Annotated in this window: 56 protein-coding genes, 4 tRNA genes and 1 pseudogene; 11 read left to right on the plus strand and 50 right to left on the minus strand. The window is 70.2% G+C overall.

What is annotated here, in order from left to right; genetic code table 11:
• The 22 genes from rpoB to ABZ810_RS04245 all read right to left on the minus strand — a co-directional run.
• The coding region (gene rpoB / locus ABZ810_RS04140) for a DNA-directed RNA polymerase subunit beta (protein WP_358398986.1) at positions 1-2,432 on the minus strand (2,432 nt) is incomplete at its 3' end.
• A gap of 403 nt (positions 2,433-2,835) precedes the next feature.
• The gene (locus ABZ810_RS04145) at positions 2,836-4,341 is read right to left on the minus strand and encodes a hypothetical protein (RefSeq protein ID WP_358398988.1); all 1,506 of its coding nucleotides are present in this window, start codon (positions 4,339-4,341) and stop codon (positions 2,836-2,838) included.
• Positions 4,341-4,853: a hypothetical protein gene (locus tag ABZ810_RS04150; protein ID WP_358398991.1), complete on the minus strand. Its 513-nt coding sequence runs from the start codon at positions 4,851-4,853 to the stop codon at positions 4,341-4,343. Before ABZ810_RS04150 ends, ABZ810_RS04145 begins: the two co-directional genes overlap by 1 nt.
• 13 nt (positions 4,854-4,866) lie before the next feature.
• Positions 4,867-6,324, minus strand: coding sequence for an MCE family protein (locus ABZ810_RS04155; protein WP_358398994.1), 1,458 nt, complete (start codon positions 6,322-6,324; stop codon positions 4,867-4,869).
• Entirely contained in the window at positions 6,321-7,619 is a 1,299-nt protein-coding gene (locus ABZ810_RS04160) for an MCE family protein (RefSeq protein WP_358398996.1), read from the minus strand. The genes ABZ810_RS04155 and ABZ810_RS04160 overlap by 4 nt, the downstream gene beginning before the upstream one ends.
• Positions 7,616-8,899 (minus strand): MCE family protein, encoded by a 1,284-nt coding sequence (locus tag ABZ810_RS04165; protein ID WP_358398998.1) that lies wholly within the window; start codon positions 8,897-8,899, stop codon positions 7,616-7,618. Before ABZ810_RS04165 ends, ABZ810_RS04160 begins: the two co-directional genes overlap by 4 nt.
• Positions 8,900-8,917: 18 nt before the next feature.
• Positions 8,918-10,027, minus strand: coding sequence for an MCE family protein (locus tag ABZ810_RS04170; RefSeq protein WP_358399001.1), 1,110 nt, complete (start codon positions 10,025-10,027; stop codon positions 8,918-8,920).
• Positions 10,028-11,059 (minus strand): MCE family protein, encoded by a 1,032-nt coding sequence (locus ABZ810_RS04175; protein ID WP_358399003.1) that lies wholly within the window; start codon positions 11,057-11,059, stop codon positions 10,028-10,030. It lies immediately after the preceding gene.
• Positions 11,056-12,360, minus strand: coding sequence for an MCE family protein (locus ABZ810_RS04180; protein ID WP_358399006.1), 1,305 nt, complete (start codon positions 12,358-12,360; stop codon positions 11,056-11,058). Before ABZ810_RS04180 ends, ABZ810_RS04175 begins: the two co-directional genes overlap by 4 nt.
• A 34-nt stretch (positions 12,361-12,394) precedes the next feature.
• On the minus strand, positions 12,395-13,240 hold the full coding sequence (locus ABZ810_RS04185; RefSeq protein WP_358399009.1) for an ABC transporter permease: 846 nt from the start codon (positions 13,238-13,240) through the stop codon (positions 12,395-12,397).
• Positions 13,240-13,962, minus strand: coding sequence for an ABC transporter permease (locus ABZ810_RS04190; protein ID WP_358400291.1), 723 nt, complete (start codon positions 13,960-13,962; stop codon positions 13,240-13,242). The genes ABZ810_RS04185 and ABZ810_RS04190 overlap by 1 nt, the downstream gene beginning before the upstream one ends.
• Before the next feature lie 134 nt (positions 13,963-14,096).
• Positions 14,097-15,155 carry an ABC transporter ATP-binding protein gene (locus tag ABZ810_RS04195; protein ID WP_358399012.1) on the minus strand — a complete coding sequence of 353 codons (1,059 nt, stop codon included), beginning with the start codon at positions 15,153-15,155 and terminating at the stop codon, positions 14,097-14,099.
• A gap of 562 nt (positions 15,156-15,717) precedes the next feature.
• The gene (gene rplL / locus ABZ810_RS04200; RefSeq protein WP_358399015.1) at positions 15,718-16,104 is read right to left on the minus strand and encodes a 50S ribosomal protein L7/L12; all 387 of its coding nucleotides are present in this window, start codon (positions 16,102-16,104) and stop codon (positions 15,718-15,720) included.
• A gap of 72 nt (positions 16,105-16,176) precedes the next feature.
• The gene (gene rplJ, locus ABZ810_RS04205) at positions 16,177-16,782 is read right to left on the minus strand and encodes a 50S ribosomal protein L10 (protein ID WP_358399017.1); all 606 of its coding nucleotides are present in this window, start codon (positions 16,780-16,782) and stop codon (positions 16,177-16,179) included.
• A gap of 337 nt (positions 16,783-17,119) precedes the next feature.
• On the minus strand, positions 17,120-18,019 hold the full coding sequence (locus ABZ810_RS04210; RefSeq protein ID WP_358399020.1) for an LppX_LprAFG lipoprotein: 900 nt from the start codon (positions 18,017-18,019) through the stop codon (positions 17,120-17,122).
• Between the two features lie 183 nt (positions 18,020-18,202).
• Positions 18,203-19,060, minus strand: coding sequence for a hypothetical protein (locus ABZ810_RS04215; RefSeq protein WP_358399023.1), 858 nt, complete (start codon positions 19,058-19,060; stop codon positions 18,203-18,205).
• 162 nt (positions 19,061-19,222) lie between these two features.
• On the minus strand, positions 19,223-20,044 hold the full coding sequence (locus ABZ810_RS04220; protein WP_358399026.1) for a hypothetical protein: 822 nt from the start codon (positions 20,042-20,044) through the stop codon (positions 19,223-19,225).
• A 233-nt stretch (positions 20,045-20,277) separates the two neighbouring features.
• Positions 20,278-20,994 (minus strand): 50S ribosomal protein L1, encoded by a 717-nt coding sequence (rplA, locus tag ABZ810_RS04225; RefSeq protein WP_358399029.1) that lies wholly within the window; start codon positions 20,992-20,994, stop codon positions 20,278-20,280.
• 80 nt (positions 20,995-21,074) lie between these two features.
• The gene (rplK, locus tag ABZ810_RS04230) at positions 21,075-21,503 is read right to left on the minus strand and encodes a 50S ribosomal protein L11 (protein ID WP_358399032.1); all 429 of its coding nucleotides are present in this window, start codon (positions 21,501-21,503) and stop codon (positions 21,075-21,077) included.
• 244 nt (positions 21,504-21,747) lie between these two features.
• Positions 21,748-22,620, minus strand: coding sequence for a transcription termination/antitermination protein NusG (gene nusG, locus ABZ810_RS04235; protein ID WP_358399035.1), 873 nt, complete (start codon positions 22,618-22,620; stop codon positions 21,748-21,750).
• Between the two features lie 123 nt (positions 22,621-22,743).
• Positions 22,744-22,992 carry a preprotein translocase subunit SecE gene (secE, locus tag ABZ810_RS04240; RefSeq protein WP_358399037.1) on the minus strand — a complete coding sequence of 83 codons (249 nt, stop codon included), beginning with the start codon at positions 22,990-22,992 and terminating at the stop codon, positions 22,744-22,746.
• Between the two features lie 124 nt (positions 22,993-23,116).
• Positions 23,117-23,189, minus strand: a tRNA-Trp gene (locus ABZ810_RS04245).
• Positions 23,190-23,482: 293 nt separating this feature from the next.
• On the opposite strand from ABZ810_RS04245, the gene ABZ810_RS04250 reads away from it, so the two are divergent.
• The gene (locus ABZ810_RS04250; RefSeq protein WP_358399040.1) at positions 23,483-24,694 is read left to right on the plus strand and encodes a pyridoxal phosphate-dependent aminotransferase; all 1,212 of its coding nucleotides are present in this window, start codon (positions 23,483-23,485) and stop codon (positions 24,692-24,694) included.
• 113 nt (positions 24,695-24,807) lie between these two features.
• Here the strand turns inward: ABZ810_RS04250 and ABZ810_RS04255 are convergent, their stop codons facing one another.
• The 3 genes from ABZ810_RS04255 to ABZ810_RS04265 form a co-directional block, all read right to left on the minus strand.
• Positions 24,808-25,554 (minus strand): hypothetical protein, encoded by a 747-nt coding sequence (locus ABZ810_RS04255; RefSeq protein ID WP_358399043.1) that lies wholly within the window; start codon positions 25,552-25,554, stop codon positions 24,808-24,810.
• A gap of 3 nt (positions 25,555-25,557) precedes the next feature.
• Complete coding sequence (locus ABZ810_RS04260; protein WP_358399046.1) at positions 25,558-26,073, minus strand: SigE family RNA polymerase sigma factor; 516 nt, start codon at positions 26,071-26,073, stop codon at positions 25,558-25,560.
• A gap of 104 nt (positions 26,074-26,177) precedes the next feature.
• Positions 26,178-27,161 carry a hypothetical protein gene (locus ABZ810_RS04265; RefSeq protein ID WP_358399048.1) on the minus strand — a complete coding sequence of 328 codons (984 nt, stop codon included), beginning with the start codon at positions 27,159-27,161 and terminating at the stop codon, positions 26,178-26,180.
• 249 nt (positions 27,162-27,410) lie between these two features.
• Between ABZ810_RS04265 and ABZ810_RS04270 the strand changes: the two genes are divergently transcribed.
• The gene (locus ABZ810_RS04270; protein WP_358399051.1) at positions 27,411-28,448 is read left to right on the plus strand and encodes an adenosine deaminase; all 1,038 of its coding nucleotides are present in this window, start codon (positions 27,411-27,413) and stop codon (positions 28,446-28,448) included.
• Between the two features lie 3 nt (positions 28,449-28,451).
• On the opposite strand, the gene ABZ810_RS04275 is transcribed toward ABZ810_RS04270, so the two are convergent.
• From ABZ810_RS04275 to ABZ810_RS04315, 9 genes are all read right to left on the minus strand, one after another.
• Positions 28,452-29,906, minus strand: a complete 1,455-nt coding sequence (locus ABZ810_RS04275; RefSeq protein WP_358399054.1) for a DHA2 family efflux MFS transporter permease subunit — start codon at positions 29,904-29,906, stop codon at positions 28,452-28,454.
• 78 nt (positions 29,907-29,984) lie between these two features.
• Positions 29,985-30,551: a TetR/AcrR family transcriptional regulator gene (locus ABZ810_RS04280; RefSeq protein WP_358399056.1), complete on the minus strand. Its 567-nt coding sequence runs from the start codon at positions 30,549-30,551 to the stop codon at positions 29,985-29,987.
• A gap of 32 nt (positions 30,552-30,583) precedes the next feature.
• Positions 30,584-31,294, minus strand: a complete 711-nt coding sequence (locus ABZ810_RS04285) for a GntR family transcriptional regulator (protein WP_358399059.1) — start codon at positions 31,292-31,294, stop codon at positions 30,584-30,586.
• Positions 31,295-31,504: 210 nt separating this feature from the next.
• Positions 31,505-32,572 carry a UDP-N-acetylmuramate dehydrogenase gene (locus ABZ810_RS04290; RefSeq protein WP_358399062.1) on the minus strand — a complete coding sequence of 356 codons (1,068 nt, stop codon included), beginning with the start codon at positions 32,570-32,572 and terminating at the stop codon, positions 31,505-31,507.
• A gap of 170 nt (positions 32,573-32,742) precedes the next feature.
• Entirely contained in the window at positions 32,743-33,168 is a 426-nt protein-coding gene (locus ABZ810_RS04295; RefSeq protein WP_358399064.1) for a MaoC family dehydratase, read from the minus strand.
• Complete coding sequence (locus tag ABZ810_RS04300) at positions 33,168-33,605, minus strand: MaoC family dehydratase N-terminal domain-containing protein (protein ID WP_358399067.1); 438 nt, start codon at positions 33,603-33,605, stop codon at positions 33,168-33,170. Before ABZ810_RS04300 ends, ABZ810_RS04295 begins: the two co-directional genes overlap by 1 nt.
• A gap of 318 nt (positions 33,606-33,923) precedes the next feature.
• Complete coding sequence (gene rpmG / locus ABZ810_RS04305; protein ID WP_026404241.1) at positions 33,924-34,088, minus strand: 50S ribosomal protein L33; 165 nt, start codon at positions 34,086-34,088, stop codon at positions 33,924-33,926.
• Positions 34,089-34,212: 124 nt separating this feature from the next.
• Positions 34,213-34,286, minus strand: a tRNA-Met gene (locus tag ABZ810_RS04310).
• Positions 34,287-34,397: 111 nt separating this feature from the next.
• Positions 34,398-34,470: transfer RNA gene (locus tag ABZ810_RS04315), tRNA-Thr, on the minus strand.
• A gap of 133 nt (positions 34,471-34,603) precedes the next feature.
• On the opposite strand from ABZ810_RS04315, the gene ABZ810_RS04320 reads away from it, so the two are divergent.
• Positions 34,604-35,638, plus strand: coding sequence for a hypothetical protein (locus ABZ810_RS04320; RefSeq protein ID WP_358399072.1), 1,035 nt, complete (start codon positions 34,604-34,606; stop codon positions 35,636-35,638).
• Between the two features lie 57 nt (positions 35,639-35,695).
• On the opposite strand, the gene ABZ810_RS04325 is transcribed toward ABZ810_RS04320, so the two are convergent.
• Together ABZ810_RS04325 and ABZ810_RS04330 are read right to left on the minus strand one after the other, a co-directional pair.
• Positions 35,696-36,421, minus strand: a complete 726-nt coding sequence (locus ABZ810_RS04325) for a protein phosphatase 2C domain-containing protein (RefSeq protein WP_358399074.1) — start codon at positions 36,419-36,421, stop codon at positions 35,696-35,698.
• Between the two features lie 99 nt (positions 36,422-36,520).
• Positions 36,521-37,021: a PH domain-containing protein gene (locus ABZ810_RS04330; protein ID WP_358399076.1), complete on the minus strand. Its 501-nt coding sequence runs from the start codon at positions 37,019-37,021 to the stop codon at positions 36,521-36,523.
• A 122-nt stretch (positions 37,022-37,143) separates the two neighbouring features.
• On the opposite strand from ABZ810_RS04330, the gene ABZ810_RS04335 reads away from it, so the two are divergent.
• The 3 genes from ABZ810_RS04335 to ABZ810_RS04345 all read left to right on the plus strand — a co-directional run bounded on the left by ABZ810_RS04335 (position 37,144) and on the right by ABZ810_RS04345 (position 38,503).
• Entirely contained in the window at positions 37,144-37,290 is a 147-nt protein-coding gene (locus tag ABZ810_RS04335) for a GPGG-motif small membrane protein (protein WP_358399079.1), read from the plus strand.
• 300 nt (positions 37,291-37,590) lie between these two features.
• Positions 37,591-38,010, plus strand: coding sequence for a hypothetical protein (locus ABZ810_RS04340; protein WP_358399081.1), 420 nt, complete (start codon positions 37,591-37,593; stop codon positions 38,008-38,010).
• Between the two features lie 52 nt (positions 38,011-38,062).
• Positions 38,063-38,503, plus strand: a complete 441-nt coding sequence (locus tag ABZ810_RS04345; RefSeq protein ID WP_358399083.1) for a hypothetical protein — start codon at positions 38,063-38,065, stop codon at positions 38,501-38,503.
• On the opposite strand, the gene ABZ810_RS04350 is transcribed toward ABZ810_RS04345, so the two are convergent.
• A complete protein-coding gene (locus ABZ810_RS04350; protein ID WP_358399085.1) occupies positions 38,500-39,441 on the minus strand; it encodes a helix-turn-helix domain-containing protein in 942 nt (313 codons plus the stop codon). The two genes, ABZ810_RS04345 and ABZ810_RS04350, sit on opposite strands and share 4 nt — an antisense overlap.
• Positions 39,442-39,541: 100 nt before the next feature.
• Between ABZ810_RS04350 and ABZ810_RS04355 the strand changes: the two genes are divergently transcribed.
• Together ABZ810_RS04355 and ABZ810_RS04360 are read left to right on the plus strand one after the other, a co-directional pair.
• Entirely contained in the window at positions 39,542-40,558 is a 1,017-nt protein-coding gene (locus tag ABZ810_RS04355; protein WP_358399087.1) for a saccharopine dehydrogenase NADP-binding domain-containing protein, read from the plus strand.
• Positions 40,559-41,439: 881 nt separating this feature from the next.
• The gene (locus tag ABZ810_RS04360) at positions 41,440-41,577 is read left to right on the plus strand and encodes a hypothetical protein (protein ID WP_358399089.1); all 138 of its coding nucleotides are present in this window, start codon (positions 41,440-41,442) and stop codon (positions 41,575-41,577) included.
• A gap of 243 nt (positions 41,578-41,820) precedes the next feature.
• Here ABZ810_RS04360 and ABZ810_RS04365 read toward each other — a convergent pair.
• A tRNA-Tyr gene (locus ABZ810_RS04365) sits at positions 41,821-41,902 on the minus strand.
• Between the two features lie 668 nt (positions 41,903-42,570).
• Between ABZ810_RS04365 and ABZ810_RS04370 the strand changes: the two genes are divergently transcribed.
• A complete protein-coding gene (locus ABZ810_RS04370; protein ID WP_358399092.1) occupies positions 42,571-43,059 on the plus strand; it encodes a YajQ family cyclic di-GMP-binding protein in 489 nt (162 codons plus the stop codon).
• Positions 43,060-43,209: 150 nt separating this feature from the next.
• On the opposite strand, the gene ABZ810_RS04375 is transcribed toward ABZ810_RS04370, so the two are convergent.
• A complete protein-coding gene (locus tag ABZ810_RS04375; protein ID WP_358399094.1) occupies positions 43,210-43,473 on the minus strand; it encodes a helix-turn-helix transcriptional regulator in 264 nt (87 codons plus the stop codon).
• 49 nt (positions 43,474-43,522) lie between these two features.
• Here ABZ810_RS04375 and map point away from each other — a divergent pair, with 49 nt between their 5' ends.
• Positions 43,523-44,290, plus strand: a complete 768-nt coding sequence (map, locus tag ABZ810_RS04380) for a type I methionyl aminopeptidase (protein ID WP_358399096.1) — start codon at positions 43,523-43,525, stop codon at positions 44,288-44,290.
• On the opposite strand, the gene htpX is transcribed toward map, so the two are convergent.
• From htpX to ABZ810_RS04415, 7 genes are all read right to left on the minus strand, one after another.
• Complete coding sequence (gene htpX, locus ABZ810_RS04385) at positions 44,287-45,141, minus strand: zinc metalloprotease HtpX (RefSeq protein ID WP_358399098.1); 855 nt, start codon at positions 45,139-45,141, stop codon at positions 44,287-44,289. The two genes, map and htpX, sit on opposite strands and share 4 nt — an antisense overlap.
• A 101-nt stretch (positions 45,142-45,242) precedes the next feature.
• On the minus strand, positions 45,243-46,760 hold the full coding sequence (locus ABZ810_RS04390) for an NADH-quinone oxidoreductase subunit N (protein ID WP_358399101.1): 1,518 nt from the start codon (positions 46,758-46,760) through the stop codon (positions 45,243-45,245).
• A gap of 4 nt (positions 46,761-46,764) precedes the next feature.
• On the minus strand, positions 46,765-48,282 hold the full coding sequence (locus tag ABZ810_RS04395) for an NADH-quinone oxidoreductase subunit M (RefSeq protein ID WP_358399103.1): 1,518 nt from the start codon (positions 48,280-48,282) through the stop codon (positions 46,765-46,767).
• Positions 48,279-50,183 (minus strand): NADH-quinone oxidoreductase subunit L, encoded by a 1,905-nt coding sequence (locus tag ABZ810_RS04400; RefSeq protein WP_358399106.1) that lies wholly within the window; start codon positions 50,181-50,183, stop codon positions 48,279-48,281. The genes ABZ810_RS04395 and ABZ810_RS04400 overlap by 4 nt, the downstream gene beginning before the upstream one ends.
• Positions 50,180-50,575 (minus strand): NADH-quinone oxidoreductase subunit NuoK, encoded by a 396-nt coding sequence (nuoK, locus tag ABZ810_RS04405; protein WP_358399109.1) that lies wholly within the window; start codon positions 50,573-50,575, stop codon positions 50,180-50,182. Before nuoK ends, ABZ810_RS04400 begins: the two co-directional genes overlap by 4 nt.
• A complete protein-coding gene (locus tag ABZ810_RS04410; protein ID WP_358399112.1) occupies positions 50,575-51,099 on the minus strand; it encodes an NADH-quinone oxidoreductase subunit J in 525 nt (174 codons plus the stop codon). The genes nuoK and ABZ810_RS04410 overlap by 1 nt, the downstream gene beginning before the upstream one ends.
• Complete coding sequence (locus ABZ810_RS04415) at positions 51,096-51,632, minus strand: NADH-quinone oxidoreductase subunit I (protein ID WP_358399115.1); 537 nt, start codon at positions 51,630-51,632, stop codon at positions 51,096-51,098. The genes ABZ810_RS04410 and ABZ810_RS04415 overlap by 4 nt, the downstream gene beginning before the upstream one ends.
• A 268-nt stretch (positions 51,633-51,900) precedes the next feature.
• On the opposite strand from ABZ810_RS04415, the gene ABZ810_RS04420 reads away from it, so the two are divergent.
• The gene (locus tag ABZ810_RS04420; RefSeq protein WP_358399117.1) at positions 51,901-52,497 is read left to right on the plus strand and encodes a helix-hairpin-helix domain-containing protein; all 597 of its coding nucleotides are present in this window, start codon (positions 51,901-51,903) and stop codon (positions 52,495-52,497) included.
• A gap of 19 nt (positions 52,498-52,516) precedes the next feature.
• Here ABZ810_RS04420 and nuoH read toward each other — a convergent pair whose 3' ends face one another.
• The 4 genes and pseudogenes from nuoH to ABZ810_RS04440 form a co-directional block, all read right to left on the minus strand.
• Positions 52,517-53,473 carry an NADH-quinone oxidoreductase subunit NuoH gene (nuoH, locus tag ABZ810_RS04425; protein WP_358399120.1) on the minus strand — a complete coding sequence of 319 codons (957 nt, stop codon included), beginning with the start codon at positions 53,471-53,473 and terminating at the stop codon, positions 52,517-52,519.
• Positions 53,466-54,017, minus strand: coding sequence for an NADH-quinone oxidoreductase subunit C (locus tag ABZ810_RS04430; RefSeq protein ID WP_358399122.1), 552 nt, complete (start codon positions 54,015-54,017; stop codon positions 53,466-53,468). The genes nuoH and ABZ810_RS04430 overlap by 8 nt, the downstream gene beginning before the upstream one ends.
• A gap of 761 nt (positions 54,018-54,778) precedes the next feature.
• Positions 54,779-55,222: pseudogene (locus ABZ810_RS04435) on the minus strand (NADH-quinone oxidoreductase subunit B family protein); the annotation flags it as partial.
• A 78-nt stretch (positions 55,223-55,300) separates the two neighbouring features.
• Entirely contained in the window at positions 55,301-55,672 is a 372-nt protein-coding gene (locus ABZ810_RS04440) for an NADH-quinone oxidoreductase subunit A (protein ID WP_358399124.1), read from the minus strand.
• Between the last annotated feature and the right edge of the window lie 217 nt (positions 55,673-55,889).

Genomic DNA, 55,889 nt, shown 5'->3' on the forward strand with positions numbered 1-55,889 from the left:
TCACGCGCCTTCTCACCGAAGATCGCACGCAGCAGCCGCTCCTCGGGCGTCAGCTCGGTCTCACCCTTGGGCGTGACCTTGCCGACCAGGATGTCACCCGGGACCACATCGGCACCGATCCGGATGATGCCACGCTCGTCCAGATCGGCCAGGACCTCTTCGGAGACGTTGGGGATGTCCCGCGTGATCTCCTCAGGACCCAGCTTGGTGTCCCGCGCGTCGACCTCGTGCTCCTCGATGTGAATCGAGGACAGCACATCGTCCTGCACCAGACGCTGGCTCAGGATGATCGCGTCTTCGTAGTTGTGACCCTCCCACGGCATGAACGCCACGAGCAGGTTCTTGCCCAGCGCCATCTCACCCTGATCGGTGCACGGACCATCGGCGACGACCTGCCCGAACTCGACCCGCTGGCCCTCTTCGACGATGGGCTTCTGGTTGAAGCAGGTGCCCTGGTTGGACCGCTTGAACTTGGCGACCCGGTAGGTGGTCCGGGTGCCGTCGTCGTTCATGACGGTCACGTAGTCGGCGGAGACCTCCTCCACCACGCCGGCCTTCTCGGCGGTGATGACGTCGCCGGCGTCGACGGCGGCGCGGTACTCCATGCCGGTGCCCACCAGCGGAGCCTCGCTGCGCAGCAGCGGCACCGACTGGCGCTGCATGTTGGAGCCCATCAGCGCCCGGTTGGCGTCGTCGTGCTCCAGGAACGGGATCATCGCCGTGGCGACCGAGGTCATCTGCCGCGCCGACACGTCCATGTACTGGACGTCGTTGGGCGCGACGAGCTCGACCTCGCCGCCCTTCTTGCGGATCAGGACCTTCTGCTCGACGAACGTGCCGTCGTCGTTGAGCAGGGAGTTGGCCTGCGCGACGACGAACCGGTCCTCCTCGTCGGCGGTGAGGTAGTCGATCTGCTCGCTGACCACGCCGCCCTCGACCTTGCGGTACGGGGTCTCGACGAAGCCGAACGGGTTGACCCGCCCGAACGCCGCCAGCGAGCCGATCAGGCCGATGTTGGGCCCCTCCGGCGTCTCGATCGGGCACATCCGGCCGTAGTGCGAGGGGTGCACGTCACGCACCTCCATGCCCGCCCGCTCACGCGACAGACCACCCGGACCCAGCGCCGACAGACGCCGCTTGTGCGTCAGGCCCGCGAGGGGGTTGGTCTGGTCCATGAACTGCGAGAGCTGGCTGGTGCCGAAGAACTCCTTGATGGAGGCCACGACCGGCCGGATGTTGATCAGCGTCTGCGGCGTGATCGCCTCGACGTCCTGCGTCGTCATCCGCTCACGGACCACGCGCTCCATCCGCGCCAGGCCCAGCCGGACCTGGTTCTGGATCAGCTCGCCCACCGTGCGCAGACGCCGGTTGCCGAAGTGGTCGATGTCATCGACCTCGATCGGCACCGGAACCGACCCGACGGTCGCCTCCTCCTCGCCGGCGTGCAGCCGGACGAGGTACTCGATCGTGCCGACGATGTCGTCCTCGGTCAGCGTGCCCTGGTTCATCTCCAGGTCGAGGCCGAGCTTCTTGTTGATCTTGTAGCGGCCGACCTTGGCGACGTCGTAGCGCTTGGGGTTGAAGTACAGGTTCTCCAGCAGGGTCTGCGCCGACTCCTTGGTCGGCGGCTCGCCCGGACGCAGCTTGCGGTAGATGTCGAGGAGGGCGTCGTCCTGGCCGGAGGTGTGGTCCTTCTCCAGGGTGACGTTGATCGACTCGTAACCGCCGAAGTGCTCGCGGATCCGCGCCTCGTCCCAGCCCAGCGCCTTGAGCAGCACGGTCACCGGCTGCTTGCGCTTGCGGTCGATGCGGACGCCGACGTTGTCGCGCTTGTCGACCTCGAACTCGAGCCAGGCACCGCGGCTGGGGATCACCCGGCAGCCGTAGATGTCCTTGTCCGAGGCCTTGTCGAGGGCACGGTCGAAGTAGACGCCGGGCGAACGGACCAGCTGCGAGACGACGACGCGCTCGGTGCCGTTGATGATGAAGGTGCCCTTCGGGGTCATGAGCGGGAAGTCACCCATGAACACCGTCTGGCTCTTGATCTCACCGGTGGTGTTGTTGATGAACTCCGCCGTGACGAACATCGGGGCGGAGTAGGTCATGTCCTTGTCCTTGCACTCCTCCACGGAGTACTTGGGCGGCTCGAACCGATGATCACGGAACGACAGCGACATGGTTCCGGAGAAGTCCTCGATCGGACTGATCTCCTCAAAAATCTCTTCGAGGCCCGACTGCGTCGGGACGCTCTTACTTCCGGCCTTCTGGGCCGCCTCGACCCGGGCCTTCCACCTCTCGTTGCCCAGCAGCCAGTCAAAGGAGTTGGTCTGCAGCGCAAGGAGGTCCGGGACTTCGAGCGGCTCCTTGATGCGCGCGAAGGAGACGCGGTTCGGACCGGTTGCGGTATTCGAGGCATTGCGCGAGGCTGCCAAGAGTGGTCCTTCCGAGGGCTCGCGGCGTAACTGACGACACGCACGCCAGACGATCCAGGTGCGAGACTGGCTCAAAGGTCACCAAAACGGGCCCAGGCAGGGTTGCTCTCACACGAGGATAGTCAAAGGGCAGCGCAAAGGGGCAGTGTAGCCGACTGCCACACCGCTCGCAACTCTACCGCCGCAGTATGCATCACAGTTGCCTTGGAGCATCGCCCCTGAAGGCCCAAGAGTCAAGAGCGGACATGGACTTTTCGGGCTCTGACCTGCAGTGAGGAAGGCCATAGTTTAAGGTTCTGCCCCCTACTCGCCAGTAGACCCTGTACAAGGCCCCCAAAACCGCCGAGCGACCTCCCCGTCCGGGAGATCGCTCGAAGGTGTTCCGACGGATCGACGGTCGCGGCTACGAGATCAGAACCAGGTCGGAAGCGAGCCACTTGCCGTCGACCTTCTCCATGGTGATCCGCATCCGCAGCGTCTCGGGGAGGGCCTTCTCCTTGTCGGAGCTCTTGGCCGTGGAGCGGTTGGCGTAGACCAGGACGACCGCCTTGCCGGGCGAGGCGGAGATCGTGCCCACCTTGAGGATCGTGGTGGTGGCCACCGCCTGCTGGCTCACGTAGTTCTGCTTCAGGCCCGGGGTGAGCTTGTCGTACTGGGTGCGCAGCTTTCCGGTCGTCTGGGCCGAGGCGCTCTTGAAGTCGTCATCGATGGTCCGGTAGTCGAAGGACGACAGGTCCTGGGCCGCCCGGGAGGCCGCGAACTTGGCCTGCTCGGCCGCGTTCTCGGTCGCGGTGCGCTCGCTGAGGTTGAGGCCCAGCGCGACGACGGCCGCCGACAGGGCGACCGCCAGGACGCCCAGGACGATGGTGAGCACCGGAATCCGGGACGCCCGGCCGGCGCCCGCCGTCCGGGAGCGCTTCTTCCGCCCCTTGCCGTCTCCGTCGGGCTCATCGGTGCCGGGCTCGCCGTCCTCGGACTTCTCGGACTTCCCGGACTCCTCGGACTTGGGCTCCTCGGCATCGCCGTCTTCGACGGTCTCGGAGTCGAGATCATCCTCTTCGTCCACAGATTTGGTGGACGCTCCGGATTTCTTCGTCGTGACCGTCTTCGCAACGGTTTCATCTTCCGAATCGGCGCCGGAGCCGCGCTCCGCGGCCTTGCCGGCGTCCGGTTCGGCTGCCGAATCGACCGCCGTGTCCGTTTCCGGGTCGGCCTTCCCGGCCGCGGCGGTGTCGCCGGCGGTCGCACCGGTGGCGCCGGTGGCGGCGGTCTCGTCGGTGTCGCCCGAGCCGGTCTCGTCATCCTCGGCCTTCCTGGCGGCCTTGCCCCGGCGGGTCCTGAGCTTGCGGCCCCGGGTCTTGCCGGCCGCCGTCTTGGCGGCGGTCCCGGCCTCGGCCGCGGCGGAGCCGGCGGCGTCCTTCGCCGCCGCGGCGTCGGCGGCGGCGCTCTCGGCGGCCGCCTCCGCGTCGTCCGCGGTGGTCTCCGCGCCGTCCGCGGCGGGCTGCCCGGCCGTCTTAGAGGTCGCCGGCTTCGCGGCGCCGTTCTTGGCCGTGGTGGCCTCCGCCTTGGCGGCGGCCGCGTCGGCGCTGGCGCTCTCGGCGGCGGACCTTGCGGTGGCCGCCTCGGCGGCGGCGCTCTCGGCCACAGCCATGGCGTCGGCCTTGACGGCCGCGGCGCCGGCGCGAAGCTCCTCCGTGCCCTCCTCGGCCGGCTCCTCGGCGTCCAGGGCGGCAGCGGCCGCTTCGGCCTGCGCTTCGGCCTCCTCGGCCTGCGCGGCGGCCTGCGCGGCCTCCTGGGCGAGCCTGGCGGCCTCGCGAGCGCGTTCGGCGGCCTCCTCGGCGAGCCGGGCCCGCCGCTCTGCCTCGCGGGCCTTCTCCGCCGGTGTGGCGGCCTTCGTGCCCTCAGCCATTACGGGACCATCTCCAACTTCGACACCAGCCAGCGATCACCGGACTTGGTGAGATCCATCTGGTAGCGGTACGGCCTGGTCACGCCGTTCGGCACCTTGGGGTTGGTCACCATGCCGTTCAGCGAGACCATCACCTCGGCCGAGTCGCCGTCGATCGACACCACGGCGGCGTCGACCTGGCTGACGGTCGACTTGGTCTGGGCCTTGGCGACGCTGTCGATGAAGACCTTGGACTGGGTCGCCAGCTGGTTCTTCAGGTCGCCGGTGGCGCCGGACAACATCCGGTCGAGGTCCTTCTGGGCGGAGGCGTGGTCGACCGTCATCAGGTTGACGCCCATCTGCCGGGCGGCCTGCACGGCCTTGGCCCGGTCCTCGGCGTCGCCCTTCTTGTCCAGGACGACCAGGCCGACCCAGACGACCGCCACGACCAGCCCGGCCACGAGCGCGCCGAGGGCCAAGGTTGTGATCCGGGCGGCGCGGTCACCCCGCGCGCCCTCGTCCTTCACCTTCACGTGAGCGTCATCCTCACTGGGCCAGCGGCCCGAGCAGGAGCCATTTCCACGAGGCTTCCTCTCCCAACTGACGGGATCCCGCGGTCGTGGGCATGGCATAGCGCTTGCCGTCCGGCCCATAGACCGCGCCGGTCGCAGGATCGTACCCGGCCAATTCGACTGCGTTCGACGGGAAGGGGATGAAGATCTGGCTCGGGTCCTGCGCCGCGTTCGCGTCCGTGGCCTGCCCGTTCGCGCCGACGGCGGCCCGTTTCTGGTCCGCCGCGCCCTTGCCGGAGGTGGTCCCGGTCGCGCCGCCCTCGGGGAAGCCGGCGCCGTCGGTGGCACCCGGCGGCAGGGCCGGCGTCTTCGAGATCGACGACTTGGGCACGTTGCGGGAGCCGCGGACGTCGGTCGGCGAGTTGGCGGGCAGCTTGCAGCCCACGTCCAGGCGCGGCTTCTTGGGCTTGGTGTCCTGCGGCCAGCGCTTCTGCACCTTCTCGTAGCCCTTGGTGCACGGGGCCGGCGAGTCGATGTTGAGCGCCAGGCCCATGTGGTGGGTGCCGTCGCCCGGTTGGATCGTGAAGTTGCCCGCGACCGCCACCGGATAGAGGATGAACAGCGAGCGCAGCCCGGCCTGCCGGGAGGTGATGATCTGCCCGGTCGTGGTCAGGTTGGCCAGCAGCACCGGCAGCGTGGGCGACAGATCGGTGATCGTCTTGTCCACCTGGTCGACCGCGCCCGGGGTGGCGTCGAGCGTGCTCCGCAGCGCCGGGTCGTCCTTGCGCAGCTGCGCGGTGAGCTCGTTGAGGTTGCGCGCCAGGCTCTGGATGTTGGCGCCCTGCCGGCGCTGGGTGTTGAGCACCGTCGCGCTGTTGTCGAGCAGCTGCTTGGTGTCGGGATAGGCGGCCTCGGCCGTCTTCAGCAGCCGGTCGGTGTCGTCGAGGATCTTCTGCAGGTCGGTGCCGGAACCGGCGAACGCCTTGTCCAGCTCGTCGACGATGGTGCCGAGGTCCTGCGGGTCCACCGAGGTCACCAGCTTGTCGACGTTGCGCAGGAGCTCCGCGGTCGAGACCGGCAGGCGGGTGAGCTGCCGCGGGATGGTGTACGGCGAGCCCTCGTCGAGGAAGGGGCCGGTGTTCTTGCTCGGCTGCAGGTCGATGTACTGCTCGCCGACCGCCGACCGGTTGGCCACCACGGCCGAGGTGCCCTCGCGCGGGATGCGCTTGCCCCGTTCGAGCTCGAGCTTGACCTTGATCCCGTTCTCGGTGAGCTGGATCGGGCCGACCCGGCCGACCGCGACGCCGCGGTAGGTCACCTCGGCGTTGGTGAACACGCCGCCGGAGTCGCTCAGGTCGACGTAGGCGGTGTACTGGCGGCCCAGCAGGCCGGCGCCCAGCTTGAGGTAGTTGACCGCGACGATGCTGACGCCGAGGACCGTGACGATGGCGAACGCGATCAGCTGGATCTTGACGCCGCGCTTGAGGATCACGAGAGGCCCCCCGTCATGAGCGCCTCGAGGTCGGATCGCTGACCCATCGAACGAGGCTTTCCAGTGGTGCCGTTACCCGGGGTGGTACCGCCCGTCTGGCCGCCGTTCTGGCCGCCGTTCTGGCCGCCGTTCAGGCCGGGAAGCCCGGGCAGGCCGCCCGTGCCGCCCGACGGCGCGTTGTTGGGCAGGACGCCCAGCGGCGTCTGCGGCAGCGTCATGTTCGGGACCTTCAGCAGGCTCCGCATGCCCTGGCCGCTGCCGAGCAGGCCCTCCAGGTCGGTGCCGCCGAGCAGGTTGTGCGCCAGGCTCTCCAGGTCCAGGTCGACCGTGAGCCGCACGTTGCCGAAGTCGCCCTTGACCACGTTGCCGAACGTGGGCGAGAACGGGAAGGCGATCATCGACTCCAGCGTCTTGGGCAACGTCTCGCCGGACTTGTTGAGGTTCTTGAGCAGCGTGTTGAGGTCCCTCAGGTTGGCCAGCAGGTCCGCCTGCGACGCCTTGATCACGCCGGTGGTCCGGCGGCTCAGCTTGTCGAGCGACACCAGCATCTTGGTGAGGTCGGACCGGTTGCGGTTGAGGATGTCGACCGCCGGACCGGCCTTGTCGATGGTGTCGTTGATCGTCGCGCGCTCGGCCGACAACTTGCCGGACAGCCGGTCGATGCTGTCGATCGCCCGGACGATGGAGCTCCGGTTGCGGTCGAGCGTGCCGACGAACGTGTCGACGCGGTGCAGCACGGACTTGATCGTCGCCTCGCGGCCGCCCATGGCGGCGTTCAGCTCGTGCGTGATCGTCGAGACCTGCTCCAGACCGCCGCCGTTGAGCAGCAGCGACATCGCCGAGAGCACCTCTTCGATCTCGGTGCTCCGGGTCGTCCGGGACAGCGGGATCAGGTCATTGTCGGCCAGCTGCCCCTGCGCCGGCTGGTTCGGCGGCGCCGACAGCCCCACGAACTTCTCGCCCAGGAGGCTGGTCTGCCCGATCGTCGCCACCGCGTTGTCGGGCAGCTTCGCGTCCTTACGGATCTTGACGGTGACCAGCGCGTGCCAGCCGCCCTGCCCGCCGGCCAGGTCGATCTTGTCGACCTTGCCGACCGAGACGTCGTTGACCTTGACCACCGACTGGGGCACCAGGTCGAGCACGTTGGCGAACTCGACCTTGACCGTCAGCGGGTCACTGCCGACGTCGGGCCCGCCGGGCAGCGGGATCGAGTCCACGCCGCGGAACGAGCAACCCGACAGGGCCGTCACCCCGACGAGGGCCGCCGCGCCGAGCTTGATGTACGGCCGCCTCATTCGCCACCTCCGGGCAGCAGACCGGTGATGTCCTTGGGCTGGTGCGAGTTCTGCGCACTGGCGTTGGTCCGCTGGTTCTTGGTCTTGGCGCCGGCCTTGGTGTTGGGCCCCTCACCCGGCGGATAGGCGTCCGGCGGGATCGGCACCGGGTCGTAGTGCGTGGTCAGCGCCGTGATCCACGACAGGTCCAGGCTGAGGCCGGTGAGCGCCTTGCCGATGCCGTTGTAGGGCTTCACGAAGTCGAGGCACTGCTTGGCGGGCGTGCCCACCGAGTAGGCCAGCGAGCAGATCCAGTCGGCCAGGTCGTGGAACTGGCGCAGGTCGGCGCGCTGGTGGATCGTGCCGCTGATCGGGTCGTAGGCGCGGGCCGTGTTGTTGATGGCCAGCGGCGCCACTTCCAGGATCTCGGCGAGCGCGTCCTTCTGTTTCACCAGCGTGCCGGTGATCTGGGCGAGCTGGCGCACGTTCTTCGACACCTCGCCGCGGTTGTCCTTGACGAAGCGCTGGACGTTGCGCAGCGTGGGGCCGAGGGTGTTCAGCGCGGCGCTGAGCTCCTCCTTCTCCCCCGCCAGCTGGCCGGACACCCCGTTGAGGTGGCCGGTGAACTGCCGGATCTGCCCGTCGTTCTCCTTCATCGCGCCGGTGATCACCCGCAGGTTCTCGATCGTCTTGGCGACGTCCTCGCGGTCGGCGCTCAGCGTGCTCAGCGCCTTGGAGGTGTCGGAGATCGTCTGCCGGATGTCGGTGCCCTGGCCCTCCAGGGTGTCGGCGCCGACCTGGAGCAGCCGCGACAGCGAGCCCGCCTGGCCGTTGGGCCCGGGCTGGTTGGCGCCCTCCGGCCCGAGGGCCTTGTTGAGGTCGTTGAGGCTGGAGCCGATCTCGTCGACCTCGACCGGCACCGCGGTGCGGTTGACGGTCAGCGTCGACCGGTCCGGCATGACCGCGCCGCCCTTGTAGACGGGGGTCAGCTGGATGTAGCGGTCGGCCACCAGGGTCTGGTTGACGATCATGGCCTGGGCGTCGGCGGGCACCTTGTACTTGGCGTCGTACTTGAGCTCGACCTTGACCGAGCCGCCGACCGGGGTCACGCTCTCGACCCGGCCGACCTTGATGCCGAGAATGCGCACGTCGGCGCCCTTGTAGAGACCGACGGTCTTGGTGAAGTACGCCGTCATGCGCCGCTGCTCGGGCTCCCGGAAGACGAGGACGAGCGCGGCCGCCAGCACCGCGACGGCGAGGATCGCGCCGCCGAGCCGGAGGATGGTTCCTGAATTACGCACGGATACCTGCCTGCTCGCTCACGGGAGGAAGGGCAGCGGGTTGCCCTGGTCGTTGCCGGTCTGACCGCCGTTCTGGCCGCCCTGAGTCCCGTTCTGGCCGCTCTGCGTCCCGTTCTGGCCGCCGGTCGGGGCGCGGTTGCCGCTGCCCGAGTTCTGCTTCGGCGGGTCCTGGATGCTGGCGGGGATCGGGATCAGGTTCTGCAGCCAGGCGTCGAACCAGCGGCCGTTGCCGGTGACCTCGGAGAACTGGCGCGCGAACGGCGCGAACAGCTCGATCGTCCGGTCCAGGTTCTTCTGGTTCTTCAGCAGCACGTTGGTCACGCCGGACAGGTTCTGCAACATCGGCTTGAGCTGCGCCTGGTTCTCCTTGATCAGCGCGTTGATCTGCTGGGAGAGGAGGACCGTGTTGACCAGCAGCTGGTGGATCACGGCCCGGCGGGCCTGCACCGCCTGAAGGATCTTGTCGCCGTCCTGGATGAGACGGGAGAAGTCCTGGTTGCGGTCGGCCAGCAGCTGGGACACGTCCCTGGCCCGGCCGGCCAGCTGGTGCAGCTCCTCGTCGCGCGAGGCGATGGTGCTGGAGAGCCGGCGCAGCCCCTTGAGCGACGCCCTGATCTCGTCCGGCGAGTTCTGGAACGTGTCGGACAGGACGTCGAACGACTTGGCCACCTGCTGGTAGTCGATCTTCTCGATGCGCTGGCTCAGCTCGCTGATCGCCGGGACCACCTCGAACGGCGTGGCGGTGCGCTCCAGCGGGATCTGCCGGGACAATCTGCCGCCGCCGCGCGGGTCGAGCGCCAGGTAGTGCGCGCCCAGCACCGTCTTGATCTTGATCTCGGCACGGGTGAGGTCGCCCAGCTTGACGTCCTTGTTCACCTGGAAGGTGACCTTGACGTGGCCGCCGTCGAGGCCGGTCTCGGTGACCTTGCCGACCTTGACGCCCGCGATCCGCACCTCCTCGTCCGGCTTGAGCCCGGCGGCCTCGGCGAACGCGGCGGTGTGGGTCTTGGTGCCGGTGATGAACGGGATGTTGCCCAGGTTCATCGCCACCAGGAGCAGGACGATGATGACGGCGAAGGCGGTGAGCCCGATGGGGACCGGGTTGCGCTCCCGGAAGGGGATCCTCATCTACTTGCACCTCGCGTTGTCGTTCACGATCGCCGGCGTCTGGTAGGCCGGACCGCCAGGCAACCGGACCCGCGCGTCGAGGCCGCAGACGTACATGTTGAACCAGCCGCCGTAGGAGGAGATGTTGACCAGCCCCTCCACCCGGCCCGGGGTCCGCTTCAGCGCCAGGTCGAGCTTGTCGTCGTGCTTGTTGAGCGTCGCGGCCAGCGTGCGCAGGCCCGCGATGTCGGCCTGGAGGCCGGGGCGCGCGTCGGACAGCAGGTTCGCGGTCGTGCCGGACAGGTCGTTGAGCGCCGAGACCGACTCGAAGATCGCCTGGCGGTCGTCGGAGACGCCGCTGACGAAGCTCCGCAGGTCGCCGATCAGCTTGTTGACCTCGGTGTGCCGCTGGTCGATGGTGCCCAGCACGTTGTTGAGGTTGTCGATGACCTGGCCGATGACCTTGTCGCGGTTGGCCAGCGTGTTGGTCAGCGACGCGACGTGCGTCAGCAGGCTGTTGACCGTGCCGGCCTCGCCCTGGAGGGTCTGCACGATCTGGAACGCCAGCTTGTTGACGTCGTCCGGCTCCAGGGCCTTGAACAGCGGCTTGAAGCCGTTGAACAACACCGTCAGGTCGAGCGCCGCCTTGGTCTGCGTGATCGGGATGGTGCCGCCGGCCCGCAGGTAGTCGTTGGCCGCGCCGGCGCCCTCGGTCAGCGCCACGTACCGCTGGCCCATCAGGTTGCGGTAGCGGATCTGCACCTGGGTGGACGTGGGGATGCCCGCCTCGAAGACGCCGGACTTCTCGACGCTGAACGTCACCTCGGCCTTGTTGCCCTGGTAGAGCCTGATGGCCTCGACCTGGCCGACCCGCACGCCCGCGACCCGGACGTCGTCCTTCTCCAGGAGCCCGGCCACGTCGGTGAAGATCGCCTTGTACTCGCGGGCGTCGGCGAACCGCATGTTGGAGATGGTCATCGCCAGCACGCCGGTGACCAGCGAGGTCAGGACGACGAAGATCGTGAGCTTGATGGCGGCGCTGGTGGTCTTCACTTGACCGTCACCACCGATCCTTCAAGGAGCGGGCCGTAGAGCAGCTCCGCCACGTCCGAGACCTCGTCGGCCGGGGTACGCGTCATCGGGCCGACGACATTCTTGATCTTTTCCTTCTCGCTCATGCCGCCGGGGTCGACGAAGACCCCGGAGACCCCGCGGCCACGGGTGCGCGTGGGCTCGTTGGGGTTGTCGGGGTTCTTCCACCAGAGGTCGTCCTCGTTGCCGTCCAGCGCGAGGTAGTCCGGGAAGGGGACCTTGGGGTTGGGCATGTTGTAGCAGCGCGGGCCGCGCTGGTCCCTGGGATCGGGCAGGTTCAGCGGGTACTTGTACGCGGGGCGCGGCTTCACGATCTCGATCGTCAGGTTGTAGGTCGTCGAGCCGTTGCCGCCCGACACCCGCTCGGCCTCCGGCGCGAGCTTGCTCAGCCCGGCGATCGTGCAGGGGAACGAGGGCGAGTAGCGGGCGAAGAGCGCGAGCCCGGCCCGGTTCGACACGTTCACACCGACGATCTTGGGACCGTTCACCTGCATGAACCGGTCGCCCTTCTCGGCGGTGCCGGTGACCATCGGGATGATGTCCTCGATGGTGGCCCGCTTGTCGGCGATCGTCTTGTTGGTGACGTTGAGGTTGCGCAACGTCTGCAGGATGTCCGGCGCCGCCGCGTTGTAGACGTCGGCGGTGTCGGCCAGCGCGTTCAGGTCGTACACCAGCGTCGGCAGCTCAGGGTTGATCTTCTTGAGCAGCGAGTCGACCTGCTCCAGGTTCTGGCCGAGCTGGTCGCCGCGTCCCTGGAGCGCGGTGGACAGCGCGTTGAGGGTGGCGTTCAGCTTCTCCGGCTTGACCGCCTGGAGGAGCGGCAGCAGGTTGTTGAGGACCTTGTCGATCTCGACGGCCTCCTGCGTGCGGTCCTGCTGGATCACCTGGCCCTTGCGCAGCCCGAGCGGGCCGGCCTGGGCCGGGATCATCAGGTCCACGTACTTCTCGCCGAACAGCGTCTTGGGGATCAGCCTGGCCTGCACGTTGGACGGGACCAGCTTGGCCTTGTCGGGGTCCAGCGCCAGGTCGATCATGGCGCCGTCGGCGGTCGCGCGGGTGCCGCGCACCTCGCCGACGATCAGGCCGCGGACCTTGACGTCCGAACGGGGCAGCAGTTGCAGCCCGGCGCGCTCGGCGTCGACCCGCACCTTCACCACCGGGGTGAGGGCCTTGTTGAACAGCGCCACCGTCAGCGCCAGCAACAGCGCGATCACGACGACCATGGACAGGCCGAGCAACTGGTAGCGCAAGCGCTGGGACATGCCGGTCGGAGTGCCGGAATGGGTCATCGCGCCGTCACCCCGCAATCCGTACGGTCGTGGTCGCTCCCCAGATCGCCATGCCCATCATCAGGTCGGCCACGTTGATGACCACGATGCTGGTGCGCACCGCGCGGCCCACCGCGACGCCGACGCCCGCCGGGCCGCCGCTGGCGTTGTAGCCGTAGTAGCAGTGGATCAGCATGACGAGCGTGGCAAAGACGATCACTTTGCCGAATGACCACAAGATGTCATAAGGCGGTAGGAACAAATTGAAATAATGGTCATAGGTGCCGGTCGACTGCTCGTAGAAGAGCGTCACGACCACCCGGGTCGCGCCGTACGAGGCGAGCAGGCCGACGATGTAGAGCGGGATCACCGCGATCATTCCGGCGATCATGCGCGTCGTCACCAGGAACGGCATCGACGGGACCGCCATGACCTCCAGCGCGTCGATCTCGTCGGAGATCCGCATCGCGCCCAGCTGGGCGGTGAAGCCGCAGCCGACGGTCGCCGACAGCGCGAGCGCCGACACCAGCGGCGCGATCTCGCGCGTGTTGAAGTAGGAGGCCACGAAGCCGGTGAACGCGGCGGTGCCGATCTGGTTGAGCGAGTTGTACCCCTGCAGGCCGACCTGGCTGCCGGTGAAGAACGTCATGAAGCCGACGATCACCACCGAGCCGCCGATGACGGCCAGGCCACCGGTGCCGAGACTGACCTCGGCGAGCAGCCGCAGCACCTCGGTGCGGTAGCGGCGCAGGACCCGGAGCACCCAGGCGAAGGCGCGCGCGTAGAACGACAGCTGGTGACCGAAGTCCTCCAGCCTGTCGAAGGGCGCCTTGACCCACTTGAAGGACCGCCCCGTGTTGCCTGAGGCAGCCATCACATGCCCTTCTGCGGAATGAACTGGAAGTACAGCGCGGAGATGACGAAGTTCTCCAGGAACAGCAGCATGAACGTGATGACCACCGTCTGGTTGACCGCGTCACCGACGCCCTTGGGCCCGCCCTTGGCGTTGAGGCCCTTGTAGGCCGCCACCAATCCGGCCGTGATGCCGAACACGAACGCCTTGAACTCGGCCTGGAGCAGGTCGGGCAGCTGCGCGATCGCGTTGAACGAGGCCAGGTAGGCACCGGGGGTCCCGTCCTGCAGCACGACGTTGAAGACGTAGCCGCCGACCAGCCCGACGACCGACACCAGGCCGTTCAGGAACAGCGCCACGAACGCGCAGGCCAGCATGCGCGGCACCACGAGGCGGTGCAGGGGGTTGATCCCCAGCACCTCCATCGCGTCGATCTCCTCGCGGATCTTGCGGGCACCGATGTCGGCGCACATGGCGGAGCCCGCGGCGCCCGCGACCAGCAGCGAGGTGACCAGCGGGCTGGCCTCGCGGACGATCGCGACCACCGCGGTCGCGCCCGTGAACGACTGCGCGCCGAGCTGCCGGATGAGCCCGCCCACCTGCAGCGACAGGATGCCGCCGAAGGGGATGGCGACCAGCATCGTGGGCACCACGGTCACGCTGACGATGAACCAGGCCTGCTGGATGAACTCGCGCCACTGGAACGGCCACACGAACATCGCGCGGAACGTGTCCAGGCACATCGCGAAGAAGCGGCCCGGCTCCCTGATCGCGACATTGGCGGCGCCGTCCCCGATCTTCTGGAGCGTGCCGGGAGAGCCGCCGTCGCCGCCCTTCCTGCCCCCTCGCTGGTCCGCGCCGATACCAGGAGTTGACATCAGTACCTTGCTCCAGGGGGTTGGTGACCGGGCGGACCCGCCGGCGGCCCGCCGACGGGACCGGCGACCGGGCGCATCGAGGCGACGTACCGCGGCCACTCCTCGACCCAGTTGCGGCCCATGTCGTCGATGAACGAACCGGGCGGCGGCGTGACGCCGTGCGCGGCGCACCAGGCACCGGGGGCGCTCTGGCCCGTGCGCAGGCGCCCGGAGCTGGGCATCTGCTGCGGCGGGATCGGGGGCAGCTTGCCCACGTCCAGCCCCATCTTGGCCTCGGCCTCCAGCTCGGAGACGTCCTTCTCCTCGGACATGCCGATGGGGCCCACGCGGCGGGCGTTGAGGAACTGCCGGACGACCGGCTCCTCGCTCGACAGCAACATCTCGCGCGGGCCGAACATCACCAGCTCGCGGCGGAACAGCAGGCCGATGTTGTCCGGCACGGTCCGCGCGGTGTTGATGTCGTGGGTGACGATGAGGAACGTCGCGTTGAGCTCGGCGTTCAGGTCCACGATCGTCTGGTTGAGGTAGGCGGTGCGAACCGGGTCCAGACCGGAGTCGGGCTCGTCCACCAGCAGGATCTCGGGGTCGAGCACCAGCGCGCGGGCCAGGCCGGCGCGCTTCTTCATACCGCCGGAGATCTCACCGGGGAGCTTGCCCTCGGCGCCGAGCAGGCCGACCAGCTCGAGCTTCTCCATGACGATCCGCTTGACTTCGGACTCGGACTTCTTCGTGTGCTCCCGCAGGGGGAACGCCACGTTGTCGTAGATGTTCATCGAGCCGAAGAGCGCGCCGTCCTGGAACAGCACGCCGAAGAGCTTGCGGGTCTCGTAGAGCTGGCTCTCGGGCAGGTACGGCAGGTCGCGCTCGCCGATCCAGATGTGACCGCGGTTGGGCTTGAGCAACCCGACCAGGGACTTCAGGAAGACGGACTTGCCCGTGCCCGAGGGCCCCAGGAGAACGGAGATCTCTCCTGCGGGGATCGTTAGCGATACGTCCTGCCAGATGGTCTGGCTGCCGAAGGCCTTGGTCAGTCCTTCGACGCGAATCTCGACGCCCACTCGTCACCTTTCGTCCAGGCCGGGGGAATCCGGAACCCAATGATCGAGTAGCGAACCCAAGCCGGTGCACAACGTCATCCAAGGGGGAGGGGATGGTCGAAGGCGGGCCCGTGTTCACGGTGAAGTTGTCGTCACACCTTGTGTCCGCCCCGTTGCTACCGCTCGGTAGCTGTGGCGGGTGCCACTACCGTAGCGGCCCATTGTGGAAATGGAAGAGGTTCAGGGCCAGATCAGAGGCAAAATGCGACGTCGTAAGACAATCGTTACTTACATCGCCTGTGAGACTACTCGTCCAAGAAGAGGCACCTCAAGCCGGGGGTGGGGGTGGGCGGCCTGGTCCGGCCGGTACGTCTCTGCCGTTGTGCGGGTAGTGGGTGACGCTACGGGGAGCACGCGGACGCCCACAACTAGCTCTCCAAAGCAGGTTCGGACGTCTTTTTGTCACGTCCGGACAAGAACACCGGCCCGGGAACGAGAGAAGCGGTCATCCCACCGCACGGTGGGATGACCGCTTCTCAGGAGAGCGCGGGAGCCGCGTGGGCTCCGAAGCTCGGAGAACGCCTTACTTGACGGTGACCGTCGCGCCGGCCTTCTCCAGGGCCTCCTTGGCCTTCTCGGCGGCCTCCTTGTTGACCTTCTCGAGCAGCGGCTTGGGCGCGCCGTCGACCAGGTCCTTGGCCTCCTTGAGGCCGAGGCTCGTGAGACCACGGACCTCCTTGATGACCTGGATCTTCTTGTCGCCGGCGGCCTCGAGGATGACGTCGAACTCGTCCTGCTCGGCGGGCGCCTCGGCCGCGGCGGGACCGCCCTGGACGGCGGCGACGGCGGCGACCGGGGCGGCGGCCTTGACGTCGAAGACTTCCTCGAACTGCTTCACGAACTCCGACAGCTCCAGGAGGGTCATCTCCTTGAAGGCGTCCATAAGGTCGTCGGTGCTGAGCTTCGCCATGATGTGTTCCTCCGCTATGGCTTGGGACTTGAGGTCGTGCGTGGACCGCGGGGTCCTGGTCCGTACGGACCGTTACTCGGCGGGCGCCTCGTCGGCGGCGGCCTCGGCGGCCGGCGCGTCGTCGGCGGGCGCCGCGGCCGGAGCCTCGACGGTCTCGCCGGCGGCCTCGCGCTTGGCGCGAAGCGCCTCGGCGAGCTGGGCGGTCTGCGTCGGCAGGGCGGCGAAGACGGCAGCGGCCTTGGCCATGTTGCCCTTCATCGCACCCGCGAGCTTCGCGAGGAGCACCTCGCGCGACTCGAGGTCCGCGAGCTTGGTGATCTCCGCGGCGTCCATCGACTTGCCGTCGATGAAGCCACCCTTGATCACCAGGTGCTGGTTGGCCTTGGAGAAGTCACGCAGGCCCTTGGCGGCCTCGACCACGTCACCCTTGACGAACGCGATCGCCGAGGGACCTTCGAGCAGCGACTTGAACTGCTCGTCGAGCCCGGCGCCGTCAGCGGCGATCTTGGTCAGCGTGTTCTTCACCACGGCGAACCTCGCGTTCTCGCCGAGGTTGGTGCGCAGCTCCTTGAGCTGCGCGACCGTGAGCCCGCGGTACTCGGTCAGCACGGCGCCGTTGGAGCTCTCGAACTCGGTCTTGAGCTCGGCGACCGCCGCAGCCTTTTCGGCCTTTGCCATGGGCCTCCTTCCGATTACCTGGGTGGAAGCCGCCGGGGCGAAACTCTTGAGAAAACAGCGAACGCCCCGGCGTAGGCGCACGGGGCGTCAGGCACGACACGGAGTCATGCAGGAAGCTCTCGTCATCACCTACGCGGGCCGACCCGATGTCCGATCGCGGAAACGATCGGAACTCAAGTCCTTCGGTCACCTGATGGTGACGACCGGCGGTCTTCGGCAGACAACAGAGTACGTGCTGATTGCGCCGCGCACCAAATCAATAGGCGCGGTGAACGCCGAAGGGCCGCCCCGGCGCGTACCCGGGACGGCCCTTCGGCGTTCGCTCACGAACGAGCCGTCACGAGCGGGGCATGCCCGGCTGCAGGCTCTTCATCATCTGGCTGTAGTCGGAGACCTGGTCGGCGGGCGGCGCGGCGATCTGCACCGGCTTGCCGTAGTCCCGGTAGACCATGGTCATCGTCATCTGCTCGGTGGCGCCGGGCGCCGACTTCATGACCATCTTCTTGGGCAGCTGCTGGTCGTCCACCCACAGGTCGAAGGCCATGTTGTCCATGCCGCTCTGCGCCGCGCTCTTCTGGAGGGCCTTCTGCTGCTCGGGGGTCAGCTTGGACATGGCGTCGGCCATGCTGTAGGTCCCGGTGTAGTGCGTGGTGTCGACGCCCTCGACGTTCTCCTTGCCCACCAGGCGCGCGTCCTTGGAGGCCGTCAGCATCTTGGTGTTCTGGACCGGGTCCATCTGCCGGCTCTGCTCGAGCAGCTGGTCGATGTTGATGCCCGCCTGCGCGCCGACCTCGTCGAGCGAGATCTTGATCCACGGCTTGGTGGCCGGGGCCGCCCCGCCACCGCCGCCGAACTGCTTGAACAGGTCGGTCAGGAACGTCATCTTCATGTACATGGTGCGGTCGACCAGCACCGACTCCATGCCGCTCATCTTCTGACCGGCCACGACCATCTGGTCGAACTTCATGCTGTAGGCGATGTCGGGCTTGGTGCGGTACTGCATGCTCCCCGACATCGTCATGTCGCCCTCTTTGCTGCTGCCCTGCATCGACATGCTCGCCTTGAACGAGTCGGTCGTGCTGGTCTTCTCGGCGGCCTTGCCGAGCACCTGGGCCGCGGTCAGCTGGATCTTGCTACCGGTCTCCCCCGCCTTGTCCGTGGCCGCTCCAAGACAGCCGGTGAGCGACAGGGCGAGGCCGGTGGCCACCGCCGTGCCCGCTGCGAAGCGACGAATCATCTGTTCTCCTCCGTGGATAGCCGAGCCGGCCGCGGCAGCGCCGACCGGACGAGCAGTTTAGACGCGGGGAGGGACGCGTGGGTTCAAGACCGGCGAGTCGTGTCAACAAGGGCGAGCGGGTTCAAGACATACGAAGGGCCGATGGTGCGCGATCCGCACCATCGGCCCTTAACGCCTGATCGGTCAGTTACCGCCCAGGAGCCCGGTGAGGGAGAGCTCCCCGGTCTGGTCGGCGGGCGGCGGGTTGACGTTGAACGACTTGCCGTAGTCGCTGTAGAGGACGGTCACCGTGCCGGAGTTCTGGCCGGACGCGCCCTTGGACTGCAGCTTGCGCGGCAGCCCGTCCTTGTCGGTCCACAGATCGAAGTTGATCTTCTCGTTGGCGGCGTTGCCGTTCTGCGGGAACCAGCCCTGCACCTTCTGCCGCGTGGCCGCGTCCAGCCGGTCGAGCGCGTCCTGCACGGTCACGGTGCCGGTGTAGTGGGTGGTGCTGACGCCGTCGACGTCCTCCTTGCCGACCCGGCGCGCGTCCTTGGAGCCGGTGAACATCTTGGTCTGCTCGGCCGGGCTGACCTTCTGCGCCTGGTCGACGAGCGACTTGACGTCGAACCCGGCGTTCTGGCCGAGCCGGTTGACGTCGATCTTCACCCAGGGCTTGCCGTTGGCGACGAACCGTGCCAGCTGCGGCACCTTGGCGTAGAGCACGTCGCCGGTGTAGATGGCCTGTCCCTTGACGCCCGTGATGGCCTGGCCGCCACGGCTGAACTCATCGAGCTGGGCACTGAACGTCAGCGTCGGCTTGAGGCTGAACTGCCCGGACGCGCGCATCGTGCCGCCGCCGTCGCCGGTGTCGGTCACGGTCAGGTCGGCCTTGAACGTGTCGGCCTGGCCGGTGCGCTCCGAGGTCTTGACCAGCGCCTGGGCGGCGGTGAGCTTCATGTCGTCGGTGCCGGCGCCAGTCCCGTCACCGTTGCATCCGGAGACGAGCAGCATGGCACCCACGGCGGTGCCGCCGGCCGCCACGGCGAATCGGCGCTTCATGAGGATGAGCCTCCTTCGTTGCCTGCCCGATGACCCCAGTCTCGTCCGGCGTGCTCTGGACCACATCCCCCGGTGGTACCAATAGATCGGCTCGCGGTACGACCCGCGGCGTACCCCCTCCGTGCGGCGTGAACAGGTCGCCCGCCCGACGGTACGGGCGTCTCAACCGTACGAGCGGAACGCCACCGAACCCGAGAGCACCCTGCCCGGCCCGGTCGCGCCCAGCCCGATCCAGTTCGGCCGCCCCTCCGTGTCCGCCCACAACTCGACGTCCACGACCGTGCCCGCGGGCAGGGCCCGCCGCACCTCGGCCGCGGCGTTCCCCGGCAGCAACGCGCGGATGCCGCCCGCCGCCGTCCGGGCCCCGAAGCGGATCGAGCCGTACCGGTCCGGGCCCGCCGCTTCGGCACCCGGAGCGGCGCGGACCAGCCACGTGAGCCTCCGGGGATCCGACCCGGCGCGCAACGCGGCGACCTGGGCGGCGGTGAGCCTCGTGGTCCGCCATCTCCCGCCGTCGAACGTGCGCATCGTCCGGCCGCGCACGACCACCCGCCGGGCGGCCCTGGTGAGCACGCCGTTCCTCCGGCTGATCCGCGTCCCGGTCGCCCGCATCGCGAACGCCGGGTCCAGCCTGACGAGCGCGACCTCGGTGACGTGCTCGTAGTCGCCGTCGGGCCCGCCCGACAGCCGTACATCGGTCACCCGGCCGAACGACCGGAGCGGGACCGCTCCCCCGCGGCCAAGGACCACCGTCACGGCAGGCCGTCCCCCACCGGGCCGCCCGCCGCCGAGGGCTCTGCCGCCGGGGCGTGCGCCGGCAGGCCGTCCGAGCGGTGCGGGCCCGGCGGCGGCCGGGGACCACGTGCGCCCGGGATCGGGCGCGGCCACGGCACCGGAACGCACCACGGCGAGGACCGCCGCGGGCACGACGAACACGGCGGTGAGCACGCAGAACGCGGCGGCCCGGTCGGTGCGACGCTCCACGATCCTCCATCAGGGGCGGGGCAGGCAGGGGCGGGTGAGATCACCGAGCGAGACCGATTCAACACCAACCGCATCAGGTCCGAACAAAGCGAACGAGATTCTTGGCCGACCTGATATCGGCACGCGAAAAGGGGCGCCCCCAGCGGGAGCGCCCCTTTCGAGGTGCCTGCGTTCAGACGTCAGACGCGCCTACGGACGGTCGCGGCCGCCGACGACGGCCGCGACCAAGGCGATCAGGCCTCGTCGAGCTCGGCGGTCAGGTTGCGGACCGCGTTCGGGTCCACCGGAACGCTCGGGCCCATCGAGGTGGTGATGACGGCCTTCTTGACGTACCGGCCCTTGGCGGCCGACGGCTTGAGACGCTGGATCTCGTCCACCGCGGCGGCGTAGTTCTCCACCAGCTGGCGCTGGCTGAAGGACGCCTTGCCGATGATGAAGTGCAGGTTCGCGTGCCGGTCGACACGGAACTCGATCTTGCCGCCCTTGATGTCGGACACGGCCTTGGCCACGTCCATGGTGACGGTGCCGGTCTTCGGGTTCGGCATGAGACCGCGCGGGCCGAGCACGCGGCCCAGGCGGCCGACCTTGCCCATCTGGTCCGGGGTCGCCACGACGGCGTCGAAGTCCAGGAAGCCGCCCTGGATCTTCTCGATCATGTCGTCCGAGCCGACGATGTCGGCACCGGCCTCGCGGGCCTCGTCGGCCTTGGCGCCACCGGCGAAGACCAGCACGCGGGCGGTCTTACCGGTGCCGTGCGGCAGGTTGACGGTGCCACGGACCATCTGGTCGGCCTTGCGCGGGTCGACGCCCAGGCGCAGGGCGACCTCGACGGTCGCGTCGAACTTGGTGACCGAGGTCTCCTTGGCCAGCGCGACGGCCTCGGCCGGGCTGTAGAGCTTCTCCCGGTCGATCTTCTCCGACGCGTTGCGGTAACCCTTGCTGTGCTTCATGAGCATTGCTCCTTGGTGGTAGAGCGGGCCGCGGCGGGCGGCCCTCCCACGTCCGTGCGGGGAGACCCCCGCAGGAAGACCTACTTGACCTCGATGCCCATCGAACGGGCGGTGCCGGCGACGATCTTCTCGGCGGCGTCCAGGTCGTTGGCGTTGAGGTCGGGCATCTTGGTCGTGGCGATCTCGCGGATCTGGTCGCGCGTGACCGAGCCGACCTTGGTCTTGTGCGGCTCGCCGGAGCCCTTCTCCACGCCCGCGGCCTTGAGGATCAGCTGCGCGGCCGGCGGGGTCTTGGTGATGAAGGTGAACGAGCGGTCCTCGTAGATGGTGATCTCTACGGGGATGACGTTGCCGCGCTGGGACTCCGTGGCCGCGTTGTACTGCTTGCAGAAGTCCATGATGTTGACGCCGTGCGGACCGAGCGCGGTACCGACGGGCGGCGCGGGCGTCGCCTGACCGGCCTGCAGCTGCACCTTCACGACGGCGGCGACTTTTTTCTTGGGAGGCATGCCTCACCCCTAGCGTTCCTATTCACTGTGATCCCGACTCCCGTTGGACGGGCAACACCACGGACGGAACGTCTACCGCGGTGTTGGGATCATGAAGGCTCGAGATCCCCGCCGACGCGGGGCCGTGGCTGCGTCTTGACGATCGCAGCCACCTTTTCGAGCCGTCCCCGCAGAGGCGGGGCCGACTAGCGAGTTTATGCCATGAAAAACGCCCCCGCGTACGCGAGGGCGTTTCGCACGTCTGTCAGATCTTGGAGACCTGGTTGAACGACAACTCGACCGGGGTCTCGCGGCCGAAGATCGAAACGAGGACCTTGAGCTTCTGCTGCTCGGCGTTGATCTCGTTGACCGTGGCGGGCAGCGTCGCGAACGGGCCGTCCATGACGGTGACCGACTCGCCCACCTCGTAGTCGACGGTGGCGGCGACCTTGGCCTGCTTCTCGGCCTTGGCCGGGCTGCCCTCCTCCGGCTCGGGGGCCAGCAGGTTGGCGACCTCGTCCAGGCTCAGCGGCGACGGCTTGTTGGACAGGCCGACGAAGCCGGTGACGCCCGGGGTGTTGCGGACCGCGGCCCACGACTCGTCGGTCAGCTCCATGCGGACCAGGATGTAGCCCGGCAGGACCTTCTCGTTGACCTTCTGCCGCTTGCCGCCCTTGATCTCGGTGACCTCGTGCTGGGGCACCTCGATCTGGAAGATGTAGTCCTCCATGTTGAGGGTCTGGGTCCGGGTCTCGATGTTGGTCTTGACCCGGTTTTCGTACCCCGCGTAGGAGTGCACGACGTACCAGTCGCCCGGCTGCAGGCGGAGCTGCATCTTGAAGTCCGCGTACGGGTCGGCCGGAGGCCCGGCGTCGGCCGCCTCGTCCTCGTCCTCGTCGGTCTCGGCGTCGGCGTCGGCGTCGGCCTCGGTCTCAGCGTCGGCCCCGTCATCGGAAGCCGCGCCGTCCTCGGTCTCAGCGTCCGCCGCGGAGTCCTCGGGGGCCTCGACGTCGGCGGTGGGCTCGGCGGTCGCCTCGTCCGCCGGCGCGGCGGACTCAACCGCCGGGTCGGCCGCAGCAGCCGCAGCAGACTGGCCCTCTTCGGTGGCCTCGTCGTGGGGCTGTGTGGACTCGGACACGGTGACTCTTTCTCTCGGCGGTTCGGTCATGGAGTTCGGCTGGTGCGGTGACCTGGTGCGGTGGACGTGGTGATGCGCGTGGGGACTCAGCCCGGGCGCAAGGCCCGCGCGGCCGGATGAGGCCTAGGCGAACACCCAGAAGATGCCCTTGGTGAGGAGCCAGTCCAGGCCCGACACGATCCCGATCATCACCAGCACGAACACCAGGCAGACCGTGGTGTAGGTGATGAGCTCCCGGCGCGTCGGCCAGATGACCTTGCGCAGCTCGGCGATGATCTGGCGCACGAAGAGAGCCGGATTGGTCCGCTTGCCAGCGGGCTTCCTGCCTTCGTCCTTGGCCGCGGCCTCACCGCTGCTCGTCTCAGTCGCCATTGTGCCGCCGTTCACCTCATAGGTCGTGATCAACCACCATGTGGTTGTAGCGCCGGTCCGTCACCGGCTCGCCATGACGGCGTGCCATGACGTGACCGGGTACGGGTGCGCGCACCGCACCTCGCAGGGCAGGAGGGACTCGAACCCCCAACCGCCGGTTTTGGAGACCGGAGCTCTGCCAATTGAGCCACTGCCCTTCAACCCTCCCGGAAGGGAGGCCAACACTGCGACCTCCCGGAAGAGGCCGGCACTGCCGAACTGTGCCGCTCCCAGCTTAGGCCTTGTGAAGACATGGCCGTATGCCGATGAGGCGTCACTGCGGGGTGAGTCTACGTTGCCGATGGCCCGCTAGTCGAACCAGACGCCGAGAAGATCACCCCCGGTCGCCGCCCGGAGGCCGCGCGACCGGCCACGACGCCACGTCCGGCCTTCGCGCGACGAGTGCGGAATAGGGACGTGAGCATCGGTGGTCCTCTGTAACGATAGGGGCATGAGCACTGACCGTCCTCGCATTTCCCAGCGCATCGCCGCGATCTCCGAGTCCGCCACCCTGGCCGTCGACGCCAAGGCCAAGGCGCTGAAGGCGGCGGGCCGCCCGGTCATCGGATTCGGCGCGGGCGAACCGGACTTCCCGACGCCCGGCTACATCGTCGAGGCCGCGGTGACCGCGTGCAGGGTGCCGCGTTTCCACAAGTACACGCCCGCCGGCGGTCTGCCGGAGCTGAAGACCGCCATCGCGGAGAAGACCGAGCGCGACTCCGGCTACAAGGTCGAGGCGGCCCAGGTGCTGGTCACCAACGGCGGCAAGCAGGCGGTGTACGAGGCGTTCGCCGCACTGCTCGACCCGGGTGACGAGGTCATCGTGCCGACGCCGTACTGGACCACCTACCCCGAGTCGATCAAGCTCGCCGGGGGCGTGCCGGTCGACGTGGTGGCCGACGAGACCACCGGCTACCGGGTGAGCGTGGAGCAGCTCGAGGCGGCCCGCACGGACCGGACCAAGGTGCTGCTGTTCGTGTCGCCGTCCAACCCGACCGGCGCCATCTACTCGCGCGACGAGATCGAGGCGATCGGCCGCTGGGCGGACGGGCACGGCCTCTGGGTGATCACCGACGAGATCTACGAGCACCTGGTGTACGGGGACGCCGAGTTCCACTCGATGCCCGTGGTGGTGCCCGAGCTGGCCGACCGCACGCTGGTGCTCAACGGCGTCGCCAAGACGTACGCGATGACCGGCTGGCGGGTCGGCTGGATGATCGGCCCGAAGGACGTCGTGAAGGCCGCGGCCAACCTGCAGTCGCACGCCACGTCCAACGTCGCCAACGTCTCCCAGGCGGCCGCGCTGGCCGCGGTGACCGGCGACCTGTCGGCGGTGGCCGAGATGCGCAAGGCGTTCGACCGGCGCCGCCAGACGATGGTGCGCATGCTCAACGACATCCCGGGCGTGTTGTGCCCGGAGCCCGAGGGCGCGTTCTACTGCTACCCCTCGGTCAAGGAGCTGCTCGGCAAGGAGATCCGCGGCAAGCGGCCGCGGACGTCGGTCGAGCTGGCCTCGCTGATCCTGGAGGAGGCCGAGGTCGCGCTGGTGCCGGGTGAGGCGTTCGGCACCCCGGGCTACTTCCGGCTCTCGTACGCGCTCGGCGACGACGACCTGGTCGAGGGCATCTCCCGGGTGGCCAAGCTGCTCGGCGAGGCCCACTGACATCCCACTGACATCCCACTGACATCTCGGTGCGGCGCACCGGCGCACGGCACGGGCAAGGCGACGCCCCGGCGGAGACATCCGCCGGGGCGTCCGCCTTGGCGGGGGTGGTCTCAGGGCCGGACGCCCTCGGCGATCCGCAGCAGCCGGTCGCGCGCCGCGCCGCCGACGATCACCAGGACGCCGACGCCGGGCCGGTCGAGCCAGGCGATCTGGCGGCCGGCGTCCGGCCGGTCGCCCATGATCGCGCGCTGCCCGCGCACCGCCGCGGGAGCCGGCACGGCGGGGAACGAGGCCAGGCTCTCCGGTCCGGTGAACCCGGAGCCGCGGATCACCCGTACCTCCACCGAACCGGACGGACCACGCCACCGGCAGGTGGTGGTCGTATCGTGCGCGCCGCGCTCGGTGCCGCACGGGCCGTCGGCGGTCAGCCCGGACGGCAGGTAGGTCACCCAGGCGGGAAGCCTCGGTGCCTTGCCCGGCGGCAGCGGCAGGCCGTGGTCGCCGGGCTTGCCAGGCCCGGACGGCCGGTGGCTCGGCCCTGTCCCGGGCCCCGCCGAGCGGGATGACGGCGCGGGGCCCGGGACGGGGGGCTGGGCTGCCGTTCCGGGCGGGCTCGGCGTGGCCGCGCCACCCGAGGCGGAGGGGCCCACCGAGCTCACCGGCTCCGCCTGGAACGACTTGTAGGACGGCACGGCGGCGATCGCCGTCACGGCGACGGCGGCGATGCCGAGCGCGGTGCGGTTGCGCCGTTGGCGCCGCCGGTGGCGGTGCCGCACCCGCGCCGCGAGCGAGGGCGGGGCCGACGCCTCGGCGGTGTGCTCCGCCATCGCCTGCCGAAGTTCACTCTCCAGGTCCATCGCTCATCTCATCTCCCCCATCGGCGCCATGCCGGCGCCGAGCCTTTCGCGAAGCCTGGCGAGGCCGCGGGACGCCTGGCTCTTGACCGTGCCGACCGAGCAGCCGAGCACCTGCGCGGTCTCCGCCTCCGAGAGGTCCTCCCAGAAGCGCAGGACGAGCACCGCGCGCTGCCGCGGGCCGAGCTCGCGCAGCTCGTCCATCAGCGTTCCGCGCAGTTCGACCGCGTGGACGGCCGAGGCGACCGGTTCCTCCGGCGGCCGCGCCATGTAGATCTCCCGCAGCACCTTCCAGCGGCGCGTCCTGCTGATCGCCAGGTTGACCAGGATGCGGCGTACGTACGGCTCGGGATCACTGTCGGGATCGAGCCTCCCCCAGTGCCGGTACGCCTTCTCCAAGGCGGCCTGAACGAGGTCCTCGGCGTCCTGGCGGGCGCCGCAGAGGAGCGCGGCGGTCCGCGTCAACGCGGTCCCGCGCGCCGCCACGAACTCTGTGAACGACTCGTCGTCTCGACGACCCACTGCTCTCCGTCCGGCCGTGAACGGTCTTGATTTGTGTCGTGCCTCGTTCGCCCGTCGCCGGGGCGGGTGGTCCCTCGCGCCTGGGATCACCCGCCCCGGAGGTCTCAGCGGGCCTGGAGGGCGCCGGTGAGGTCCTTCAGGCCGCCCGCCATGACCGGGCTGCCGTTGACCAGGAGCGAGTAGCCGTTCTGGTCGTACACCAGCACGCCCTCGCCGGACGGGCTCTGCCAGGCCGCGTGACCGTTGACGGTGATCTGGCGGCCGCCCGCGGCGGGCAGCTTCAGCGTCTTGCGCAGGTCCTTCTCGGTGACCCCGGCGGGCACCTTCAGGCGCTCGACGGTAAGCCACTGGCCCGCCTTGCCGGCCCACTTCTGCGTGATCGTGCAGAACCGGCGGCCGTTCACCTCCTTGACGGCGCTGTGCGCGGTCGTGAACGCCAGGCCCTTGGGCAGGATCAGTGTCTTCTCGACCGAGCCGCCGACGGGCACCGCCGGGGGAAGGGAGTCACACCGGAGCGCCGGGACGGCGGGGAGCTTGGGCGCGCCCGGCTTGGGCAGGGCGGTCGGGAGCGTGGACGGCTTGGCGCCGGGGAGCCTTCCGGCGTCCGGGCCGCAGTCCGGCAGCGCCGGGGCGCCCGGGACCTTCTGCGGCGCGCCCGGGACGCCCGGGGTGGCCGGGAGATTCTTCGGCAGATCCTTGGGAGCGGCCGGAAGGGTGGCGGGCGCGCCGGGCAGGTCCTTGGGCGTCCCCGGGACGTCCTTGGGGAGGCCGGGGACGTCCTTGGGCGTCCCGGGGACGTCCTTCGGAAGGGTGGGGACGTCCTTGGGAAGCGGCAGGTTCGGCTTGGAGGCGTCGGGGGCCTTCGGGAGGTTCGATGCCTTCGGGGTGGCGGGGAGCTTGGGGAGCTTGGACTTGGGCAGGCAGGTGGGCGGCGCGGCGGGCGCGGCGTCCTGCACCTTCTGCACGGCCGCGGGCGCCTTGGACGCGCCGCCCGTGAGACCGAAGTCCGACTGCCCCGTGGCGGCCCAGGTGACCCCGCCGACGCTGACGGTGCCGACGGCGGACGCCGCGATCAGGGCTGCCTTCATCGTGAACATTCTGTGTGTCCCTTCTGACCCTCTGACCTCTTGCGCCCTCCATATACGCGCGACCCCCCAGCGGGGTTGCACGGTCACGCGAAGTATTTTCCGGAGACTTCCGAGGACGCCCGGCATGGCCCTCCCGCGCGCGACGGCCCATGTCCGGCCTGGTCGTTCCGGGCCATGGGTGATGACCGTCACGGGTGGTCTCCGGGCGCCCGCACACCGTCGCCAGGCAAGATCGGGCAACATTGGTTCATGGAGGCCAGTTCCACATCCGCCCCGCGTGACCTCACCGCGCTTCCCAAGGCCCACCTGCATCTGCACTTCACCGGTTCGATGCGGCACTCGACGCTCGTCGAGCTGGCGAACGAACGCGGTGTGCACCTGCCCGACGCCCTGGTCGACGACTGGCCCCCGCGGCTGCAGGCGACCGACGAACGCGGCTGGTTCCGGTTCCAGCGGTTGTACGACATCGCGCGCTCGGTGTTGCAGACCCCGGACGACCTGCGGCGGCTGCTGCGCGAGACCGCCGAGGACGAGGCGGCGGAGGGCTCGGGCTGGCTGGAGATCCAGGTCGACCCGAGCGGCTACGCGGCACGGTTCGGCGGGCTGACCCCGACGGTGGAGCTGGTGCTGGACGCGGCCCGGGAGGCCGAGGAGGCCACCGGCGTGGGCATCGGCGTCGTCGTCGCGGCCAACCGCACGCGGCATCCGCTGGACGCCAAGACGCTGGCCCGGCTCGCGGTGCGTTACACCGACCAGGGCGTCGTCGGGTTCGGCCTCTCCAACGACGAACGGCGCGGGCGCGCGTACGACTTCGAGGGCGCGTTCCGGATCGCCAGCAACGCGGGCCTGCTCGCCGCGCCGCACGGTGGTGAGCTCCTCGGGCCGCACAGCGTGCGCGAGTGCCTGGAGACGTTGCACGCCGACCGGGTCGGGCACGGCGTGCGCGCCGTCGAGGACCGGTCCCTGCTGGAGAGGATCGTCGAACGGCAGGTGACGCTGGAGGTGTGCCCGGCGTCCAACGTCGGCCTGGGCGTGGCCCGGACGGCCACCGACGTGCCGCTCCGGGCCCTCTTCGACGCGGGGGCGCGGCTCGCGCTCGGCGCCGACGACCCGCTGCTGTTCGGCTCCCGCCTCGTCCGGCAGTACGAGATCGCGCGGGAGGACCACGCGTTCACCGACGCCGAGCTGGCGGAGCTGGCCCGCCAGTCGATCCGCGGCTCGGCCGCTCCCGATGCCGTCCGGAAGCGGCTCCTCGCCGACGTCGACGCCTGGCTGGCCGGCCCCTGACCGTCAGGCCGTCACGGCCGCCTTCTCCTCCTCGGCCGGCTCGCCCGCGGGGGGCGTCGCGGCCTGGGCCGGGGTCTGGGCCTGGGCGGAAGCGGGGGCGGGCAGGCGGCTCGGGATCAGCAGGGCGACCACGACCGCGACGGCCAGGACGGCGGCTCCGCTCCAGGTGGCGGCGTTCAGCCCGCTGGTGAAGGACGCGGGGCTCGAGAAGTCGCCATTGGCCGCGAAGACCGCGCCCAGGACCGCGATGCCGAGCACGGTGCCGAGCTGGCGCAGCGCGTTGGCGACGCCGGACGCGACGCCGGTGTACTCCTGCGGCGCGAACTCCAGGACCAGCCGTGCCTGCGGTGAGAAGAACAGGCCCATGCCGACGCCGCTCAGGACGAACGCGGGCAGCAGGGCCGTGTAGGCCACGTCCGCCGTGGTCACGGCGCTCAGCCAGGCGATGCCCGCGGCCTGGAACGCCAGCGCGATGACCAGCACGTTGCGCGCGCCGATGCGGGACATCAGCGGTGCCGTGAGCGGCGCGACCAGCACCGGCATCGCGGTCCAGGGCAGGGTCCGCACGCCGGCCTCCAGTGGCGACATCCCCTGGACGCCCTGGAGGAACTGCGCGAGCAGGAAGACCGCGCCGAACATGCCGAACGACATCACCAGCGCGGAGGCGTTGACGGCGCTGAACCCGCGGCTGCGGAAGAGCCCGAGCGGCAACATCGGGTGCGCGGCGCGCGCCTCGTACGCCAGGAAGGCGACCAGGAGGGCCGCGCCGGCGATCAGCGAGGCGAGGACCAGGCCGCTGGTCCAGCCGCGGCCGTTGCCCTCGACCAGGCCGAGCACGATGCCCAGCAGTCCGGCGCTGACCAGCACCGTTCCGATCAGGTCCAGCGGCCGGCGCGGGCCGTGGCTCTCGGTGAGGAACGGGCGGGCGAGCGCGAGCAGCACGATCCCGATCGGCACGTTGATCCAGAAGATCCACTGCCAGGCGGCGGCGTCGGTGAGCGCGCCGCCGACGACCGGGCCGAGCGCGACGCCGAGGCCGCTCATCGCGCCCCACGCGGCGAGGGCCTGGCCGCGCTTGGCGGCGGGGACCGCGGCGGCGAGCATCGTCAGGGTCAGCGGTGTGATGATCGCGGCGCCCGCGCCCTGGACGGCGCGGGCGGCGATCAGGGTGCCGATGCCCGGGGCCAGCGCGGCGGCCGCCGAGGACGCGGTGAAGACGGTCAAGCCGATCATGAAGAGCCGGCGGCGGCCGAACCGGTCGGCGACGGCGGCGCCGGTGAGCAGCAGGACGGCGAACGTGAGCGTGTAGGCGTTGACCGTCCACTCGAGCGCTTCGAGTCCGGTGCCGAGGTCGGCCCGGATCGAGGGGAGCGCGTTGGTGACGATCAGGTTGTCCAGCGACACCATGAACAGCGCGATGCCGGTCACGATGAAGGTTCTGAGCGGGTGGTGCCTCATGATCCTTCTCCTTGGTTAGTTAGTGGTCACTAACTTCACTGCTCAAAAAAATTTCGGGATCGGCCTCGTTCAGGCCGGTCAGGACGAGTCGGGACGGGGGGCCGAGTCGCGGGACCAGTCCTGGAGCGACCGGCCCAGCTTGGGGCCGGGCGTGTAGGGGACGTCGAGCGCGGTCAGGACGTTGAGCAGCATGCCGACCGACACGAAACGCAGGATCTCGTCGGCCGGCTCGCCGGAGAGCTCGCCCAGCATCCGCCACAATCCGGCCCACCGGGTGTTGCCGATGCGGCGGATCTCCTCGTCGTCGAGCGCGGCGGCATAGAGCTGGAGCTGGAACTTGAGCTGGACGTCGCCGGCGAGCAGTTCGCGGTAGCGCGCGCCCATGGCGACGATCGCCTCGTTGCCGTACCTGCCGCCGGCGGCCTCGCGCATCGACTCCTCGAGGTCGTCGAAGCAACGATCGATCGCGGCGAGGAACAGCGCCCGCTTGGACGGGAAGAGCCGGAAGAGATAGGGCTGCGAGACCCCGACGCGCTTGGCGATGGTGGCGGTCGACGTGCCCTCGTAGCCACCCCGGCCGAACTCGCAGATCGCCGCGCGGATCGTCTCCTCGCGGCGCTCCTCGGCGCTCATCCGTGGGCTCATGCGAGAAAGTTAGTACTCAATCACTAACTTCGTCAAGGTCCCGTTCCCGTCGGGCTCTCCGGCCCCTCCGGCGCGGCCGTCCCCGGCCCAGGGCCCCACATGCCCTGGCGTTCCAGATGACCGATGAGCAGCTCGCCCGCGCGGGTGATGTGCAGGCGCATCGCCGCGCTCGCCGCCTCGGGGTCCCCCAGGCCGAGGGCCTCCAGGACCGGCTCGTGATCCCGCACCGCCGACGCGGGCCAGTCGGGCAGCCGCCCGTACAACCCGCGCGGCACGTACCGCGCGACCGAGCCCAGCGACCAGGCCAGCTTCGGCGACTCGGCGGCCAGGTTGATCGCCCGGTGGAAGGCGTGGTTGTGCTCCTCGACGAGGTCGACCCGGCCGGCCTGCGCCGCCTGGCCGAGCGCCCGGTGCATCGCGGTGAGCTCCCTCAGCGCCTCCGGGTCGATCAGCTCCGCCGCGCGGTTGGTCAGCTCGGCCGCGATGGTCGCCTGCACCCAGAACAGGTCCTTGACGTCCTGCTTGGACAGCGGCGCCACCACGAATCCACGCCGCGGTTCGAGTTGTACGAATCCCTCACTGCGCAATGACTGCAACGCTTCGCGCACCGGCGTCACGCTGATGCCGAAGTCCAGTGCCAGCCGCTCCAACCGGAGGAACTCCCCCGGTCGCACCCGCCCCTCCATGATCAGCTCACGGATGCGGGCGGCGACCTCGTCACTCAGCTGAGGGCGCAGTCCCAAACCCCTGTGGGGTCGCGGAATGGCCACGTCACGCTCCGCCCCATCGAGCTCTCCTGCGGTGCGAAGAGCCTCCTACTCATGATGCGCGCGAAATCGCACTTGGGGAACGCATAAAGTCCGCGAGACCGCGAGAAAACAATTATTGGCGCCGAGCCGCGAATGGCGGTAATTGCTCGCCACCCGTCTCGGGGGCGTCCGCGCCCCGGCGGGTCAGAGCCGGACGCCGACGAAGACGGGCTCGTTGACCAGCTCGACCCCGAACGCCTCGCGCACCCCCGTGCGCACGTGCCGGGCCAGCGCCAGCAGGTCGGCGGTGCTGCCGCCGTCGGGGTTGGTGAGGGCCAGGGTGTGCTTGGTGGAGATCCGCATCGGCCCGAGCGCCTCGCCCTTGGCGAAGCCCGCCCGGTCGATCAGCCAGGCGGCGGAGGTCTTGGTGCGGCCGCCGCTCTCGGGATACCGCGGGAACGCGGCGTCCGGGCCGAGCCGGTCGGCCACCCGGCGTTCGAGGTCGGCCAGCTGCGCCGCGTCCAGGATCGGGTTGGTGAAGAACGAACCGGCGCTGCGGGTGTCGGGATCGGCCGGGTCGAGCACCATGCCCTTGCCGCGCCGCAGCTCGAGGACGGCCTCGCGGGCCTCCTTGAGCGGCACCCGGTCGCCCGGCTGGACGCCCAGCTCGCGGGCCAGCTCGGCGTACGCGATCGGCTGTGACTCCTCGGCCTGGCGCAGCGCGTACGTCACGTCCAGCACCACGTACCGGTCGGAGCCCTTGAAGACGCTGTGCCGGTAGGTGAACCGGCAGGCGTCGCGGTCGAGGGCGACGAGCGTGCCGGCCTCGCGGTCGTACACGCGGACCTCGACGATCGTCTCGCTGACGTCCTGCCCGTACGCGCCGACGTTCTGGATCGGGGTCGCGCCGACCCGGCCCGGGATGCCCGCGAGGCACTCGACCCCGGCGAGCCCGTCCTCGACGCAGCGGGCCACGAACGGGTCCCACTCCTCGCCGGCCTGGACGCGGACCAGCACCCCGCCGCCCTCGCTCGGGATGATCTCGGTGCCCCGGGTGCCGACGTGCACGACCGTGCCGGGGAAACCGTCGTCGGCGACCACGAGGTTGCTGCCGCCGCCGAGCACCAGCAGCGGTTCGCCGGCGGCGTCGGCCTGGCGGACGGCGGCGACCAGCTCGGCCTCCGTCGTCGCCTCGACGAAGCGGCGCGCCGGCCCACCCAGCCTGAGCGTGGTGTAGCCGGCCAGGTTGACGTCCTCAGCGAACACGGCCACGCGGTCTTCCCCTCCCGTACGTTCACCCGATCGTATGAGCAGAGCCCGGCTCCGCGCGCCGACCGGCGCGGAACCGGGCTCCGTTCCACGAACTGTCAGGCCGCCCACGACGTGCCGGACCGGCCGGGACGGCGTGTCAGGCCGGACGACGTGTCAGGCCGGACGACGTGTCAGGCCAGCCGGACGACGGCCTTGGCGCGGGTGAGGACCTTCTGGTCGTTGGAACGGGCGGTCAGCGCGACGACGACCTTGTTGTCGTCGAGCTTCTCCTCCACCTTGCCGCTGATCTCCAGCGCGGCGCCGCCCTCGTCGGGGACCACGACCGGCGACGAGAAGCGCACGCCGTAGTCGACGACCGCGCCCGGGTCGCCGACCCAGTCGGTCACGTACCGGCCGCCCTGGGCCATCGTGTACATGCCGTGCGCGATCACGTCCGGCAGGCCGACCGCCTTGGCGACGGTCTCGCGCCAGTGGATCGGGTTGAAGTCGCCGGACGCGCCCGCGTACATGACCAGGTTGGCCCGGTCGACCTGGTAGGTCTCGGCGGGGATCTCGGTACCGACCTCGACGTCGTCGTACTTCACCTTGGCGGTCATCAGGCCCCCCGCTCCACGATCGTGTTGTACGTCTTGACGATCAGCTCGCCCTCGACCGTCTTCACCTCGGTCTCGACGACCATCTTCTCGTTGTTGCCGATCGACTTGATCTCGGTGATCGTCGAGGTGCAGGTCACGACGTCGCCGGGCTGGATCGGCCGCGAGTACTCGAACCGCTGCTCGCCGTGCACCACCATCGCGTAGTTGAGATTGAGCGCCGGGTCGGCGAGCGCGGGGCTGCCGAGCGACACCACGATCGGGAACGTCGGCGGGGCGATGACGTCGGAGTAGCCGGCCGCCTTGGCCGCCTCGCGGTCGCGGTAGATCGGGTTGCGGTCCCCGATGGCGTCCGCGAACTCGCGGATCTTCACCCGGCTGACCTCGTACGGCTCACTGGGCGGGAACGTCCGCCCGATGAAATCACGGTTGAGTGCCATGCAATCCCGTCCCTCCAGGTGCAACAGGGCTGTGCAAGCCCGCGTGCCCGCGCCCAGGCACGACCATCTCGTCTCGGACGGACCGTAACAGAACGACGTTCAGCCCGCCCCCGCGGGTGTCCGCGTGAACGGGCTGAGGACGTCGGAGCAAGCGATGGGAAGACGCCATCCGAGCCAGGTCGCCGACCGGGGGTGACAGGTCACCCGGTCGGCGGCGGGCTTTCGCGCGAACGAGCAGGGGGTTTCGTCTCGCGGCGAGCGCCCGGATGAGCACTGCTGCCGGAAGGGCAGGGCGTCGCGCCGGCGAAGAGACCGGTACTAGCGGGTCTCGCGGTGCGGACGGTGGGTCCTGCAGTTGGGGCAGTACTTCTTGATCTCGAGGCGGTCCGGGTCGTTGCGCCGGTTCTTCCTCGTGATGTAGTTGCGGTGCTTGCACTCCTGGCAGGCCAGCGTGATCTTCGGCCTAACGTCGGTGGCAGCCACGATGGAGTGCCTTTCTGACTAGGGACTTGGACATACGTTGCAATCCTGGGCCGTCCAGGACGGACAACCCCTGATCTTGAGCACCGGCCATCCCGCCCGCGAGTGGGGACGAGAGGTCGGGTAGTAGCGAGGGCCGGACTTGAACCGGCGACACAGCGATTATGAGCCGCTTGCTCTGCCTGACTGAGCTACCCCGCCGTGATGGTCGGTGTGGACCGATAGGTCAGGATACCTGATGGCCGACACACCTCGGAAAACCGAACAAACCCGGCCCGCTCCGAGCGGACCGGGGGTTTGCGGGCTTCCTTGAGCCCCTTTACGGAATCGAACCGTAGACCTTCTCCTTACCATGGAGACGCTCTGCCGACTGAGCTAAAGGGGCCTGTCGCTTGGCGACGGGTGTAACCATACACGGCCCGCGCACCGGATACGAAATCAAATCCGGCCCCCTGAGCGCACGACCTCCGGGAACACCGAACCGGCATGGTTCCTGCCGATATGCCAGGGTGATCTTCATGAGTGACTTCCTCCAGCAGGTGGATGCCACGGTGCGAGCGGCCGTCGCCGAGGACCAGGCTTTCAGCGACCTGATGCCCCGGTTGATGAACGATTCGCGGGGCGTTCCCACCACCGTGCTGAACACCGCGATGACGACGATGGGCGAGGGCATCGCCGCGGCCCCGCCGAACCTCGGCTGCTGGCTGGCGATCATCGCGGGCGCCTGGGTCGAGAACGGCGCCACCACGTTCGGCGTCGAGGAGCCCGTGCTGGACCGGCTGCTCGCCGTGGCCCGCGACGGCGTCGCGTTCGCCGAGTCCTGGAAGCGGGCCACCGGCGGCGCACCGCCGCACCCCGACGGGCAGCCCTCGCAGGAGATCGTCGACACCGTCTCGCGGGACTTCGCCGACCCGGTCGCGGCGATGATGTCGTGGTTCGCGATGGAGAAGTACGCGCTGTCGGCCAACACGATGTTGTCGGCCTCCCCCGGGCTGCGGGCGTCGGTGACCGACCGGGAGGGCAAGGCCGAGCTCGTCGGCCGCCTCGCCGAGCACTGCGACAAGATGGGCTGGGTGGCCCGGCTGCTGCGGGTCCTGGAGGGCGAACGGCTGCTCGTCCTCGACCGCGCGTCCCACCGCGGCTGGACGGTCGGCATCAGCGGCATCGGCGACACCTTCCAGCTGCACGTCCTGCTCGCCGGGGCCCTGCTCGGCCGGCCGGGCGGCATCCCGGGCGACCCCGTCCCGGACGAGGTGATCGCGTGGTTCACCGACACCGACGTGCCCGACCGCGGCCCCATCGTCAGCAGCACCTGGAACCTCGTCGACGCGCACGGCGAGTGGATCTACAACGAGGGCGTGCCCGCCGACATCCCGGCCGTCGCCGGCACCCGCGTGGTGGTGCTCGACCCGCCGTCGTACTCGCGATCGTTCCCGGCCGGGCGCAAGCACCCCATGATGACCGGCCGCCTCACCCTGGAGGGCCTGCACCTGGCCGAGGACCTGGGCGAATGGTGGCCGCACATCCCCGCCGCCAACAACCCCGGCGGCTGACCACCCGTCCATCGCCGCACGGCCGCGGACCCAGAGGCGGACCGCGCGGCCATGGGCTCAGAAGTGCACCAGGACGGCCGTGGCGTCGTCGTACCGCTTCCCCCGCGGACGCGTCTCCCTCGCCTCGGCCTCCCTGGTGCGCCTGATCAGCTCCCGCGGCCCGTCCCGTTCGAGCAGGTCGAACAGCTCCTCCCAGCCGATGCGCCCGAACCGTTCGACCAGCCGGGCCGCACCGTCGGTCAGCAGCGCCACCCGCCGCACGGCGTCGACCGAGGCCTCCCCGGCGAGCGCCTCGTACGCCGCCTGCGGCCGGGTGCTCGCCACCCAGAACCCGCCCGGGCTGTTGCGCGCCGCCCGTACCCCCTCGTCGGTGTAGCTCGGCAGGCGGTCGACGCGGTCGTCGCGCACGACCCTGAGCTCGCCGCCCAGGTCGAGCAGCACCGGCGAATCCGCCAGCACCAGCCAGTCGACCCGGTCGCCCGCACGCCGCAGCAGGGCGACCGTGCTCGAAGGACTGTCGGGATTGTCCAGATCACACGTGTCGGCGTGCAGCTCGCGCACCCCTTTGATGGAGTCGGCGAGCAGATCCCTCAGCGACGTGCCGTCCTCCAGCACGAGCCGCGCGCCGAGCTCGGCCGCCAGCCGCCGGACGAGCCAGCCCGGATCGTGCACGCATCCGCTCTCCACGCCCGGCCGCGCCGTCGCCCCGTCCAGGACGACGACCCACCCGGGCCCCGCGACGACATAGTCCTCGTTGCCCAGCCCTGGCGTCGCCTCGCTCACGTAGCTCACCTGCACGCTGGAGGTCTTCCCTTCCCACCGCTGCGCGCGGCATCTGACGACATGGCCGTCACCCGCGGTTCCGCAGCCGTCCCGGTCGCGCTAAGCGGCGCGCCACTCCTCGACGAGCTCGGCGTGCATCTTGTAGAGGCCATAGGGCGTCTCCCCCGACGGCTCGTGCAGCCGCGTACCGGACTCGGGTGAGGCACGGCGCGAGGTGAAGAAGACCGCGGCCGTGTGCTCACTCTCCGCCGTCCGCACGTGGAGGTACCAGCCCTGGCCGATCCAGGGGGCGTCCGCGCTGATCTCGGTGATCTCGTCCCAGGACAGGCGCCGCTGATGGAACGCCCACACGATCCGGAGCCCGTTCTCCTCGACGACCACGCGGGCGCGCAGGCAGGCGGCCCCCAGCAGCGTCAGCACGCCGAACACGCAGGCGCCCGCCGCCCGCTGGAGGTCGCTCGGGTTCATCCGCCCCGACGTCTGGCCCGTGACCAGCAGCACGGTCGTGAACGCGCAGAACGCCGTGACGACCGCGAGCGCACCGAGGAATCGCCAGCAGCGGAGCGTCCGAGGGTACGCCGCGACGTTGATCACAGACATCCCGCCACACTCCCATGGAACGGTCCGGATCCCCTCCTCCTCATGACCGAATCCGGCCACCCTCCACTGGTCTATTGCCAGATGTCCTGTTTGATTCCCGTACCGGGGGAACAACGTCGCCCATGACTACTCTGTTGTTCATCATCGCGGCGGTCCTGGTCATCGCCGGGATCTATGTGCTGCTCGCGCGACGCGACATCCTCTGGGGTGCCGTCCTCATCGTCCTCGGCCTGCTCGTCGGCCCCGGCGGTGTCAGCATCTTCAGCTAGCCGATCCCGAACACAACGCCCCCTGGTTCCCCTCAGGGGGCGTTCGCATGGCCGCCCTGGTCGAGCAACGCCGCGCCGACCGCCGCTTCCAGACCCTCCTCGAAGACAACCTCGCCCGCCACGAACGATCACTGCGGATGTTGCGGGACCTCGAATGACCCCCGCCGATCTCGTCGCCATCGCCGCCCGGCTGCTCGGCCTGAGCACCGGGAGGCCCTCGAGATCGCCGACCTGGACGCCGCCGCGGCTGCCCTCTCCGAAGCCTCGGGCACCGACCCGGCCGCGCTGCTGATCGCCCTGGTGCGGCACCGCCCGTTCACCCGGGCCAACCACAGGATCGCCCTGCTCGCCACGCTCCAGCTCCTCGGCGAACGCGGCCTGGACCTCGACCTGAGCCCCGCCCGCGCCGCGCGCGACCTCGTCCGCGCGATCGAGACCGGGGCGATCGACCGGGCCGGCGTCGCGGCCTGGCTCCGCTCCCGCGAGGGCGCCGGCCTGGCCGCCCAGATCCTGCACGAGCACCCCGGCGCCGACCGCGCCACCATCGTCCAGACGATCCAGGGACTGGCCCCCCTGCCCCACCCGGACCGCGACGCCCTCATGGCCGGGCTCGACCGCGTCTTCACCGAGAACGAACGCCTGCACACCGAGGTCGAACGCCTCCGCGCCCTCCTCCGCCACCACGGCATGGAGCCCGACACCACCCCCCGCACCGCCTGACCCGAGACGGCCGCGGAGGCCGGTGTGTCCTGCCGGTGGGACGATCACGGGCATGGCGCTCGCTTACATCACGCTGGCTTCGGGACGTGACGTCGAGTTGACCCGGCTGAAGGTCTGCTCCACCTATGAGGGGTTGCTGGAGGGGTATCCGACCGTGTCGATGAACGACCGGTTGCTGGCGTCGCTGGCCAGGCGCCGCGCGTTCACGTACCGCACGGCGCCGCCCGTCCATGTGATCGAGCCGCCGCGCGCCCGGCCCGATCCGGGATCGCGGCGCCTGCCGTTCGGCCCGATGGAGACGCTGCCCCCGGTGTACTGCGTCGGCTTCTTCGAGTCGTTCCGCGTCAACGAGGACCTCGACGAGGTCCTCCACCGCTCCTGGCTGGACGTGGCCTGGTTCCAGGACGACCTCGCCGGACCGGTCGCCGGCTTCGTGGCGGCCGCGGTGGCCGGTCTCCACTGGGAGCGCCTCGCCGAGGACTACGAGGTCTAGCGGGACGTCCGGAACGTACGGCGGTAGGCGTCCGGCGGCACGCCGATCGTCCGGTGGAAGTGCCGGCGCAGGGTCGTCGCCGTCCCCATGCCCGCGGCCGAGGCGATGGTGTCGACGCTGTCGTCGGTGTTCTCCAGCAGTTCCTGCGCGCGGCGGATCCGCTGCGTCAGCAGCCACTGCAGCGGGGTGGTGCCGGTGACCGAGCGGAAGTGGCGGGCCAGGTGGCGCGAGCTCATGTTCGCCTGGCGGGCCAGGTCCTCCACGGTGAGCGGCTGGTCCAGCCGCCGCATGACCCAGGTGAGCAGCTCGGCCAGGGGGTGGTCGTCCTGGGCGGGCACCGGCGTGGTGACGAACTGGGCCTGGCCGCCGGCCCGGTGGGGCGGCACGACCAGGCGGCGCGCGACCACGTTGGCGACCGTCGAGCCGTGGTCGAGGCGGACCAGATGCAGGCACAGGTCCATCGCCGCGGCCTTGCCCGCGGACGTGAGCACGCTGCCGTTGTCGACGTAGAGCACGTCCGGGTCGACCTCCACCCGGGGATAGCTCGCGGCCAGCTCATCGGCGTGGGCCCAGTGCGTGGTCGCGCGCAGCCCGTCCAGCAGGCCGGCGGCGGCGAGCACGAACACGCCCGTGCACAGGGAGACCACCCGCGCCCCCGCCTCGTGGGCCGCGCGCACCGCGTCGACCAGATCGGCCGGCGGGTCCTCGTCGACGTCCGCCAGGGCGGGAACGATCACAGTGTCGGCGTTCGCCAGCCAGTCGAGCCCGCAGTCGGGCTCCAGCAGGAACCTGCCGACCCGCACGGCGTGCGTGCCGCACACCCGGACGTCGTACCAGGGGCCGGGCAGGGCGGCCGGAGCCGAGCCGAAGACCTCGTAGGCCAGGGCCAGCTCGAAATGCAGCATCCCGTCGGTGGCGGCGACCGCGACAGAGTTCATGTCGGGAATTGTACGGTTCATGTCGTTCCAGACACTCACGTCGCCGGGCCGACGAGGACAGGATCTCTGTATCGAATCATTCGAGCAGGTGGGAGCGGTTATGGAAACGGTCGCGGTGTTCGGTGCCTACGGGCACACCGGGCGGTTCGTGGTGGCGGAGCTGATCGAGCGCGGACACGTCCCGCTGCTCGTCGGCCGCGACCCCGACAAGCTGCAGGCGGTGGCGCGGCCGGGGCTCGAGACGCGGCAGGCGTCGGCCGACGACCCGGCCTCCCTCGACCGCGCGCTGAAGGGCGCGGCCGCCGTGATCAACACCGCCGGCCCGTTCGCGACGACCGGCGCCCCGCTGATCGAGGCCGCGCTGCGCGCCGGCATCCCGTACGTCGACGTGGCCGCCGAGATCGAGGCGAACGTCGACACGTTCGCCCACTTCACCGAACGTGCCCAGGCCGCGGGCGCAGTGATCGTCCCTGCGATGGCCTTCTACGGCGGCCTCGGCGACCTGCTGGTCACCGCCGCGATGGGCGACTGGACGTCGGCGGACGAGGTGCACGTCGCCTACGGCCTGAGCAGCTGGCACCCCACCGCCGGAACGCTGGCGGCGGGCGCGGTCTCGGGCCGGCGGCGCGGCGGCCGCCGCGTCCGCTTCACCGGCGGACGGCTGGACTACCACGACGACGCCCTGCCCACCCTGGAATGGACGTTCCCCGCCCCGCTCGGCCCCCAGAAGGTCATCGGGGAGTTCACCATGGCCGACGTCGTCACCGTTCCCAGCCACCTGGCCGTCCCCGAGGTGCGCACCTACATGGCCGCCCAGGCCGCCGCGGACCTGTCGGCCCCCGGCGCCCAGGCCCCGGCCGCCACCGACGAACGCGGCCGTTCCGCACAGACCTTCGTCGTCGACGTCCTCGTCCGTTCCGGCGGTGAGGAACGCCGCATCGCCGCCTCAGGCCAGGACATCTACGCCATCAGCGCACCGCTCTCCGTCGAGGCCGTCGAGCGTGTCCTCACCGGCCGGACCCGGACCACCGGCGTCGCCTCCGCGGGCGCGATCTTCGACGCCCCCGACTTCCTCCGCGCCCTCTCCCCCCACCTCACCCTGCACACCGACCGCTGACCGAGGAGGTCGATCTCGCGCCGCGACCGCCGGGCAGGGCCGGTCCACCGCCGGTACGTGACATCGGAGGTCACCACTCCCGGCGCGAGGAACCGTCCCGTCGACGCCGCCGAGTCCCACCGCGAGCCGATGAAGTCCGGATCATCCGACTCCTCCCAGCCATCGGGGACCAGCGCGAGGACACGAGCGAACAACCGCAGAGCGTCCCCATGACTCCACACCCACAGCGACACCGAGGCGGGCACGTGCTCACCGATCCTGTCGACCCGCCAGTCGACCTCGCGCACATCATCGAGCGCCTCCAGCCGTCCAGCCGCCACACGCGCGATGCCCTCCGCCTCACCCACGTCCCGAACGAGCGTGTCGAGACAGATCAGCACGTCGTCCCGCCAAGGCCTTCGACCACCCTCGAACCGCCCCGTGGACACGAGGACCTCCTCGGGCACCGCCAGCATCGCCTCCAGCGAAGGAGCCCAGACCACGCACATCCACCCCGAACGATCCTCCGTCGGCCGAGCCCCGTTGACGGCGACCTCCATACCTCTCAACGGACCCACGTCAACGGGCTGATCGCCCTCCAGGTCGTCCCACCGCACCTCACGCCCGCCAACCCCGACGACCTCCACGATCTCCCCCACCAGAAACCGCGGACCCCCTACCTCAACCACGCCCGCGACCCTACAAGCCACACTTCTCAGAACCCGCGTTGTGAAGCTCGCAACGACGCCCCAGGACGCATTGACCCGAGAGTCGGACGATGCGATCGTTTCATCGTCCGTTAGCCACTGTGGCTGGCTTCAGTCCTTGTGCCGCACCCCGATCCGGGATGCGACATATCACTGACGTCAGCGACGGAACCGTTCCGATTGGCGGGGTCTGTCGTGCCTGTAGTTCTGTCTGCCCTGGTCCTGGTGCTTCCCTGGCTCGTGCTGGGCTCGATCGCTCTCGTCCGGGCCCCGCGGGAGCACGTGCTGGAAATCATCCGAGCCCTCCTCCCCCGCTGGCGCAGCCGCATCTGATCACTGAGGAACGGGCGCACCGGGCCCGTTCCAAAACGAAAGGCCTGCCACCAGCCGATCAAACGCCAAGGCACCGCCAGGGCCGAAAGGAGCCCGGCGGTGTCCCGTCCGTTAAAGGCACCCGGCCCCTCGGGCCTCAACCACAACCGGCCGTACAAAGCCGTTTCAAGCCGGTTGGAGCCGGACAGCATACGAAACGCCCCCTGCCCTGTAATCCCAGGTCAGGGGGCGTTCTACGTGGTGTGGCGGGTGCAGGGTTCGAACCTGCGTAGGCTAAGCCGACGGATTTACAGTCCGCTCCCATTGGCCACTCGGGCAACCCGCCGTGGCGTCGCTGTCGCGACGGCACTCGAAAGAATAGCGGACGGTGGCAGTGGTCGTGACATCGGTATCGGGGTCATTAGGGGCGAGGTAGGTGGACCTCGCAGGTGCCGGGGGCGGTGAAGGGCGCAGTTCGAGGATCTCGAGCCGGCTGCACGAGAACGTGGCGGAGGGCGACACGCTGACCGTGCCGGCGCCGTTCGGCGATCTGATGCTGGACGAGGGTGAGGCGCCGCTGTTGCCGGTGTCGGCGGGCATCGGCTGCACGCCGATGGTGGCGATGCTGGAGCATCTGGCCCGCGAGGGTGGGACGCGCGGCGTTGCCGTCGTCCATGCCGGTCGGCGGCAAATCACGCGCACCGGGAGGAGATGGTGCGGCTGGCGGAGTCGCCGACCTGCACCCTCTGGTACGGCGGCACCGTGGACGGTCTCGCGGGTGTGGACGTCGGGCCGGAGACGGTGGCCTACCTGTGCGGGCCGTTGCCGTTCATGCGTACGGTGCGCACGGCGCTGCTGGGGCGGGGCGTTCCGGCGTCATCGATCCACTACGAGGTCTTCGGTCCCGGTCGTGGCCGGCCGAGGGCTGACACCGCCGTCGCACCGTCACGCCGGGCGTTCGGCATCGCTAACCTCTCAAAGAGCAGAGGCGAGTACAGGCGAGGTGTGGTGTCAATGGCCGACTCATCGTTCGACATTGTGAGCAAGCTCGACCGGCAGGAGGTCGACAACGCCCTGAACCAGGCGGCCAAGGAGGTGGCCAACCGGTTCGACTTCCGGAACGTGGACGCGGGGATCAAGTGGTCCGGGGAGGCCATCGAGGTCCAGGCCAACACCGAGGAGCGGGCGAACGCCGTCCTGGACGTGCTCAAGGACAAGCTGGTCAAGCGGGGGATCTCGCTGAAGGCCATCGATCCGGGCGAGCCGAGGTTGTCGGGGAAGATCTACAAGCTGGGCGTCGGCCTGAAGGAGGGCATCTCCCAGGAGGACGCGAAGAAGATCGGGAAGATCGTCCGGGATGAGGGGCCGAAGGGGATCAAGGCCCAGATCCAGGGTGACGAGCTGCGGGTGAGCTCGAAGAAGAAGGACGACCTTCAGGAGGTCATCGCCCTGCTGAAGGGCAAGGACCTCGATGTGGCGCTTCAGTTCGTCAACTACCGGTGAACAGCACGCGGCCGGCATGCCGGGGGGTTGGCATGCCGGCCACGCTGGCTTTTCAGTAAAGGGCGCGCCGGCCATCTTCCCCCGCAGAAGGCGCCCGGCGCGCCCGCACTTTGTATGACGGGGGTAGTCGCCCAGAGGTTCAGACGATTTTCAGCCGGCGAGGATTTCTTCGAACGGCTCGAGGTCGCGGGCGAGGGTGGACAGGTCCAGATCGAGGACGCGGGCCAGCGCGGCGACCGTGAAGAAGGTCGGAGCCGCGATGGCGCCGCGTTCTATCTTTCGCAGGGTGTCGAGGGAGATGCCCGCTTCGGAGGCGACCACGGCGGCGCTGCGGGGGCCTCGGGCGGCGCGGAGGACCTGGCCCAGGGCCTTGCCGCGGTCTCGCTGCTCGTCGGTCAAGGGGGTGCGCACCATGAACCGGAGTGTAGCGGAGATTTAAATACTGGTATTACTATCTTCGGTCATGGTGACGTATCGAAGTGCGCGCGAGTGGGCCCGGATGCGCGAGGCGGGCCGGGTGGTGGCGCACACGCTCCAGGCCGTGGCCGAGGTCGTCGAGCCGGGCATCACGCTGGACGAGCTGGACGCCGTCGCGGCCAGGAAGATCAAGGAGATGGGCGCCCTGCCCTCGTTCCAGGGCTATCACCCGAGCTGGGCGCCGACGCCCTACCCGGGGGTCGTCTGCCTCTCGGTAAACGACGTGATCGTGCACGGGCTCCCGAACGGGCGGGCGCTGGCGGACGGGGACGTGCTGTCGATCGACTGCGGGGCCGAGCTGGCCGGCTACCACGGGGACGCGGCGATCACGGTGGGGGTCGGCACGGTCGACGGTGCGGCGCGGCGGCTGATGGACGCCACGTCGCAGGCCCTGGAACGGGCGATCGCGGCGGCGCTGCCGGGCGGGCGGATGGGCGACATCGCCCACGAGGTCGAACGTACGGCGCAGGACGCCGGATACGGGATACCCGAGGGCTGGGGAGGCCACGGGATCGGCAACGCGATGCACGAGGACCCCGCGGTGCCCAACAGGGGAAGGCCGGGGCGCGGGTTGCGGCTCAAGGAGGGCCTGACGATCGCGATCGAGCCGATGTTCCACGAGGGCGGCCAGGACCAGACGCGGACGATGCCGGACGGCTGGTCGATGGCGACGCGGGACGGGAGCAGGGCGGCCCATTTCGAGCACTCGATCGCGATCACCGGTGACGGGCCGGTCGTGCTCACGCTGCCCTAGCGGCGGCCGGCCATGCGCTCGAGGCGGGCGATGCGTTCGGCGGTGGGCGGGTGGGTGGAGAAGAGCCTGCCCATGCCGCCGCCGCGGAACGGGTTGGCGATCATGAGTGAGCTGGTGGTCGCCAGCTCGGGGTCCTGCGGGAGCGGCATCGCCTTGGTGCCCGCATCGATCTTGCGGAGGGCGCTCGCGAGGGCGAGCGGGTCGCCGGTGAGCTGGGCGCCCGAGGCGTCCGCCTGGAACTCGCGGGTGCGGCTGATGGCCATCTGCACGACGGCGGCGGCGATCGGGCCGAGGATCAGCATGAGCAGGGCGCCGAGAATGCCCGGGCCGTCGTCGTCCTCGGAGCGGCCGATCGGCAGGAAGATGGCCAGGTGCGACAGGTAGGTGATGACGGTGGCGATCGCGGCCGCGACGGAGGAGATGAGGATGTCGCGGTTGTAGACGTGCGACAGCTCGTGGCCGAGGACGGCGCGCAGCTCGCGTTCGTCCAGGATCCGCAGGATGCCGCGCGTGACGCAGACCGCCGCGTTGCGCGGGTTGCGGCCGGTGGCGAACGCGTTGGGCTGCATCGTCTCGGACACGTAGAGCCGCGGCATCGGCTGCCGCGCCGAGGTGGCCAGCTCGCGCACGATCCGGTAGAGCACGGGCACCTCGAACTCGCCGACCGGGTGGGCGCGCATCGAGCGCAGCGCGATCCGGTCGCTGAAGAAGTACGCGGTGCCGTTGGTGCCGAGTGCGATGACCAGGGCGATGAAGAGCCCCGCGCTGCCGCCGATGACCCAGCCCACCGCGAGCATCAATGCCGACAGCGCAGCGATGAGAGCCGCCGTCTTGACGCCGTTGAACCGCACTTCGCTCTGCCTCCCGTTGCCTTGCGTCCCCGTTGAGACAACGGTTTGACCTGGTTTGATGTTCCACGGCCCGGCCGGTGCGCCGGGCCGGGCCGCGCCCGTCAGCCGACCGAGGCGACGGCCTGCAGGACGATCTGCGGTGCGACCGACAACACCACCGCGCCCGCGGCGGCCGCGGCGACGGCGGCGCGTACGGGGAGGCCGGCGGACGTCTCGTACGGCCGTCCCTCGGGCGCCGTGAAGAGCCGTACGGCCCACACCAGGTAGTAGTAGAGGCCGATCACGGTGTTGACCGCCATCACGACCGCGAGCCAGGTGACGTCGCCCGCGACGACGGCGCGGAAGACGACGACCTTGGCGAAGAGCCCCATCACGCCCGGCGGCAGCCCGGCGAGGCAGATCAGGAAGAACGCGAGCGCGGCGCCGAGCGCGGGGCTGCGGCGGGCGAGGCCGCGGTAGTCGTCGAGCGTGTCCCACTCGGCGGCGGCCGCCCGGCCGGCCGCGGCCGAACGTTGGACCCGTTCGCGGAACGCGATGACCACGGCGAACGCGCCGAGGTTCATGACCGCGTAGAGCGCCACGTACGCCGTCGTCGCCGCGACCGCCTCGGGCAGGCGGCGCGTGCCGACGGCCAGCGGCGCGAGCATGTAGCCCGACTGCGCGACCGACGACCAGGCGAGCAGGCGGATCGCGGTGTTCTGCCGCAGCGCCATCAGGTTGCCGAGCGTCATCGTCAGCGCGGCGAGCAGCGCGATCAGCGGGCCCCAGACGTGGGCGTACGCGGGGAAGCCGAGCGCCAGCACGATGGCCAGCCCCGCGAACCCCGCCGCCTTGGACACCACCGAGAGGAACGCGGCGACGGGCAGCGGCGCGCCCTGGTAGACGTCCGGCGCCCAGAAGTGGAACGGCACGGCGGCGACCTTGAACGCGAACCCGGCGAGGACGAGCACGATCCCGGCGGCGGCCACCGGTTCGAGGTCGCCGGGCAGCCGGTCGAGCGCGGGGGCGATGCGGTCGAGGTGCATGGCGCCGGTCGCCCCGTACACCAGGCTGATGCCGAAGAGCATGAGCGCGGCCGACACGACCGACACCAGGAAGAGCTTGAGCGCCGCCTCCGAGCCCGACCCGCTGTACCTCTTCAGCGCGACGAGCGCGAAGACCGGCAGCGACAACGTCTCCAGCGCCACGACCAGCAGCACCAGATCGCGCGCGGCCACCAGGCTCAGCGCCCCGACGATCGCCGACAGCAGCAGGAAGTGGTACTCGCCGGTGGGCATGCCGCCTTCGACGATCTCGCGCAGCGACAGCAGGACGACGATGACGGCCGCGGCGAGGACGACGCCCTGGAAGAGCAGCGTGAAGTCGTCCACCACGTACGAGCACGACCGCGGGCCGCCGCCGCGCAGGTCGCCGGGCAGGCAGAACGTCGCGCGGCGGTCGCCGAACGCGAGCAGCACCACGCTCACCAGCGCCGCGGCCAGCGCCCCGCCGCTGATCAGCCCGGCGAACCGCCGCGGCACGTCGAACGCGTCCGCGAGCAGCACGCCGATGGCGGCGAGGGCGACGATGAGGGCGGGCGCCACCGCCGCGTAGTCGATGCTCTGGATCACCTGGCCCATCGGTTCAGCCACCTCCCAGGAGCGCGCGGACGGGGGCGGTGGTCACTTCCAGCAGCGCCTTGGGCCACAGGCCGACGAGCAGGGTCAGCACGATGAGCGGCGTCCACGCCGCGTACTCGTACACCGAGATCCCCGCCACCGGTCCCGCGGCGGGCGGCGCCGAGATGGCACCGGTCGCCGGGCCGTGGGTGAGCTTGGAGAGCATGCGCAGGAAGTAGGCGGCGGTCAGCACCGCGCCGAGCCCGCCAACGACCATGAACGTCACGAACGTCTCGCGCGGCAGGTCGGCGTGCGGCTTGTAGGCGCCGAGCAGCGCCAGCATCTCGCCCCAGAAGCCGGCGAGGCCCGGCAGCCCGAGGCTCGCGACCGAGGCGAACGTGAGGATCGAGGCCAGCCGCGGCGCCTTGCCGAGCATCCCGCCGCCGAGCTCTTCCAGGTCGCCGGTGCCGTACCGCTCCTTGACCGCGCCGGCGAGGAAGAACAGCAGCCCGGTGATGAGCCCGTGCGCGATGTTGCCGAACAGCGCCGCGTTGAGCCCGACCGGCGTCAGCGTGGCGATGCCGAGGAGCACGAAGCCCATGTGGCCCACCGACGAGTAGGCGATCATCCGTTTGAGGTCGCGCTGCGCCAGGCAGGCGAGCGCCCCGTACACGATCCCGATCACGGCGAGCAGGCCCAGCCACGGCGCCCAGAACTCGGCGCCCTCCGGCGCCCCCGGCACCGCGACGCGCACGAACCCGTAGGTGCCCATCTTCAGCAGCACGCCGGCCAGCAGCACCGAGCCGACCGTCGGCGCCTCGGTGTGCGCGTCCGGCAGCCAGGTGTGCAGCGGCCACATCGGCGCCTTGACCGCGAAGCCGAGCCCCATCAGCAGGAACGCGGTGATCTGGATGCCGCGGCCGAGGTCGGCGGCCTTGCCGTCGCCCAGCTCGGTCATGTCGAGGGTGCCCGCGTTGACCGCGACGAGGAGCATGCCGACCAGCAGCAGCCCGGAGCCGAGCAGCGTGTAGAGGATGAACTTGTACGCGGCCGCCCGGCGCCCCGGCCCGCCCCACAGGGCGATCACCACGTACATGGGGAGGAGGACGACCTCGAAGAACACGAAGAACAGCACCAGGTCGAGCGCCACGAACGTGCCGAGCAGCCCGACTTCGAGGACCAGCAGCAACGCCACCAGCAGCCGTGCGGAGCCGCCCGCCGGCGGGTGCTTGACCGTGTGCAGGAAGCACAGGAACGTCAGCAGGGCGGTCAGCACGACCAGCGGCAGGGAGATGCCGTCGACGCCGAGGTGGAAGCGCAGCCCGATGGCCGGCGCCCACTCGGTGTCGACGCCGTGCTGCATCCGCGACGGCGCGCCGAAGTCGAACGTGGCGAGCGCCCCCAGCGCGAGCACCAGCGTCACGCCGGAGACCACGACGCCGAAGAGCCGCACCGCAGCGTCGCCCGGCAGGAAGCTCCGCGCCGGAACGAGCAGTGCCAGTGCCCCGAGCAGCGGGATCCCGGCCAGCAGCAGGAGGATCACAGGAAGATCACCACCCCGGCGACGATCACGACGGCCCCGGCGAGCACACCGGTGAGGTAGGTCTGCGGGTTGCCGTTCTGTGACAGCCGCAGCAGCCCGGCGAGGCGCCGCGCGGCCCGCGCGCCGCCGACGACCGCCGCGTCGATGCCCTTGTCGTCGAACGTGACGACGCCGCGGGCCAGCGCCCGCACCGGCCGTACGATCACCGCGTCGTACACCTCGTCCACGTAGAAGGCCCGGGCGAACACCGGCCGCACCGGCCCGAGGGCGCGAGCCGGGTCGAGTGCCGGGTCGCGGTTCCAGATCAGGAAGGCGGCGCCCGCGCCGGCCGCGACGAGCACCAGGGCCAGCACCGCCGAGCCGAGATGCGGCCGCAGCTCCTCGTCGGCGGCGCCGAAGAAGCCGGCGAGCGCGGCGGGGACGGCGAGCACCGCCACCGTGCCCGTCATCAGGAGCGGCGCCTCCTTGACGTCGTGGCCACCGCGGTTCTCACCGAAGAACGTCATCAGCCACAACCGCGTCGCGTACGCCGCCGTCAGCGCGACCGTGACCAGCAGGCCCAGGAAGACCACCCAGTCGGCGGCGTCGGCGCCGCCGCCGGTCGCGGCGTGCTGCGCGGCCTCGATGACGGCGTCCTTGCTGAACCAGCCGCTCAGCGGCGGCACGCCGACGAGCGCGCCGAGCCCGATCGTCATCGTCCAGAACGTGATCGGCATGCCCTGCCGCAGCCCGCCGTAGTCGCGCAGCATGTTCGAGCCGGTGACGACGATGACGCAGCCCGCCGCGAGGAAGAGCAGCGCCTTGAACGCGCCGTGCGTGAGCAGGTGGAAGACGGCCGGGGTCTTGCCGCCGACCGCGAGGCCGGCGGCCATGACGGCGAGCTGGCTCACGGTGGAGTAGGCGAGGACCCGTTTGACGTCGTCCTGCGCCAGCGCCGCGAGCGCCGAGCCGACCATGGAGATCACCGCGAGGACGCCGAGCACGGTGAGCGCCGCGGGTGCCTCGGTGAAGACGCCGAAGACCCTGGCGACCACGTAGATGCCGGCCGCCACCATCGTGGCGGCGTGGATGAGCGCGCTGATCGGGGTCGGGCCGGCCATCGCGTCCGGCAGCCAGGTGTGCAGCGGGAACTGCGCGCTCTTGCCCGCCACGCCGGCGAGCAGCAGCAGTGCCGCCGCCGTCACCGTCGTGTGCGGCAGTGAGGGCGCCGCGGCGAGCACGCGCTCGATCGAGAACGATCCGGCGCCGACGCCCAGGACGAAGATCCCGAGGAGGAAGCCGACGTCGCCGAGCCGGGTCACCAGGAACGCCTTGACCGCGGCCCGCGAGTTGGCCCGGTCCTCCCAGTGGTGGCCGATCAGGAAGTACGAGCAGACGCCCATGACCTCCCAGCCGACGTACAGCAGGAGCAGGTCGCTCGCGTACACCACCAGCAACATCGCGGCGGTGAAGAGCGAGATGAACGCGGCGTACGAGGAGTAGCGCGGGTCCTCGCGCATGTAGGTGACGGAGTAGACCTGCACCGCCAGCGCCACGCAGCAGACCATGAAGCCGACGACCGCCGACAGCCCGTCGACCTGCAGCCCGACCTCGATCGGCACGGTGCCGGTGGGGATGCGGGTGAGGACACCGGTGTGGGTGGCCTCGTCACCCCACACGGTCAGCCCGGCGATCGCCGCGAACACCGTCGCCGCCGCGATCGGCAGGCACGCGATCAGCGCGGGCCCGTTCCGCCCCGGCGGCACCTCGCCGGCACCTTCGGCCGCGGCGGCGCCGTCCGGCCCGGCCGCGACGGCACGGCCGGAACCGCCCAGCAGGCGGGTGAGCCGCGGCCCGAGCAACATCCCGGCGAACGCGGCCGCGAACGGGAGCAGGATGACGGCCGACGCGAGCCCGATCACAAGACACGCTCCCCGGTCCGCTCGCCCTCGGCGCCGCCGTCGCCTGCCGCCGGAGCGGCCCCCTCGGGCCCGCCGGGCTCGTCGGGCTCCTCGGCGAGATCGCGCAGCCGGTCGACGTCGATCATCCGGCGGTTGCGGTAGACCAGCAGCACGATCGCCAGGCCCAGCCCGATCTCGGCCGCCGCGATGACGATCGTGAACAGCGTCAGCACCTGGCCGCCGTGCAGCCGGTCGCGCCACCAGACGTCGAACGTGACGAGGTTGAGGTTGACGGCGTTGAGCATCAGCTCGACCGACATCAGCACGAGGATGGCGTTGCGCCGCGCCAGCACCCCGTACACGCCGATCGAGAACAGCAGCGCGGCGACCACGAGCGGATAGGCGAGATGCATCAGCCGTCCTCCCTCTCGTGTTCGGGGCCGATGTCCGAACGCGACAGCACGATCGCGCCGACGAGCGCCGCCAGCAGCAGCACCGACAACACCTCGAACGGCAGCACCCAGGTCCGGAAGACGCTGGCGCCCAGCTGGTCGGCCGAGCCGCCGCCCGGCTCCAGCGGCGTGTACGCGTCGCGGAAACCCATCACCAGGACCGTGATCAGCACCGCCGCCGTGGCGACGGCCACGCCCGCCGCGACCCACCGGTTGCCCGAGTCGAGATCCGCGGTCTCGCCGATCGGCGCCCGCGTCAGCATGATCCCGAACAGCAGCAGCACGACCACGGCGCCCACGTAGATCAGGACCTGCACCCAGGCCACGAACTCCGCGGTCAGCACCAGGTAGCCACCGGCCAGCGCACCGAACGACACCACCAGCCACAACGCCGCGTGCACCAGCTGCCGGGTCGTCACGACCAGCAGCGCCGACCCGACGGCGACGATCCCGAGCAGTGTGAAGACGATCTCCTGCCCCGTCACCGGCCGCCTCCCGGAGTACGTTTCGGGCGCGCGGCGGCCTTCTCGGCGGCGGCGATCTCCTTGGGCGGCTCCGCGGCCGGATCGTGCGCCTGGGGCGGCGGCACCGTCCACATCCACTCGCGCAGCCGTTCCTTCTCGTGCGTGAGCTCGTTGATGTCGTACTCGGCGTACTCGAACTCCGGCGACCAGAACAGCGCGTCGAACGGGCACACCTCGATGCAGATGCCGCAGTACATGCACAGCGCGAAGTCGATCGCGAACCGGTCGAGCACGTTCCGCGTGCGGGCCCGGCCCGCGCCCTCCGCCGGGAGCGTCTCCTTGTGCGAGTCGATGTAGATGCACCAGTCGGGGCACTCCCGCGCGCACAACATGCAGACCGTGCAGTTCTCCTCGAGCAGCGCGATCACGCCGCGGCTGCGCGGGGGCAGGTCAGGCTGCACCTCCGGGTACTGACGCGTGACCGAGCGCCGCGTCATCGTCCGCAACGTGACCGCCAGCCCCTTGGCCAGCCCGCCTCCTGGTAGCCGTCCCACGCGCCCCATGATTGCGTACGAACAGCGGCTGGGGAACGCATCGGGGTCCGCGTTCGTCCAACCAGACGTGAGCCACGGGTTCAACGGCCCATACGATCCCGGCGAGGACGAGCCGTCGGTCCGCCGTCCACGCCCCCACTACGGACGCCCTCACCACCACCCCGGACGTCCTCCTTTCCCGCCCGTGTGGCGCCCGCCGTACCCGATGCCGCCGGTCCCGCCGCCCCCTCCTCCGCCCAGCGAGCCGAACGGGATCCTCTGGGCCCTCGTGCCATTTCTCACGTTCGGCGTGGGCACGCCGTTCACGTTCCTCTACGGCGCGATCCGGCGTGGCTCCCGCACCCTGGGCGCCACGGCGGCGGGTTACGGCCTCGCCCTCACGTTCGCGCTGATGCTGACGGGCACCGACGAGGCCGCCCTGGAGGCGCTCGGCGGCTTCATGATGATGATGTTGTGGATCGCCGGCACCGCCCACGCGTTCGCCGTCCGGCCCTCGGTCTTTCCCAGGGAGGGTCCGCGCAGCCGCCAGAACCAGTACGCGATCCACGTCGCGAAGTACCGCCGTTCGCTGCGTGAGGACGCCCGCCGGCTCGCCTCCGAGGACCCGGCCCTCGCCCACGAGCTCCGCATCGGCCGCCCCGACCTGCCCCGCGCCTACGACGACGGCGGCCTCGTCGACGTCAACCACGCGCCGCCCGAGATCCTGGCGGGCCTGCCCAGCATGACCCCTGAGCTGGTCGACCGCATCGTCCGCCGCCGCTCCGCCCAGGGCGGCTTCATCTCGGCCGAGGAGCTCACCGTCGACGCCGACCTCCCGCCCGACCTGCTCCCCCACCTCAGCGAGTACGCCATCTTCCTCCCGTAGCCGGAGGGCGTCGGCGGGGTCAGGCGAAGGCGACCTTGAGGACGCCGGTGAGGGCCAGCTGGGCCAGGGCGAGCGGGACGAGGTAGGCCCAGGCGAGCTTCTGCAGCTGGTCCTCGCGCATGCGGGGGTAGCTGACGCGCAGCCAGATGACCACGAACGCCAGGGCGAACGTCTTGAGCAGCGTCCACAACCAGCCGAGCTCGTCGTTGAGGAACGGGCCCTTCCAGCCGCCCAGGAAGAGGACGGTGGTGAGGGCGCAGAGGACGATGATCCCGGCGTACTCGGCGAGGATGAAGAGCGCGAAGCGCAGGCCGCCGTACTCGGTGTAGGGACCGAAGATGATCTCGGAGTCGGCGACCGGCATGTCGAACGGGGGGCGGCGCAGCTCGGCGAGCCCGGCGACGAAGAAGACGACCGCGCCGACGGCCTGCCAGGGCAGCCAGTACCAGCGCCACTCGTCCACGATGCCGGTGAGGGACAGCGTGCCGGCGGCCATCGCCACGGAGGAGGCGGCGAAGACCATCGGCAGCTCGTACGACATGAGCTGCGCGGCGACCCGCATCCCGCCCAGGAGGCTGTACTTGTTGGCGCTCGCCCAGCCCGCCATGATCGCGCCGATCACGCCGACGCCCATGACGGCGAGCGCGAAGAAGAGGCCGACGCCCAGGTCGAGCGCCACCTGGCCGTTGGGGCCGACCGGCACGACGATCAGGACCAGGAGGTAGGGGACGAGGGCGACGCCGGGGGCGAGCTTGAAGATGCGGCGGTCGGCCGCCGCGGGGATGACGTCCTCCTTCTGGGCGAACTTCACGCCGTCGGCGACGAGCTGCGCCCAGCCGTGGAAGCCGCCCGCGTACATCGGGCCGAGGCGGCCCTGCATGTGCGCCATGACCTTGTGCTCGGCCTGCCCGACGAGGAGCGGGAGGACGGCGAACGCCGCGGCGACGAGGGCCAGTTTGACGACGATCTCAAGCATTCGGCCCCCAGTCGTCGGGCACGCCCGGCGGGCGGACGCGGCGGCGGCTCGGCGCGCCGTGGCCCGACTCGCCGGGCTCCTTGGCGCCCGGCCACGGCTTGGCGACGCGGGCCGCGAGCACGAACTCCTTGCGCAGCGGATGCCCCTCGAACCCGTCGGGCAGGAGGAGCGGCACCGGGTGGGGGTGGCCCTCGAAGACCACGCCGAACATCTCCGCGGTCTCGCGTTCGTGCCAGTTGGCACCCCGGTAGACCCCGGTGGCCGTGGCGAGCACGGGCGTCTCGCGCGGGATCCGGGTGCGGACGAGGAGGTGGTGGCGGCGTTCGAGGGAGTAGAGGTGCACGACGATCGCGAAGCCCTCGGTGAGCTCGTCCACCCCGGTCAGCCAGTCGAAGAAGCCGCAGGACAGGTCGTCGCGCGCGAACGTGAGCGCCTCGATCCACATCTCGGCCGGCACGCCGACGGCCAGGCCGCCGAAGGTCTCCTCGGTCGACACCTCGTCGCCGAACCGGCCGGTCCAGGCGGCGGCGATCTCGGCGCTCACCGGTCCGACCGCCCGATCTCGTCGTCGTCGGTGAGCCCGGGAATGATCGACGGGTCGTGGTCGCGCAGGCGGCGGGACCGCGCAGGCCTGTCGGCGGGCCGCGCCTCCTCGTCGTGGACGGCCTCGGGCTCCTCGACACGACGGGCCCCGTCGTCCGGACCGGCCTCGGGCGCCTGGACGGGACGAGTCTCGTCCTCGGGTCCGGGAGTCTCCGCGGGCATGGCGACCGGCCTCGTCTCGTCGTCAGGTCCGGGAGTCTCCGCGGGCGCGGCGACGGACGCGGTCTCGTCGTCGGGCCCGGGAGCGTCCGTCGCCGTCGGGGCGGGGCCCTGGTCAGCCTCGGGCAGAGGAACGGGACGCGTCTCGTCGTCAGGTCCGGGAGTTTCGGCGGGCGCGGTCTCGGCGTCGGGAACGGGGGCGTCCGTCGCCGTGGAGGCGGGGCCCTGGTCGGCCTCGGGAAGGGGAACGGGGCGGGTCTCGTCGTCCGGGCCGGGTCGCCGGTCGGCGGTTTCCGGACCCCCCGTCCCTGCCGTCGCGGTCTCGGGGAGCGGTGTCGTCTCGGTCGGGCCCGGGTCATCGGTGTCGGCGGGCGGGACGGGGACGGGGCGGGTCTCGTCGTCGGGGGCGGCGACCGCCACGGGCTCCGGCTCGGGCGGCGGGGGCGGGGGCTGGAGGGGCCTGCGCAGGACGGTGGCCGATAGCGGACGGGGCGCGGGCGCCGGGGCGACCGGCTCGGCGGAGCCGTCGTAGCGGTCGCCGAGGGACTCGGCGGCGATCTTCTCCTGGAGCTTGATGATGCCGTGCAGCAAGGCCTCCGGGCGGGGCGGGCAGCCGGGCACGTAGACGTCGACGGGGATGATCTGGTCGACGCCCTTGGTGACGCAGTAGGAGTCCCAGTACGGACCGCCGCAGTTGGAGCAGGCTCCGAACGAGATCACGTACTTGGGCTCGGGCATCTGCTCGTACAGGCGCTTGACCGCGGGCGCCATCTTGTCGCTGACGGTGCCGGACACGACCATGAGGTCGGCCTGGCGCGGGCCGGGGGCGAACGGGATCACGCCGAGCCGGATGAAGTCGTGGCGGCTCATCGAGGTCGCGATGAACTCGATCGCGCAGCAGGCCAGCCCGAAGTTGAAGACCCACAACGAGTAACGCCGACCCCAGTTGAGCACGAACTTGACCGGCTTGGGCGCGAGCCGCGACAGCGGTCCGACGCTCGGCGGGGGCAGATCGACAGTGCTCACGAGAGCATTCTTACAGCCCTCGCGGATCACGCCAGAGACTCAGACCCACGAGAGCACGCCCTTCTTGCCCGCGTAGAGGAGCCCGGTGGCGAGGAACCCCAGGAAGACGAACATCTCGCCGAGCGTCGTCATGCCGTAGCCGGGCGCGGCGAAGACGGTCGCCCAGGGGAAGAGGAAGACGGCGTCGACGGCGAACACCACGTACAGGTAGGCGAACACGTAGTAGCGGACGTAGGACTGCGCCCAGTCGGCGCCGACCGGATCGACGCCGCACTCGTAGGTCTTGAGCTTCTCGGCGGTGGGACGGCTCGGCCGGAGGAGGCGGTTGGCCGCCAGGCCGCCGCCCACGATCCCGCCGCCCACGAGGAGCAGCACCACCACGACGACGTACGAGTCGAAATAGTCGTTCACGGTGTCCTTCCAACCTCGCTTAACGCCTCAGGTCAAGTATCTCGTACGGTGAACCCGGCCCGACAAGGTCGCGTCGAAGTAAATGGCCGCACACAAAGTCCGATCGTTGCTGCACACTAGAGGTGCATTTGGGGTCTCTTGACCTGGAAGGACGTGACCGGATGAGCAACCCCCCGCCTCCCCCGGGCTGGGAACCCCCCGCAGGAGGCTCCTCTTG

It is taken from the genome of Spirillospora sp. NPDC047279 (genome assembly GCF_040643285.1).
Taxonomy (GTDB): Bacteria; Actinomycetota; Actinomycetes; order Streptosporangiales; family Streptosporangiaceae; genus Spirillospora.

Bases quoted from the DNA above. Each gene is read 5' to 3' on its own strand.
- ABZ810_RS04390 (WP_358399101.1), bottom strand. From the start codon at position 46,760: ATGGGCCAGGTGATCCAGAGCATCGACTACGCGGCGGTGGCGCCCGCC.
- nuoH (WP_358399120.1), bottom strand. From the start codon at position 53,473: ATGCTTGAGATCGTCGTCAAACTGGCCCTCGTCGCCGCGGCGTTCGCC.
- ABZ810_RS04265 (WP_358399048.1), bottom strand. From the start codon at position 27,161: ATGAAGGCAGCCCTGATCGCGGCGTCCGCCGTCGGCACCGTCAGCGTC.
- ABZ810_RS04160 (WP_358398996.1), bottom strand. From the start codon at position 7,619: ATGAGGCGGCCGTACATCAAGCTCGGCGCGGCGGCCCTCGTCGGGGTG.
- ABZ810_RS04320 (WP_358399072.1), top strand. From the start codon at position 34,604: ATGAGTGACTTCCTCCAGCAGGTGGATGCCACGGTGCGAGCGGCCGTC.
- ABZ810_RS04190 (WP_358400291.1), bottom strand. From the start codon at position 13,962: ATGTGCCTGGACACGTTCCGCGCGATGTTCGTGTGGCCGTTCCAGTGG.
- map (WP_358399096.1), top strand. From the start codon at position 43,523: ATGGTGACGTATCGAAGTGCGCGCGAGTGGGCCCGGATGCGCGAGGCG.
- secE (WP_358399037.1), bottom strand. From the start codon at position 22,992: ATGGCGACTGAGACGAGCAGCGGTGAGGCCGCGGCCAAGGACGAAGGC.
- rplK (WP_358399032.1), bottom strand. From the start codon at position 21,503: ATGCCTCCCAAGAAAAAAGTCGCCGCCGTCGTGAAGGTGCAGCTGCAG.
- ABZ810_RS04345 (WP_358399083.1), top strand. From the start codon at position 38,063: ATGGCGCTCGCTTACATCACGCTGGCTTCGGGACGTGACGTCGAGTTG.
- rplJ (WP_358399017.1), bottom strand. From the start codon at position 16,782: ATGGCAAAGGCCGAAAAGGCTGCGGCGGTCGCCGAGCTCAAGACCGAG.
- ABZ810_RS04330 (WP_358399076.1), bottom strand. From the start codon at position 37,021: ATGTCTGTGATCAACGTCGCGGCGTACCCTCGGACGCTCCGCTGCTGG.
- ABZ810_RS04375 (WP_358399094.1), bottom strand. From the start codon at position 43,473: ATGGTGCGCACCCCCTTGACCGACGAGCAGCGAGACCGCGGCAAGGCC.
- ABZ810_RS04255 (WP_358399043.1), bottom strand. From the start codon at position 25,554: ATGGACCTGGAGAGTGAACTTCGGCAGGCGATGGCGGAGCACACCGCC.
- ABZ810_RS04335 (WP_358399079.1), top strand. From the start codon at position 37,144: ATGACTACTCTGTTGTTCATCATCGCGGCGGTCCTGGTCATCGCCGGG.
- ABZ810_RS04145 (WP_358398988.1), bottom strand. From the start codon at position 4,341: ATGGCTGAGGGCACGAAGGCCGCCACACCGGCGGAGAAGGCCCGCGAG.
- ABZ810_RS04300 (WP_358399067.1), bottom strand. From the start codon at position 33,605: ATGGCACTCAACCGTGATTTCATCGGGCGGACGTTCCCGCCCAGTGAG.
- ABZ810_RS04295 (WP_358399064.1), bottom strand. From the start codon at position 33,168: ATGACCGCCAAGGTGAAGTACGACGACGTCGAGGTCGGTACCGAGATC.
- nuoK (WP_358399109.1), bottom strand. From the start codon at position 50,575: ATGCATCTCGCCTATCCGCTCGTGGTCGCCGCGCTGCTGTTCTCGATC.
- ABZ810_RS04350 (WP_358399085.1), bottom strand. From the start codon at position 39,441: ATGAACTCTGTCGCGGTCGCCGCCACCGACGGGATGCTGCATTTCGAG.
- ABZ810_RS04370 (WP_358399092.1), top strand. From the start codon at position 42,571: ATGGCCGACTCATCGTTCGACATTGTGAGCAAGCTCGACCGGCAGGAG.
- ABZ810_RS04275 (WP_358399054.1), bottom strand. From the start codon at position 29,906: ATGAGGCACCACCCGCTCAGAACCTTCATCGTGACCGGCATCGCGCTG.
- ABZ810_RS04180 (WP_358399006.1), bottom strand. From the start codon at position 12,360: ATGTCCCAGCGCTTGCGCTACCAGTTGCTCGGCCTGTCCATGGTCGTC.
- ABZ810_RS04270 (WP_358399051.1), top strand. From the start codon at position 27,411: ATGGAGGCCAGTTCCACATCCGCCCCGCGTGACCTCACCGCGCTTCCC.
- ABZ810_RS04185 (WP_358399009.1), bottom strand. From the start codon at position 13,240: ATGGCTGCCTCAGGCAACACGGGGCGGTCCTTCAAGTGGGTCAAGGCG.
- ABZ810_RS04215 (WP_358399023.1), bottom strand. From the start codon at position 19,060: ATGAAGCGCCGATTCGCCGTGGCGGCCGGCGGCACCGCCGTGGGTGCC.
- ABZ810_RS04210 (WP_358399020.1), bottom strand. From the start codon at position 18,019: ATGATTCGTCGCTTCGCAGCGGGCACGGCGGTGGCCACCGGCCTCGCC.
- rplL (WP_358399015.1), bottom strand. From the start codon at position 16,104: ATGGCGAAGCTCAGCACCGACGACCTTATGGACGCCTTCAAGGAGATG.
- rplA (WP_358399029.1), bottom strand. From the start codon at position 20,994: ATGAAGCACAGCAAGGGTTACCGCAACGCGTCGGAGAAGATCGACCGG.
- ABZ810_RS04355 (WP_358399087.1), top strand. From the start codon at position 39,542: ATGGAAACGGTCGCGGTGTTCGGTGCCTACGGGCACACCGGGCGGTTC.
- ABZ810_RS04280 (WP_358399056.1), bottom strand. From the start codon at position 30,551: ATGAGCCCACGGATGAGCGCCGAGGAGCGCCGCGAGGAGACGATCCGC.
- ABZ810_RS04170 (WP_358399001.1), bottom strand. From the start codon at position 10,027: ATGAGGATCCCCTTCCGGGAGCGCAACCCGGTCCCCATCGGGCTCACC.
- ABZ810_RS04250 (WP_358399040.1), top strand. From the start codon at position 23,483: ATGAGCACTGACCGTCCTCGCATTTCCCAGCGCATCGCCGCGATCTCC.